Here is a 57,671-nt window from a genome sequence, read left to right as displayed (position 1 = left end):
GTGATAAGCAACAGGGTCAACTACGTGGACATTTGCCATGAGGACTCCGAGGGGAACAGCTGTTATCTGGGCGGCATTCTCGGCGGTCTCGTTGACCTCGTCGAAGGGTACACATCCTTGGTGAGCAGCAACTACTATGCGGACAACTGCTCCGCGGGCATGAGCTGGGAAGACGGTGACTATGCCGGCGGAATAGTGGGCGGCTACCAGGCGGCCGATTCCCGCACCGTGTTCATGAGATGCTACTACTGCACCGATTTCTGCTCCGCCCCCATGGCAGGTATAAACGACGGATACGATTATCCCGAAACCTTTGACATCTGCGACGGAGTATCGAAGGCAGTCATGACCGGCGAGGGCTGGGCTGAAGACAATCTGCTGTCCCCCTGGAAAAACACGGGCCCCGACAACTATCCCGTCATTGACGACAGGATCCCCGTATCCTTCTCCAGAGTCCACAGAGGCAAAGAATACGTTTCTCTCCGGAGCGCCAGGCTCCTGTGGAACGGAAAGGACGTATCCGCTCTGGGCCTGACAGGCGCCGACACTGAGTTTGACCCCGCAGATTTTACTCTCAGCTGCGCGGACGGCCTGCCTCTTGAGATAGACTACGTCACCGTAAACGGCAGGAGGTTCACCCAGCCCGTCACCGCCGGCGATTATGAAAGGCTCAGCTTCTCCGCCGTGGTGGACAACAGCGCCAGCCGGGACATACTGCAGCCCTGCGTGGACAAAGGCAACGAACTGTATGAGGCAGGCATGGGCATCTACAGCCCGGCCACACTTATCCTGCTCAAAGAGGCCCTGGACGAAGCCGAGGATGCTCTCAGCACCGGCTATCTGGCTATGACCGTCGCCCGGGCCCTGGAGCTGGCCGAAGCCATCGAAGACGTGGAGCTGGATCATTTTGCCTACACGGTCGATCTCGTCGGTGACAACGCGTTCACCTACGTGAACGACTCTGCAGAGGAGTCCTTCACGGCCTTCAGCGGAGACACCGTGCGCCTGAACGCCATCCCCCACAGAGGCTACAAGTTCGTCTGCTGGAAGGATTCAGCCGGCAACGTGATCTCCGATACAGAGGAGTTTGAATATACCGTAAGCCGCACCACCGCCCTGGAAGCCGTTGCGGCTCCCGCGGAGTCCTATATGTTTATCTACAAGGACATGTACGGCAAGGTGTACAAGAGAGACGCCGTCACCGATTTCTTCCAGGTCTCCTATCCCGCGGAAGCCGGCGACACCGGACTGCGGACAGGCTACAGGGTCAGGGAATGGACGAACAACTACCGCGGCGAACTGCCGGACAGCGGAGAAGTGACCCAGGACGTGACCTTTACCGCCATTCTCGAGAAGGCCGACACCCGCTACACGGTGCAGGCCTTTGCGGGCGATGATGTGACTGTGAAGCTGCTGAAGGCTGCCCAGGTGTTCAGAGTCACCGCTCCCGACACCTACAATGATGACGACTTCTCCTACTGGACCGACACCGACACCGGCGAGATAGTGTCCTACTCCCTCAATCTGTCCGTATCGGTCTATGCCAACATGAGCTTTACCGCAGTTTACGGCGGCGGCGTTGACGACGTCACTCTGGTGAACCTGTGGACGCCCAACGTGGAAAGCGGCAAGATAGGCTTTACCGCTCAGGTCCTGACCGGACTTGATTTTGCGAGCGAGGTCATGCACGGCGTGCTGCTCCTCGAGTCCGACGAGTCGGTGGATGAGATACTCTTTGACACCCCCGGAGTGATAGTGGGCAGGTCCTCGGGCTACTCCGCAGTGACCAATACCTTTATCATCAACAAGAAAAACGTCCGGTCCGGCGACACCTGGTACGGCAGAGCCTTCGTCGTCTACACCGACGACGGCGGCAACCGCAAAACAGTCTATTCGGACATAAAGAGCGCCACCATGCCCTGAGACCTCTTCTGACATTTCACAGGACGCCCTCTCCCGAGGGCGCCTTTTTTTGCGCCGCCGGGGCAGCGGGAAAAACGGAAAGCGCTCTCCCGAGAACTCCGCAACCCCGCGATACGGCCCCTCCCACCAGCCCTCTCTGCCGTTGGCAGAGTAAGGAATGGGCTGGCGGGCCCCACCGTAGATCTCTTACCCCAAATCGCGTAATGCTAACGCATTACATATGTTGCGATTTTCACCCCAAAAAATCTGCGATTTTTCGGGGACCCCGAAATTTGGGCCGAGATGACGCGGGGTGTGGACGAACCGCGAGCCCAGGCCACGGACCGGCCCAACGGGACAAAACATACTTACCCCCGGCGGTGAGTATGGTGCCGTGCCGGGGCAATGGCGACAGTCTGAAGGGGATCTCTTACCGGTTTTGCCTGACGTCAAAACCGCCGAGATGACGTCTTTATTGACCGCCGGGATGACGGCGGGCCCCCGGGCCGGCCCGCGCAAAAAAACAGCCCCTTTCGGGGCTGCCGTATGCCTCGCCGGCCTCAATCCCCGACGCGGAAGATGCTCACTCCGTCCACTCTCAGCGAATCGTTGTCCTTGTCCCAGAATATCCGGGTCTCCAGACCGTTCTTGCTGTCCCAGTCGATGGGAGCGTAGAGAGTGACCCGTTTGCCCAGGGGCAGATCCCGGCGGAAGAGCTCCTTTTCGGTCAGGGTCCTTCCCTCGGCGGCTATATCCTGGGTGCACACTCGGTCGCTCTTGCCCTTTTCGTCCAGTCTCACCAGGTTATAGACGGCCGCGTAGCGGCCCTTCTCCAGGGCTTTGTAGGGCCCGAACACGATGGCTCCGTCCTTTGACTCGCCGTTGATGGCCGCCCTGTACCGGGTCCCCTCCTCCGAGGTATAGACCTCCGCATTGATGCTCTGCATATCGGCGGCGTTGTAGTGGGCCACCAGCTCCAGCCGGGCGGGGTCCAGCCCTGCCGGGAGGGAGGCGGGGTCGTAGAGATTGGCAATGATCTCCCGGGTCAGCGCGCGGCCCTCAAAGGACACCTCCAGGGTGACGCGGCTGCCGGCGGGCGCCAGCTCCACTGGCAGGACCTCCCGCTTCCCGGGCTCCAGAGTCATACGCACAGGCTCAAAGCCTGTGACGCCCTTCAGGTCTATCATCGCTTCAAAGGGGCTGTCGGAGGTGTTCTGCAGCTTCAGCTCCATGGCGCAGGGGACCCCTTCTATGCAGGCGACTTCCGACGGCGCGTTCACCATCAGCATCTTCTCCCGCATATATGCCTTTTCCAAAAGGGCCAGCTCCTCGGCGCTCACGCACTCCCAGTTCTCCGGCAGCAGCTCGGCTATACGCTTCACTATGGAGGGACCGTAGCCCCAGTTGCACAAAAAGGCGTGGACAAAGGCCGGCTCGTCCTCCGGCACGTCGGGAAACTCACTGATCTCCCGGGCGGTAAAGCGGGCCTTTTCCTCCGGGCCGCCGCTGTCGGGCCCCATGCTCGTGCCGGCCCTGATCACAGGCATATTGCCGGAGGTCAGAAACACGCTGTCTTCGTAGCGGGTGACCTCTCTGCTTCGGGCATAGTCCGGCACCATTCCTTTGATGCCGGGGAGCCCCTGGGCTATCAGGGCTATCTCCTTTTCCGTGACTCCCATGGGAGCCAGCACGCGCAGGTCCATCCGCCGCATATATTTGTCGGTGAGGGCCAAAAAGCCGTCAAACACGGGCCCCGCCTCCGCAAACCTTTCGCCGTAAAGGGCGGGATAGGTGTAGCCCACTCCGGACACTGCCGCTCCGAAGGAGTCCTTGTCCGTGGCGGTGGAGTAGTAATAGTCGGCTATATCCGGGATCAGCATGGAAGACGAGGGGGATATGTTCCAGGTGATGGGCACCTTGCCCCTGTCCTCCGAATCCCAGGCCCAGCCGCCGTTGGCCAGCACCTGCAGGTTGTCGCCGTCGGACATGGTAAAGGCCACGTAGCGCTTGCCGGGCTCCGGGGTCAGCTGCCGGGGCTCCCTTTGCCTGAGCTCCGCTCTGCGGGCTCCGGAATGGACCGACAGATTGTTGCTGAAGTCGGAGGGCACCAAAAAGTGTCCGTAGCGGGCAAAGAGGCCCACTCCGCCCCCTTCGCCTATACCGATGCCTTCACCGGCGTAGGGATAGCCCAGTATGGGGGTATTTGCCGGCAGGCGGGACAGCAAAAAGTTCACAAAAGCCAGGTCTCTTTTCTGGTCTGCGGGAGTCAGGGCTCCGTCCAGCACCCCCGGCGCCCAGAACACAAAGAGCTTGTGCTGCACTATATAATCCCTGGGGCTGGTGATGCTGCTGTGGAGACAGCAGGACACGGAGTGATCCAGCTTGTCCCACAGGTCTGCCCAGGCCCGGTAGTAGGCTTCGGCGTCGTTGTGGAACATGCCCCGCAAGTCCATCAGCGCAGGCAGGCCGTATTCAGCCGCCGTTCTCTCGGAGCACACCAGCCCGCCGTAAACGGCGGCATACATGGTGGCCGCGTTCACCGTGGCGGGTATCCTGCGGTCTGTGATCACAGCGCCCCTGTAATACTTTGCAAAACGCCGGAGGGCCTGACGGGGAGTGATCCAGGTCACCCTGTCCACGTCGCCCCGCTCCACGAGCCAGCCGAGCCATTTCTTTTCCCTGCCGCCGGCCAGAAAGAGCCGGGGCTTTTCTCTGTTCACCAGCCCCTGCAGGCTGGTCAGCATCAGCTGGTCATAATCCCGGCCCTCGCAGTCTATGGCATAGAGCTGCCGTGACACGGGCTGTGACACGGGGAAAATATCCCCCTCTCCCGGCGCAGCGGGAGTGTAGGCAAGCCCCCGGGGATATTCTCCGGGCTCCACGTATTCCGCCCTTTTGGACTTGGGGGCCGGCCGCCCGGGGAGAGGCCCGTCGCAGAGGTATATCTCGGCCTTATCCACCCACACGTCGCAGGCGGGGCTGCCCTTCACCAGGGCTTCTATGCTGCTCTCGCCTTCCCGCACCTCGAAGGGGAAGGGCGCCAGGTCCCAGCCGCCGCTGAAATCGCCGAACACATACCGGCTTTCCCCCCGGTCAACGCTGCCCTTGTTGGCGGTCACGCCCACGCGGACGGCAGTGTCCTCGGGATAGGAATAGTCCCTGTCTATCTTTATGCGGAATACGGCTATATATTTACCCGGCTGCAGCTCCCCCGTCTGTCCGCAAAAGAGGGGCCCCTTCGGGGCGTCCTCCACTCTGAAATACCGCGCCTTGCCGCCGGAGGCCCCGGGGTCCCGGACTGTCCTGCCCGCCTTCGGGGCTGCCGCAGCCTCGGCCTCCCACACGGCAACGGGCGAACCCGAAAGCTGCGCTTTCAAGGGTTCGCCGCTTTTGACAAATCCGTCCGCCAGCAGAGGCGCGGACAAAAGGCACAGAACCAAAATACAGATCCTGTTCATGCTATATCAGTCCTTTATTCTGAAAATGCTCACTCCGTCCACTCTCATGGAATCCTTGTCCGCCTGCCAGAAGACTCTGGTCTCCAGCCCCTTGTCGCTGTTCCATTCGATGGGAGCGTAGACCGTGACCTTCCTGCCCACGGGCAGGTCCTTGCGGTAGAGCTTTTTGTCAAACACTCTGTCCCGGGAAGCGGCGGGAACTATATCCAGCTCGCAGACTCCCTCTGCCTCGCCCTTTTCGTCCAGCCTCATCAGGTTGTACACAGCCACGTAGCGGCCCGGGTCAAAGAGCGCGTAGGGGCCGAAGATGATGGCGCCGTCTTCGGATTCGCCGCAGATGGCCGCTCTGTATCTGATGCCCTCCGGCGAGGTATAGACCTCGGCGTTGTTGGTCTTCAGCAGGTCGGCGCTGTAATGGGCCACCAGCTCCAGCTTGTCCGGGTCAAGGCTCTGAGGCACGGAGGCCTTGTCGTACAGGTTGACTCTGATGCTGCGCTCTCTGGTCTGTCCCTCAAAGGAGGTCACCAGGGTCAGGGGGCCCGACGCCACGAAGGGGAGCTCCAATTCGCTGATCCTGCCGGGCTCTGCGGTGATGGTCAGAGGCTCTGCCTTGTCCGCGCCCTTCAGGGCAAAGGTGGCGTCAAAGGGCTTGTCCGTGGTGTTCTGGACCTTCAGCTTCAGGACGCTGGCGGCGCCCTCTATGCAGGCGGTCTCGTCCACCACGTTCACCGTCAGGAGCTGCTTTTGCAGATATTCCTTTTCCAGAGCGGCTATCTCCTCGGCGCTGACAAACACGTAGTTGTCGGGCACCAGCTCGGTGATGCGGTTCACTATGGAGGGCTTGTAGCCCCAGTTCCACAAAAAGGCGTGGATAAAGGCCGGCTCCCCTTCCTTTACGCTGGGGAAGTCCAAAAGCTCCTTGGCCATACGCTGAGCCATATATTCCGGCTCGGTGTTGTCGGGATCCCAGCTGGTCCCGGAACGCAGGACGGGCATATTGCCGGAGGTCAGAAAGACGCTGTCCTCATAGCGGGACACGCTCCTGGAATAGTCGGGGAACTGCCCCTTGAGCCAGGGTATTCCCTCGGCGATGATGCCTATCTCCTTTTCGGTGACGTTCATGGGGAACAGCACCCGCAGGTCCATCTTCTTCATATACTTGTCGGTGAGGGCCAAAAAGCCTTCGAACACGGGCTTTCTGTCCTTGAAGCGCTCGCCGTACAGGGCGGGATAGGTGTAGCCCACGCCGGACACCGCCGCTCCGAAGGTGTCGTTATCCGTGGCGGTGGTATAGTAGTACTCCATGATGTCCGGAAACATCACGCAGGAGGAGGGAGATATGGTCCAGGTGATGGGGGTCTTGCCCCTGTCCTCCGTCTTCCACATCTGAGGCCAGTTGCCGGCGCTCATGACCGGCAGATTGTCTCCGTCGGACATGGTAAAGGCCACGTAGCGCTTGTCATTTTCCAGAGGCAGTTTCCGGGGCTCTTTTTGCCGGAACACGGCGGGCTTCGTGCCCGAATGGACCGAATAATTGTTGCCGTTGGTGGAGCCCACCAGATAGTGGCCGTATTTGGCAAAGAGGCCCACGCCTCCGCCCTCTCCCAGGCCTATGTCCACTCCGGCCCAGGGGTAGCCCATAATGGGAGTATTTGCGGGCAGCTGCGAGAGGAAATAGTTGGCAAAGGCCATCTCGGCATCCGGGTCGGACACGGAGCTGGCGGCGTCTATCCTGCCGGGCACCCAGAACACAAAGAGCTTGTGCTGCACCAGATAGTCTCTGGTATTGGCGCAGCCCCAGTGCAGACAGGAGGCCACGCTGTGATTCAGCTTGTCCCACAGAGTGGCCCAGGCCCAGTAGTAGGGCTGGGCGTTGTTGTCAAACATGCCCCGCATATCCATGAGCACCGGCAGACCGTAGGTCTCCTGCATCCTCTCGCTGCACACCAGGCCCCCGTACACAGAGGAATACATGGTGGCCGCGTTCACCGAGGCGGGTATCCTGCGGTCGGTGACCACCGCGCCCTTGTAGCAGGAGGCAAATCTTTTCAGGGCCTCCCTGACGCCGATGTAGCTGTAGGAGTCTATGTCCCCCCGCTGCTTCATCCAGTCCAGCCAGCCCTTCTCCACCTCGTCGCCGCACAAAAACAGCCTGGGCTTTTCTCTGTTCACCAGCCCCTGCAGACTGGTGAGCATCAGGTTCATATCCACCGGGTTATTGGAGGTGTCTATCACATAGAGGCGCCGGGCAGGAGACTGGGACACAGGGAATATATCCTCGGTGGGAAACTCGTGGGGCACATAGTCCAGGTCCCGGGGATAGAGGGGAGGCTCCAGCACGCTCAGCATGGGGCTCTGGTGGTCCAGCCTGGCAGGCAGGTCCCCTTCCCATTTGTATATGTCCACCTTGTCCACCCATATGTCGCAGTTCTGGTTCCAGCGGACCAGGGCTTCGATCCTCTTGTGGCCCTCCAGCACCTCAAAGGGCAGAGGAAACAGGGTGTAGCCCGCGCTGAAGTCCTTTTTTCTGAAGCGGCTGGCGCCGTAGTTCACGCCTCCCGCATTGGCGGAGGTGTTCAGGCTGACGGCTATATCGTCGGGGAACATGGCGTCCTTCCCGATCTTCAGGCGGTACACTGCCACGTATTTGCCCGCGGGCAGGTCCTGATACTGGCCGTAGAGCATAAGGTCGGAGCCGGCGTTTTTCTCGTCGCAAAACCGGGCCTTGCCGCCGGAGGCGTCCGGGTCCTTCACGGTCTTGCCGGTGCGCCAGTTGCCCATGCTCTCCGCTTCCCACACGGCATAGGGCTCGCCGGACAGGACGAACCGGTCGGCGCCCTTGACCATGACGTCGGCGAAGCACGCCCCCGATACCAGCAGCGCAAATAAGATGTATATCAGCTTGTTCATATATGTACTCCAAAAAAACAAAAGCCCCGTGAGGGGCCTGTAAAGCTCTGCTAAGGCACGTTGGTTTCCGGAGCAGGAGCGGTGGGCGCGGGCCCGCTTCCGGCGGCGCCGGAGGTATATGCCGAGCCGTCCTGAAACGCCTTGATCATCTCTTCCTGATCTTCTTTGTTCAGATATATGCTGTCTCTGCCGGTCTTGTAGGTGACCTTGTTGGTCCACTTGACGCTGGCATAGATGAGAATGGCAGCCACTACGAGCAGCACAGCGGCCAGCCAGGGTTTGTTCAGCTTTTTCATAATAAGCTCCTGTGTTACGTGATGATATCCATGCCTGCCGGCAAAGAGTACAGACACCCGGTCGCTCTTTGTAGGGCACGCTGTCCCCAAAAGCGACCTGCTATTATGCTGTCCGGAAGTCCGGCAGGATGTTCTCTGATGATGTGGACGGGCGGGGTATCCCCGCCCTGAAAAAAGCTACTGACCGGGCGCAGGAGCAGCAGGCTGAGCCGCGCTGGGATTGCCGGGCTGCACGGAATATGCAGAGCCGTCCTGGAACGCCTTGATCATATCTTCCTGGTCCTTTTCGTCCAGATAGATGCTGCTCTTGGCATCGGAGTGGTTTACCTTCTTGGTAAACTTGACGCTGGCAAAGATGAGAGCCGCAGCTACCACGACAAGGATGATCGCGATCTTAGGGTCATTGAATTTTTGCATTTTGTAACCTCATGCTTCTGTAGTGATTTGTATATCAGGCCTTGCGGCCCAAGATCCTGTGTCAGGGCGCAGGAGAGACTGAGGGCGGCGTGGGTCTGGGAGGCGAAGTGGCTCCCGACGTGTAGGCCGACCCGTCCGCAAAGGCGCGGACCATACCCGCCTGCTCTTCCTTGGTCAAAACAATGCTTTTTTTGGCTTCCTTAAAGGTGATCTTGTCGGTGATCCTTATGCTGTAATGGATGCACACACAGGCCACCATCATCAGCAGGATGGCCAGCCTGGGGCTGTTGAGACCTCGCATAAACACCTCCCTCGATACGTCTGCCTGTCACTGCCCCGGAGGCGGGGCCGGAGCGGCAGGAGGAGTCGGAACGGTGGCTCCGCCCTCATAGGCCGAGCCGTCCCTGAAGGCCTCTGTCATCTCCTTTTGGTCCTTTTCGTCCAGATAGATGCTGTCCCTGGCGGCGCTGCTCTTCTTGAAACGACCTGCGCTGACCAGCAGAGCCAGCACTGCCAAAATGAGAATGGGCACAAAGACCCTAGGTTCGTTCAGCTTTTTCACGATGTCCTCCAAAACCAAACATACATATATATTATAGCACATTCGGCAGAAAAAACAAATTATCTGCGATATTTTCTATTTTGCATCCCTCATCATGTCTGCCAGAGCCTTATATACGCCGGCGCAGTTCTCATAGCCTGCGGAGTCGTAGCGGGCCATGGCAAACACCATGTCTCTCCCGGGGTCCACCAGCAGGATGGAGCCGGTGGCGGAGCCGTGAGTGAGCACGGGGCCCAGACCGTAGTCGCCCACCATCATGCCTACTCCGTACTCCCACATGTTGTCGGCGCCCTTCTGCACGTCGGGCTCAAAGGTGTTGATGGGGATGGGGGTCAGCTTGTCAAAGGTCTCCGGGGAGAAAAAGCGCCTGTCGCCGTAGGAGCCCTTGTTCAGCATCAGCTGGCCTATCCGGGCCATATCCATGGCGGTGCAGTGGAGACCGTAGCCCATGTCGGTGATGTAGGTGTCCTTGTTGCCCAGAGGCAGGAAAAAGTTTTCCTGGAACAGCCTGTATATGCTCTTGCCGCTGACAGCCTCCATGATCTTGCCGGACAGGTCAAAGCCCATGCCGTTGTAGTTGGACACCAGGCCCGGCTTCAGGAACTGCTTGCCTATCATCTCGTCCGTCTCCAGGAAGGGATTGGCCAGACCGTCAAAATTGCCGTGGCCGGAGAGGCCGGTGGTATGGTTGTTCAGCATGCGGATGGTGATCACCTTGTCGCTGATGGGAAAATCGGGCAGATACGTGGAGGCCTTGTCGTCCAGGCCTATGAGCCCCTGGTCCAGGAACTGGGCCAGCAGCAGCCCGGAGTGCAGCTTGGTCAGGGAGGCTATCTCCAGCTTGCTGTCCTTTGCCACCCTGAAGCCCAGCAGCTCCTTGTCACGCTTGCCGGGATACACCTCGTCCAGCACCACCACTCCGTGGCGGGCCATGACCACCTGAAAGCCGTATTCCACGGCCTTTTGCCACACGGTCAGGGACTCCTTCAGCTTTTTCAGGTCCTTCTGGGTCACGCCGGCGTCCTTCAGGGAGCCCTTGTGGAGGACGGGAGCCTTTTTCTCCAGATACTGAGGCTCTCTGAGGCCCTTGGGGGTCAGCCGCAGCACCTTGAGCTTCAGCTTCAGGTAGTATTCGGCGTTCCTGCAGGCTATGCTGTTGAGCTGCCCGGGCTGCTTGGGGTCAGCCTTGTAACCCTCTGCCAGGGTCCCCAGGAGCTCCGCGCCCCGGGGCGAATAGAACCAGTTCCAGATGCCTTCGGCGTAGGCGTCCCGTATCTCCGGGGCGCCGTCATGCCACACCTTGGGGTCTATCTCGGCAAAGTTGGGATAGGAGGGATCGAAATAGCCGTTTCTCCAGGGCACGTTCAGCTTTTCCCACCAGTTCCTGTCGGCGTTGTCATATACGAATATGGGCAAAAACAGCCGTTTGGCCGCGCCGAGGCCAGGTATGTCCGCCTCCACGTAAGCGGTGTAGCGGCCGTAGCCATTGGGCTTGGTCACTTCCTTCTGGTCCTTGTCAAACCAGCGGACGTTGTCCACCTTCATGGAGCCCCACACCTTCAGGGGCAGGTCTTCGTCAAAGGGAAAGGTCCGGAACAGGTGCTCCCTGTTGTAAAAGGGGATCACGGACACTCTCGTGGCCGCGCTGCCCCAATACACGTCGGGGAACACCGCCTTTTCAAAATCGCCGCCGGGTATCCCGTAGAGCCAGTCGGTGACAGCTGTGAGCCTCTGGAGGTTCCTGACGTCTCCGCTTTGCAGGTTGGGGATGGACTGCTCCTGGGCAAAGAGGGCGGCGCAGCAGAGCAGCAGCGCCGCAGCCAGACAAAATCTTTTCACTATTGTCATATTACCACACCTTCACCTTGCCGCCGGCCTTGATGCTGTCTATGGACGAAAAGGTCATGGCGATGCTCTTGTAGTTGTCCTTGCCGCAGCCGTGGTAGGTCTTGCCCTCCTTGAGGGCGGTCATCATTTCCTCCACGCCGCACTCATGGAACATGAGGCCGTTCCAGTCGTCGCCGGGCTCCAGCTCCGTCTTCAGGATGCTGCCGTCGGGCTGCCGCAGCTCGGCCTGAGGGAGAGTGTCCTCCCTGCCGTCCCAGACCGCGGTCCCCATCTCGCCTATGACTCTGAACTGGGAGTGCCAGGGAGTATTCATGTAGTCCGTGTCCATGACGGCGTTGAACACCAGGGTGGAGCCGTCGGACATGTCAAAGATGCAGCAGCCGGAGCCGTCGCCGTTGTATTTGGAGCCGGGAGGATTGTAGCTGTGGCAATAGACCGCCTCGGCGTCCGCCCCCAGAATGAACCGGCAGCTGTCAAAGCTGTGGACGGCCTGGTCCTGGAGCATGGGATAGGGCAGAGTGTTGCGGATGCTGGAGAGGTCGCTGTTCACGTATATCTCGCAGCAGGTCATCCATATCTTGCCCAGCCGGCCCTCGGAGATGGCCTTTCTCAGGGCCCGGGTGCCCTTCATGCTGCGGCGGTTCTGGTGCACGTTGTACACCATGCCGGTCTCCTCGGCTGTCCGCACCATGTCCTGAGCCTCGTCTCTGTCCAGACACATGGGCTTTTCGCCGAAGACGTGGGCGCCGCCCCGGAGGCTCTTGACCGTGATGTCGTGATGACAGAAGGGAAAGGTCAGGTCCACCACTATGTCCGGCTTCACCGCCGCAAAGGCCGTGTCAAAATCGTCGAACACGGGACAGGTGAGGCCGTATTGGGCGGCTCTTTCCTGCGCCATCTGTTTGTTGATGTCCACCACGCCTGCTATATGGCAGTCGGTGCGCTTGACAAAGGCTTCAAACCATACAAAGGATATGGCGCCGCAGCCTACCATCAATACCTTGAGATCTTTTTCCATGGCTATTCCTTCCTTAGGAGTTTTTTCAATATGTCAAAGGACAGACGGGCCGCCTGCCTCAGATCGCCGCCGCAATAATTGACCAGATAGCCCGCGGATTCAAACTCCACGGAGCACACGCCGGCATAGCATATATCGTCCAGGGCCCTGCGGAAGGCCTTCCAGTCCACAAAGCCCTCGCCCAGCAGAGGAAATACGAATCTGCCCGGCTCCATCATGCCCGCGGCGTCCTTCAGGTGTATGTGCTTTATGGCCTTTCCCCAGCCCTTTATGAGAAAGTCCACGTCCGTATTGTTGCTGACTATGTCGTGGGAGGGGTCAAAGTTCACGCCCAGGTATTCGCTCCGGTACCGGTCCACCAGATATTTGGAGGTAAAGAAGTCGTGGCACAGATGGCACCACACCCCCTCCAGAGCCAGATACACCCCGTTCTCCTCGGCGCAGGGGACCAGCTCGTCAAAGGCCGCAAACAGCCGTCTCCAGGCTTCGCCCTGGGAGATGTCCTTTCCCACTATGACCGGGTCGGGGATCCAGGGGGCGGGACCGGAAAAGACGTTGACTGTGTCCACGCCGGCGTCGGCGCATTCCGCGATGCAGTCCAGGGAAATGCTCAGGTTCCGCGCGGCGTCGGCGGGATCCCGGGTGATGTAGTCCTGCTGCAGGACTATCTCCGAGACCTCCAGCCCCGCCTTTTCGGCCACGGCCTTCATGGAGGCCACGTTGCCCGGGGACCACAGAAGCTCTACGGCGTCGTAGCCGGTCTCTTTCATATCGCTGCAGATGCCGCTGAGCTCCATGCCGGCATAGGAGCCGTTGATCAGCAAGCCTGTTTTCAATCCGTCTATCATAATTCAACTCCGTATCAATACTATTTATATTATAGCATACAACCCGTTTATACACCCAAGGCAAAAATTTTTTCGGCGCATAAATACGTATACGGGTTTTGCAAAACGGCCGAAAACTGCTATAATAGAATTGATTGTTAATGCGATCTGTCCGGGCGTTTCCATTACCCGGGCCGCTATAAATCCGTTCAAAGGAGACTGATTAAATGGATGGAACTTTCTGGGCGATATTGCCTGCCCTGATAGCAATTTTTCTGGCCCTGCTGACCAAAGAGGTGTATTCCTCCCTCTTCTGCGGCATAGTAGTAGGCGCCCTTCTGGCAAACGGCTTCAACCCCGTAGAATCTTTTAACACCATAGCGATAAAGGGCTTGTCCGAGCCCGTGGCCGATCTGGCGGGCATCTCCATCTTCCTGGTGATCCTGGGAAGCATGGTGATGATGCTCAACAAGTCCGGCGGCAGCCAGGCCTTCGGCGTGTCGGTAAAGAAAAAGATCAAGTCCAGGATAGGGGCGGGGCTGTCCACCTTTGCTCTGGGCGTGCTGATATTCATAGACGACTATTTCAACTGTCTCACCGTGGGATCCGTCATGCGCTCCGTCACGGACCGCTACAGGATATCCCGGGCAAAGCTGTCCTACCTCATAGACGCCACCGCGGCGCCCATATGTATGATAGCGCCCATATCCTCCTGGGCCGCCGCCGTTTCCGGCGTGGCTGACGATATGGGCAGCGGCATATCCGGCATCCAGCTGTTTATCCAGGCCATACCCTACAACTTTTATTCGCTGCTGACCCTGGTCTTCATCCTGATCATCACCACCATGGACTTTGACTACGGCAAGATGAAGGAAGCCCAGGAAAAGGCTCTCGCCGGCGATCTGGGAGGCGAAGACGCCCCCGAGACCGAAGTGACCGATACCAAGGGCAAGGTCATCGACCTGATACTGCCCGTCATAGTATTGATAATAATCTGCTTCGTGGCCATGCTCTACTGCGGCGGCTATTACGGCAAGACCCCCTGGACGGGCACTGAAAATATGGGCAGCATCATCGCCGCCTTCGGCAACACCGACGCTTTCATAGCGCTCCCTATGGGCAGCCTTGCAGCCTTTATCCTTTCCATGATATATTTCCTGATCCGCAGGACCATCCCCTTCCGGGAAATAATGGACTGCATACCCAAGGGCTTTGCCGCCATGGTACCCTCCATTATGATCCTCACCCTGGCCACCGGTCTGAAGAACATCACCGGCTCGCTGGGCGCCGCGGATTTCGTCCAGCACCTGATGATGGGCGCCTCCACCGGCCTCTTTAACATGCTGCCCGCAGTCATATTCGTAGTATCGGTGGCGCTGGCCTTTGCCACAGGCACCTCCTGGGGCACCTTCGGCCTGATGATCCCCGTAGTCATGGCAGCCTTTAAGGTGGGCGACCCGCTGCTCATCATCGGCATCTCCGCCTGTCTGGCAGGCGCCGTGTGCGGCGACCACTGCTCACCCATATCCGATACCACGGTCATGTCCTCCGCAGGAGCCCAGATCAAACACATCGACCACGTGACCACCCAGTTCCCCTACGCCCTGTCCGTAGCGGCCGTCAGCTTTGTATCCTTTGTGATAGCGGGCTTTGTGAAGAACTGGGCCATCGGCCTGGCGGCCGGCATCATACTGGTCTGGCTGTTCCTGGGCATCATGCGCAAGAGAGTGGGCGGCAAGACGCCTCACCCGGAGAACGTATAAAAGCCAAAAACCGCCGGAATATCCGGCGGTTTTTTATTGCGGCAGGCAGCGGCGCAGCGTATGCGCCGCTCTTCTTGTTCCGCAGGGCGGCCGTCTATTTCTTCACTCCGAACAGGTCCTCTCTGTAGGCGGTCAGGTATTCGATGCAGTATTCGTCCCTGCCCAGCAGAGCCTCGGCGGCGAACAAGCCTCCCAGCATATCTCTGTTAAGAGGGTCCATGATAGCGCCGTCCATACCGTGCATCATGGCTCCGATCAGAAAAGCGTGGTTCACGGCTTTTCTGTAGGGCAGGCCGTAGGAGATATTGGACAGGCCGCTGACTATGTGGGCGTCCGGGTATTCCTCAAGTATCCTGTCCGCCGCGCCTACAAAGTTCAGAAAGCTGTCGGGAGAGGTACCCACGGTGAACACCAGGGGATCGAACCAGATCCTGTCCGGGTCTATGCCGAACTCCTTCACCTTGTCCATGATCCTGTGAAAGCTGTCCACCCTTTTTTCCACCGACTCGGGCATTCCCGTCTCGTCCAGAAGCAGGGCCACGATCTTCCATTCCTTCATGTCCCTGACTGCCGAAAAGATCCTGTCCAGCTTGTCTCCCTCCAGGGACACCGAGTTGATCATCCCGGGATTTTTGCACAGTGGGATACACTCCAGGATGGTGTCCGGCGAGGGGCTGTCCAGGCTGAAGCGCGCCTCCGGATGCTCCTCCTGTATGAGCCCGATCATCCATTTCAGCACTTCTGCGTCTTCATCCGGCACCCCGGAGCAAATATCCAGATAGTCGGCCCTGCAGGCCAGCTGCCGGGAAGCCAGGTCCCTGACGAACTCTCCGTCTCTGTTTTTGATAGCCTCCGCCACCGACTTGATGGCTCCGTTCAGTTTTTCTCCTATAATAAGCATAATAGTTTCTCCTTTTTTCTTTTATCCGACCAAAGTCAGCGGTTTGTCTCTTGGTTTTTCCGGGCCTCAAGCTCCTTCATGACTGCGGGTATTATCTCAAACAGATCGCCCTTCACCGCAATATCCGCTAACTTCATCATGGGGGTGGTATCGTCAATATCTATGGCGATAATGGTCTTGCAGGACTGCATCCCTATGAGGTGCTGTATCTGTCCGGAGATACCGCAGGCGATATAGACGTCCGTCTGCACCGTGGCGCCGGTCTGCCCCACCTGATGCGGATAGGCTATCCAGCCGTTGTCCACCGCAGCCCGGCTGGCCCCCACGGCGCCTCCTATAAGCGAGGCAAAGCGCTCCAGCAGCCTGAAGCCCTCCGGCCCCTTCATGGCGCGTCCCCCGGACACAATGATGCGGGCGTCCCCCAGGCTCGCGGCAGCCTCCTGCCGACGGACGCTCTGCAGGATCTCCTTGACGTTGAGAGTATCTCCCGGAAGAACGGTCTCCCTTATGATCTTGCCGGTCCTGCCCTGTTGCGGCTCGGGGGCGGCCATGACTCTGGGGCGGACCGTGGCCATCTGCGGGCGGTATTCGCTGCTTCTGATGGTGGCCATGATGTTGCCCCCGAAGGCGGGCCGGGTCTGCAGCAGATCTCCGTTGTCGGGATCGATAGCCAGCCCCGTACAGTCGGCGGTAAGCCCTGCGTGGAGCTTGCCGGCCAGCCTGGGCATCAGCGCCCGCCCCCGGGAGGTGGCGGCGCACAGCACTGTCTCCGGCATATATTTCCTTACCATACGCTCGAGGATATTGCATTCCAGCTCGTCGTTAAAAGCTCCCAGACGGCTGTCGTCTATGAGTATGACCTTGTCCGCGCCATAGGCGAACAGGGAACCGGCTTCGCCTTCGTGGCCGCTGCCGAGAGCCACGGTCCAGACTTCGCCGCCCCGGGCATCCGCCAGCCTCCGGGCCGCCCCCAGGAGCTCATATGAGACCGGGTGGATGGCGCCGTCTGCGGTCTCGGCAACGGTCCATACGTTTTTCCAGGAGCGTTTGTCCTGCTCGTTTTGCATTTTCATAGCGATTTTCTCCTTACAGCAGCCCGCGGCCCAACAGCTCATCTGCAAGAGCTTTGGCCGCCTCGGCAGGCTCTCCCCCTATGTTCATCGTTACGGAGTTCCTCACGGCGGGGGGCTCTGTTTTCACCACCCGGGTAGGCGAAGCGTTCAGGCCTATCAGGCCGGGCTCGGCGCCTATGTCGCCGGGAGTCCAGACCGTGATCTCCGCCTGTCTCGCCTTGAGCGCATTCTTCAGAGTGGGGATCCGGGGCATGTTTATATCCTTGACCAACGTAATGAGAGCCGGGAGCCGGAGCCGGAGCCGGTCGTACCCGTTTTCGTTCATTCTTGAGACCGTGATATGATCGGATCCGAGCTCTTCCACAGCGGACACGCAGGCCGCCTGCATAATATCCAGCCTTGCTGCGATGCCGGGACCCACCTGGGCGGTATCGCCGTCCACCGCCTGTTTGCCGCAGATCACCAGCCCGACTCCCCCTATGGTCTCTATGGCCCGGGAAAGGGCGTAGCCGGTGGCCCAGGTATCGGAGCCGCCGAACTGCCTGTCGCACAAGAGGACAGCCCTGTCGGCCCCCATGGACAAGGCCTCTGTGAGCGAATTCTTTGCGTTTTCCGGCCCCATGGAAAGAGCGATGACCTCTCCTCCCGCCCGTTCGCGGATACGGATGGCTTCCTCCACGGCGTAAAGGTCAAAGGGGTTCAGGACGGCCTTGGTCCCTTCGCGGACTATTCTCTTGGTCTCCGGATCTATCTTTGCGTCCGTGGTCGCGGGGACCTGCTTGACACATACGACTATTTTCATCATTCCTCCCTCCCGGCCATTTGCTCAATTGTATCGTACTGGGTCTTGAAGCCCAAAAGAGACAGATAAGACCCGCAGGACGGGTATATCTCCCTCAGCTGTCTCAGAGTATCGATGGGATCGAACACCGCGTCCTCGGGGATGGGATAGCCCACCACGTCCGACAGCAGATACAGCTTTTTGGACATCCAGGCTTCCACGGTCACCGGCAGTTCCGGATAATTGGCCAATACTCTGTCCACCACGGCGTTTTTCCCGATGATGGGCTGGGTGATGACGAAGGAGGCGCCAGCCTCCAGCTTGCGGTCCAGCTTGTCAAACTCGTGCTCCTCCGGCTCGTAGGGATTGAAGGCCGCTCCCACCGTAAACGAAGGGTAATGCCTGCGGATATACCGTATCAGTTCCACTGAGGTGACGGCTTCCGTCCCCCGGGCTTCCACGTCCTCCGGCTTCAGCTTCGGAAGCCTGGGGGAGCCGTCGCCGCTGATGGCAAGAACAGAACCAATACCCAGCCGCAGGCAGGTTTCCAGTATTTCGTCCAGCGTTTCTTTTGTGTGAAACGTGTTCAGATGTATGAGCACCTGGCCGGGGCGCGGTTCCAGCCCTAACTCCTCGATAGTTTCATGCCCCTGAAAAGCCAGGAGCCCCATGGCGTTGTCGGTGATGGAAGCGGTAAACCCGCTGGCCATGACCCTCTCAAACTTCGCGGCGAACAGCCGGAGATCATCCTCCAGCTTCACAGAGTCCTGCTTTGGGGGGATGATCTCAACGTGAAAAGCCGAGGTCCCCCGTAGTGTATTGTTTGTCTCCATAGTATGACCTGCCTGTAATGATCAGTCTTCGCCGGACACGGCGTCCGGCGCTTTGCCCGTATCTGTCCGGCGCCTGCTTTTACGGCAGGCTCCAGCCTATCTGCATAGTATGCCGATAGGTTTATTATAGCAGAAAAACCGATCACAGTCAATTTTTTATTGGGAAAAATCAAACTTTTTTTCGCCTCCGGGGGCCCCCGCTTCCCGTTCCGAAAAAAATGCCGCCGGACATTCCGGCGGTTTTTTTGTTGCGGCGGCCCGTTCTGTCCCGGAGCGCGCCACTCTGTACGTAACGAACGCGGCGGCAGGCGCTCTGCGCCTGCCGCCGCACTTATTTTAGTTTGCCTTTTGCGGGCGCAGAGCGCCCGCAAAAGGCGCTCGCTTAATCCAGCATGATGGCGGTGAACTCGTCTATCTCCTCATCGGTGATGCCGCCGGCTTTGGCATAGTTGATCCACTTGTCCTTCAGGGTGGCTCCGGGAGACTCCTTGGCGCACTGCAGGGCCTTTATAAAGTGCCCTCCAGTCCTGTACCGGCCGCCCCAGGCGCTGAAGGTGGTGAGCTCCACGTCCTTCATCAGGTCGTTTTCCCCCACCCCCAGTATGCCCTCTATGAGCATGAAAAAGCAGCCGGTCCTGTCGGCCCCCGCCACGCAGTGGAGATAGGTGGGCAGTCCGTTCTTCAGGTTGGAGAGCAGCTGCCGGAAGGCCTCCACGTGGAGGTCTCTGCCCGTGCCGTCGGGCTCTATGCCCAGTATGGGCTTGTTGGTGTAGAGCACCCCTTCTCCCAAAGGCGTGGTAGTTATGTCGTTGGTGGGGTCGTCGTCCTTCAGCTTCAGCTCCGTGTAAGGGCTGCGGAAGTCGATCTCAGCCCTGATGCCCACGTTCTCCGTCAGCTCTCTGGCGTCCTCCTCTGTGAGGGAACGGGACAGGTTCATCTCGCCGCCCCGGTACACCAGCCCGTAGCGCACGGTCCTGCCGTCGCAGGTCTCCAGACCGCCCATATCCCTGATGTTGTCTGCGCTGTCGGCCTTGATGAACCTGCGGGCGCCGGTGGTCTTTATTATTCCCTTCCGGAGCCCCAGGAGCCCCTGCTTTTGGCGGGAGGATATGGTGTACCAGTAGTACCGGCCGGGTATCAGATTGTAGACGGTGTGGGTCCGGACCTTTTTGTCCGTCTCAATGACCCGCTTGTCCGCGTAGGCCGGGTTGTCGGCGTATTCTATGACGTATCCCAGGGAGCCGCTCTTGCGGGGGAGCTCCAGGGTCACGCCCTCGGGCTGGTCCAGCCTCTCCCCGTCGGACACCCGGTAATAGGCGGACCGGGAATAGGAGTAGTCGTTGGTGTTGTACTGGGTGTTGGCCCAATAGCCCGCCACCTGAGGCTTCAGGAGGCACACCTCCGTCAGCCCGTTGTCCTTCAGCAGGGACCTGCCCGTATAGGACAGGCGGCCTCCCTTGTCGTTGGTGATGAGATAGGCGGCCCCGGCGGGGGCTCTGATCTCCGCCTGCACCCGGGTCTGCGCGCCGCCCTTGTCCAGCAGCCTGTATTCCGAGTCCGTAAAGGCCCAGGCCAGGTATATGGAGCCGCCTACTGCGTCTATGGTGAACAGGTCCCCGGGCCTGCAGGGCACCACGGCGTATTTGTAGCGGCCGTCGTCAATGGTGACGAGAGACACCTTGTCCCCTTTTTCCAGATGGGTCTTCAGGGCCCCCGGCCTGTAGGCCAGCTCCCCGGCAAGCAAGGGGCAGGCCAGCAGCAGCAGGAGCAGCATGCACGTTATTCTTTTCACATAGTCCTCCATGGTGTGATGGCGGTATTTTCTGTTGTCTGTTGCCCGGGGGCCCTTGGGCGAGCCCGGGCCGCGGACCAAGCCGGGGTGGGACAGAGAAACGCGCTCTCATGCGCCTCTTGTCGGTACCCGAGGACCGGGTCCTCCCCATTTGCCCTCTCTGTCTGCGACAGAGCAGGGAACGGGCAAACGGGTCCCTCCCGAGGTCCCTTCCCCAAAACGGCCAAACGCCGATGGCGTTTGACATATGCCGTTTTGGCCGGGATGACAAGAAGGTTTTCCTGCCCCGCGATACGGCCCCCCCAATGCCTGCGGCATCGGTCCCCCCGTAGATCTCTTACCGGTGAGGGCATGAGTAGCCCTCACCGCCGAGATGACGCGGGGTTTGGCGCTGCCGCCGAGACGACGCGGGGTTATGGCGCGAGCCCGGGCCGCGGACCGGCCGGCCGGCCCTTCTAATCCAGCACTATGGCTGTGAATTCGTCTATCTCCTCCCGGGTGAGGCCTCCGGCCATGGCGTAGTTGATCCACTTGTCCCGGAAGGTGTCTCCCGGGGTCTCCCTGGCGGCCTCCAGGGCCAGCTTGTAGTGGTCCTGTGTCCTCTGCCTGCCGCCGTACAGGCTGAAGGTGGTGAGCTCCACGTCCTTCAGGAGGTCGTTTTCCTTGACGCCCAGCAGCCCTTCCAGGAACATGAAGAAGCAGCCTGTCCTGTCGGCTCCGCCGGCGCAGTGGAGATAGGTGGGCCTCCCCTCCTTCAGATTGGAGAGCAGCTGCCGGAACACCTGTATATACAGCTCTCTGCCGCCGCCGTACCGGTCTATGCCGCCTATGGGGATATTGGTATAGAGCACGTCTCCGGGGAGCTTGGCGTGATCCAGATCGTTGGAGGGGTCCTCGTCATCCGTCTGCAGCTCTGGGGCGCCTCTGAAGTCTATATCGGCCCTGATGCCCACGTTCTCCGTCAGCTCTTTGGCGTCCTCGGGGCTGACGTCGGTGCCCCGGTCCATCTGTCCCCCTCTGAATATGAGGCCGTAGCGTATGGTCCTGCCGTCGCAGGTCTTCCAGCCGCCTATATCCCGCACGTTGTGTATGCTGTCCGCCTTGATCATGCGCAGCGCGCCGGTGGTCCTGATGATGCCCTTGCTGAGGGGCAGCTCTCCGTCCTTCTGCACGGAGGAGACCTTGTACCAGTAATACCGGCCGGGTATCAGGTTGTAGATGGTGTGGGTCCGGGCCTTTTTGTCCAGCTCCACTACCCGCTTGTCCGCGTAGGCCGGGTTGTCGGCGTAGGTGAGCAGGTAGCCCCGGCTCCCGCTGACGCGGGGTATGTCCACAGCGGCTCCCAGAGGCTGGTCCAGCCGCTCCCCGTCGGACACCTGATAGTTGGCCGCCAGGCTGTAGCTGTAGTCGTTGGTGTTGTACTGGGTGTTGGCCAAAAAGCCGGCTATGGCCGGGTTTTCCAGACAAAAGGCCGTGATCCCCGTATCCTTTACGGTGAGCTTCCCCTTATAGGACAGGTAGCCTCCCTTGTCGCAGGTGATCATCCAGGCGGCCTTGGCGGGAGCCTTGATCTGCGCCTGCACCCGCTGCTGCACGCCGCCCTTGTCCAGCAGCCTGTATTCCGAGTCCGTAAAGGCCCAGGCCAGATACTGGGAGCCGCCGTTGGCGTCTATGGTGAACCAGTCCCCGGGCTTGCAGGGCGCCACGGCGTATTTGTATCTCTCGTCCGCGATGGTCTCCAGAGACACCTTTTCCCCTTTTTCCAGATTGGTCTTCAAGGCCCCGGGCTTATAGGTCAGAGGCCCGGCAAACATCGCCGCGCACACAGCCAGCAGCGCAAGGGTCATCAAAAGCTTTTTCATAACGTCATCCTCAGTCGCTAATAGTGATCTCGGCCTTCTGACCGAATTCCGCCACGCCGTAAACGCACAGCCTCAGGGTCACGAGGCTGCCGGCCTCCCCGGCGGGTATCCGCGCCCGGACCCGGGCTTCTGACAGGAACTCCGTATCCCTGTCTATGGGGAAATACCGGGTCCTGCCGCCGGACTCCGCCTTGAGATACACGCAGCCCTCTTCGGGCTCGTCGGCTCCTTTGAGCCACTTTACCTCGCCGGTGTTGCCCAGGACCGCGTCAATGACTATATAGCCCTTGCCCCGCTTTACCTCCCAGGGGCCCCGGTCCTTCCCGTTGACGGAGGAAAACTCGCCCTTGATATACTTGGGCGGCAGCCCCTCGGCAAGAGGTATGTTCCCCACTGCCAGCATGGGCATGGTGCGGGAATCGGCGCCCGTGGCGTCGGTGACTATATAGGGGACCTTGCCTTCCCCGAAGGCCTTCATATATTCCTCGGCGCCCTTGGCAAACACTCCCGCGTAGCCGGAGGCGTAGAGGTCTCTGTCTATACCGATGGGATAGTCTCCCTGTCTCTTCTTCACCCTGGCGGCAAAGTTCCGGGCGTAATCGCCGGTGGTCAGGGCAGAGGGCCGGGGATAAAAGTCCTCGGACAGCAGGCCGTGGTCGGAGAGCTCTATGAGCCTCATGCCTCCGGGCCACCACCAGCCCGCGGCGCCGTCGGCGCCGGTCTCGGTGAGCATCTCGTAAAAGAGGCGGAAATACTCGCCCTGGACGGAGGTGTCCAGATGTGTGACGCCGGGCACGAAGTCACTGTCTTTGGTCAGCCGGTCCACTATATTGCTGGTCCCGAATTCCGGCCAGAACACGGGCTTGCCCCCGGACACGAATCTGCCGTAGGCGTTGTTGAAGCCGCCCTTGATCATGTCGTAGTTCCTCAGGTTGTAGGCCTCGGGGCTGGTGAAGTCCAGGTGCTTGGCTCCGGACAGCAGGTCGTAGGGCATCCAGTGGGTGATGAAGTCATTGCCGGTGCCCCCGCAGCCGCTTCTGGCGCTGATGAGCCGGCCCGGGTCTATGCTGTGGATGTTGTTCTTCATATGCATATAGCCCAGGCTGATGGCCTCGTCCAGGAAATGCCTGTAGGCGGTGACGTACATCAGGGAATCGGCGCCGCGGCGCACCTGCTCGTCGTCGGGGCAGTCCAGGAAGCCCTTGTCGTCCCGTTTGGGCGCAAAGCCCCACACCTTTTCGGCGTTTTCCACAGAGCCGTAGTTGTCCCGGACCCACTTGTCCCACATGAAGTTGTAGGCCTTGCGGTACTTGTATTCGCCCACGCACACCTCCCAGGCCAGGTCGTAGGCGAAGATGTTGTCAAATTCATAGGGGCGCAGGGCCCTGAGCTTGGGCTCCCCCACAGTCTCCCACATATCCGGAACGAATACGTCTCCCCTCTTGGGAAGGGGGTCGAAGTCGGCCACGAAGAGATGCACGTATATGCCGTACCGGCGGCAGCGGGCCAGAAAGTCCCTCAGAGGCGCAGCGTTGTCGGGCCTTCCGTAGGAGATGCTGATGGTATTGAAGCCCAGCTCCTTCACCCGCCGCAGATCCTTTTCCGTCCAGTCCGGATCGTAAAACCGGGGGTCCAGCCAGCAGTAGTGGAAAAACTCTATTGCCCGCCAGGAGGGGGAATGGGAGGGATAGAAGTTGATCCCCACGGGGTAGAAGGGCTTGCCCTTGAGAAGGAAGCCTCCGTCCCTGGTCTTCACGTAGTTATCCGTGGAGGCCTTGGTCCCGGGGAGGACGTTGAAGCTGTGGTCCACCGAGTCTATGACCGCGCCGCCCTTGTCCAGAAGGGACACGGAGACCCGGTACTGTCCCTGCCGTCCTCCGGCAAACAGGGCTCCCGCGTGGAGCTCCTTCACCGGGGCCGTATGGGAATAGAGGCTCCGGCCCTCCCGTGACACCTCAAACCTTACGCTGCCCTCAAAGGCGTCCTCCCGGCTCAGCACGTAGGCTCCCAGCCGGACGGGCGTGTCTTCGTCATAGGAAAAGAGCTCCGTGCCGCCGTTGGCCAAAAAGACTCCCGTCTCTATCCTCCGGAGCATGTCCGAGGCCAGCTCCGCCGTCAGGGCGGGCTGAGCCTTGACCAGGTCGGCGGGGAAGCCTATATAGCCGAAGGCGGACCAGCGGCGGCTGTCCTTGGTGAGAAAGATGCTGGCAGGCCAGCCGCAGAAATGGTCCTGGTTGCAGCCCTCTGCCACGGGTATGTATCTCCAGGGGTTTATCTGTCCGGCCCCCACGGCTCCGGGGCGGAACTGGGCGGGGAACAAAAAGCCGCCGGTATATTTTCTGTCCTTGTACACTATGTCGGAGCAGTAGGTCTTGTAGTATTTGCAGGCGGGGAACAGGCCCTCTATCTCGGGGATGGCAAAATCGTCATCGAGTATTGCCGAGATGGCCTTGTCCCGGAAGGAGCAGCTGTAGAGCCTGCCCAGGGTGAACACCGTATCCTTCATGGGCATGGCGTGGCGGGTCAGGTTTATCCGGTCCACCCGGCCAAAGTCCAGGCTGCCGCCGCCCTCGGTCTGCTCAAACATGTCGGGAGTCAGGATCACTGTCGCCTGCTCCTCCGTCAGGAGCATCTCCGCCATCCAGGCGTCGTCCCCGGCCCGGAGGCGGAGCCACAGGGAGCCCTCGCCCTTTACGCCGGCTTCCACCGCCAGGGCATCGCCCCCCAGGGTCCCGGGAGCCACCTTCGCATCCAGGGAAAACCAGCTCTCCTCCTCCCGGATATCCAGCACCAGGCTGCCGCCCTCGGTCCTGTAGGAAATATCGTCCTCCGGGTTGTTCCTGACCAGGGTGTATTCATCGGCCAGGTCGGCAAAGGCCAGGGCCGGGGTCCGGTCATATTCCGCCTTCTGCCGGGCCTCCTCCCTGGTCAGGAAGGCGCCCCCGAAGGGATACTCTATCTTTTGGAAACAGGGCCCTGACACGCACAGCAGGCTGCCGCCCCTGTCTGTGTAGCCCTTCAGCTCCGCCGCCGCGTCCCGGGGGATCCTGTCGGCGCAGGGCAGCACTATGGTCAGGCCCTGCCCTCCGGACTTCATCACTCCGGCAAGAGCGGCCTCCTCTATGACCTCATCCGTCTTCAGCCGGGACAGCAGCTCTTCGGAAGCCCCTCTTTGCAGGACCGCTACGGTCCTGCACCACAGGGGCGCGGCAACAAGGAGCAATAGCAACACACAGCATATTCTCATAATGACTTCCTTAAACAGCAGCGCCGGGAGCAAACTCCCGGCACAGATATCCGTCGGCCTATTCTTTGACCTCAAAGGTGATGATGGCCGAATCTCTCTTCTTGTCTCTCTTTATCTTGAAGCCCTTCATGAGCTTTTTGCCGGACATAGACCAGGTCTCTCCGGTGTCTATATCCGTCAGCAGGTAGGTCTTGTCCTTTTTCAGGTCTCTCAGGGAGACGGTGACCACGTTCTGCTGGCAGTCCTCCCGGCGGTAGGCCACCAGGACGCCCTTCCCTTCCCCGGGCCTGTGGAACTGGAACACGGTCCAGATGTCGTTGCCCAGGCTGTAGGGGGTCAGGGGATAATAATCTCCGTAAAAGTTGGGGGCCACCACCTGCTGCAGGTCGTGGACGAACTTGCGGAGCTCGTCGTAATCCAGGTCCTTCCGGCGCATATCCCAGCAGGAATTGAAGCTGGGCACCAGCAGGCTGCGCAGAGCGTAGGTGTCATACACGCTGCCGCCGCTGCCGTAGTAGGGCAGCCAGTAGTTGATGCCGTAGGTGTGGTTTTGCTGTCCCACGGGCTCGTGGAGATAGTCGCTGCGCAGGAGAGGCACCGAACGGCGCATGGTCTCCAGGTCGTTGCGGTGTCCGCCGGAGGCGCAGGAGTCTATAAGCATGCCGGGGAACCGTTCCAGCAGAGCGTCCCAATAGGCCAGATAGCCCATGACGTATTTGATCTCGGTCATGCCCACTCTGCCGGGGGTGTCCGCGGCCCGCCAGAAGGAGGCCGGGGCTATGTTGTAGTCCTGTCTGTACAGGTCGATGCCCTCTCTCTCGATCAGGTCGCCCACGTGCTTGGTGAGCCACTCCCGGCACTCGGGAATGCCCAGATTCAGCAGGGTGCCGCCCAGCAGCCATTCGGGATGCTCCGTGGCCAGCCAGGACTTGGGGTCGCCCACTCTCTCGGGCTCAAACCAGACCAATATGCCCGTGTCCTGCTTGTGGGCGTAGTCGCTGATCTCCTTGAAGCCTCCGGGATACCGTTCCGTGTCCACCTCCCAGGTGCCGGTGCGGGGCCACTCTCCGAAGGTGTCGGGCCAATGGCCGCCGCAGGGATACCAGCCGGCGTCCATCCACCAGTATTTCAGGTGGAAGCCCTCTTCTCTGTAGCGGTCTATAAAGTAGAGCTGGCTGGCCGTGTCCGCATGGGTCATCTCCGCAAACCAGTGGGAGGAGCAGGCCACCTGCATGGGCTCCGCGGACTTGGGCACGTTGTGGGCCCACATGAATTGGCGCCAGATATTCTGGGCTCTCTCCCAGTCGCCGCTGTAGTGCATGACCACGCTGAGGGGCGAGCGCACCTCCTCGCCGGGATACAATACGAAGTCGGCCTTTTCGTAGCCGCCGGATATCCGGGCCTCGTCCCCGTCGGAGGCGAAGTCGCAGCTCCACTGTCCGGGCCAGCCCACCACGGCTATGACGCCGCCCTTGCCGCCGGTCTCCAGATTGAAGTAGGGCCAGTCGCTGCCGGTCGAGCGGCCGCTCTCGGGATAGATGTGCAGTATCTCCCCGTCGGTGAGCTCCGTCAGCCGGGGCCTGTAGTCGTGATTGGTGGCGGGAGCGCCGTCGGCGTGGTGCAGCAGGAAGGGCTCTCCGCCCTTGTTGGCGACCCTGATATCCAGCGAGCGCACGTCACTGATACCGGGAGTGTTGGCGGCTCCGGTGTTCCTGAACCACAGGGTCCACTCGCTGATGGGGAAGTCCTTGTAGTCCACCCGGACGCACCTCACTTCCAGACCCGTGGCGGGGTCGGCGTAAATCTGGACGGTCTGAGCGCGGTCCTTGTCCAAAGCGGTCTTTTCTTCGCTGAAATCCCAGTAGGGGAGCAGCAGGTCCGAGGACACGCCGCCATAGGTGAAGCAGAAAGGCACGGGAGACTGGGCTCTTTCGGCCATGACGATCTGAGGCTTCAGAAACTCAAAGCTGCCCAGCTCCTTTTGGGCGCCGTCAGAGGTGTATATGGTGATATCCCCCCAGTCGGACTGGTCGCAGGGGATGCCGTCGCCGCCGTCCGTGACCTTGAGATGGATGGACTTGGGAGACGCCAGGGCTATATCCAGAGGGATGGGGTCCATGCCCTGGGTGAAGACGGGGGTCCTGAAGAGCTCGGAGCCCTTGTCGTCCTCCACCACAAACTCCACGCTGCCGCCGCCGGAATGGGCGTCCAGGCCCACCTCGGCGGTGAGGCGGACCGTGTTATCGGGCAGGAACACCTCCACGTCGGAAACGGCGTGGGCGTAGATGCCGGTCTTGTATTCCTTGTCCTTGATCTTCAGGGGCTTGCCGTCTCTCTGATTGAGCAGCACGGGGTCGTTGTTGGCGTGGACCAGCAGGCCCACCTTGCGGTCGTCCTCGTCGGTCTTCTTTTCCAGAGTGGCCGGATCGCACTGGGGGGCCCTGACAAAGGCCTTTTTGCTCCAGGCGGAGGCAGTCTTCATTTCCGCTTTATCCACCGTCACAGCCAGGCAGGGCAGGGCAAAGCACAATACAGCTAAAGCAAAGAATAGTGTCATCACCTTTTTCTTCATATACTCCTCTTTTATTTCCTTTTTCATTATAGCATATCCGGCAGGGGCCGGCTCATAGTTTTCGCTCTATGAATTCATAGCTGTGGACTATATCCATGTCCTCGGGCATATCCAGGCCGTGGGAGCCGCAGCCGGCGTCTATCAGGTGGCAGCCGTGGTCCATGGCAAAGCCCGCCAGGGTGTCGTGGCCCTGCCACCGGGACCTGATGAGGGAGACGAACTCTCCGAACACGGCGCTGTTGGCCCGGGCCTCCGCCAGGGCTTCAAGGCTCTCCGGGCCGGTCTTGTGCATAAGGGCGTCATAGTTGCCGTTGTACACGGCTATGAAGTCGTGTTCGTCCCGGCATATGAGCTCCATGGCCCGGGCGTTCACCTCGCTCAGAGTGTCATAGACATAGTAGTCCATGTCCTTCTCCAGCCACAGCCTGCTCATGGACGAGTCCGTATCCGCCACTATGGCGCAGCGTTTGCCCGCGGCTATGAAGGCGTCAAAGAGAGAAGGGGTCTGCACTACGGGTTTTTCATATTTGGTGATGCCGTGGACCCGGGGCAGGGCGCCTGTGTACAGGGTGGCAAAGCACACGGGGGTCACCGAGGGCATGACGGAGGTCAGGGGCAGCTGCAGGGGGAGCCTGCGGACCTCTCCGAACAGAGAGGGATACCGGTCCCATATCCATTGGGCCACGGCGTCCGGGTCATACATAAACAGCCGGTCGGCCCGCCTGCCGGCAGCATAGCCCAGCAGGGCTTCGTTGGCCGGGGCGGCCTGCGCCGGCGCGGATACTCCGCATATCCCGGCCAGGGCGGCGCACACGGTGTCCAGGCCCGCCCGGGGCGTGTAGTCGTTCATATTATCAGGGCCTCCTGTTGTTTTCTCCGGCAAAGATCCTCTTGATCACTTCCTCCTGACCAAAACCGTTGGGGCACCGGTCCGAGGGGGTGTTGCAGCGGTAGTCGTGGGAGCCGGTGATAGTGACCGTGTCCCCCTCCCACCGGCAGGAAGCCCTTTCCAGCTCCGCCAGCCGGGTGACCTCCGCCTTGCGGGCCGGGTCTTTGACAGTGTAGGTCAGGGTGGTCTTTTCCGTCACCAGCCTGCGGCAGGGGGCCTGGAGGAAATACTGCTGCCTGCCCTCGCTGTCCAGGTTGTGGTTCTTGAGATATATATCGCATTCCATGAGGAACTGGTCCCTGTACCAGGAGGGCTGCAGGGCGAACCAGGTGATGTCGTCAAAGCCCCAGTTGTAAAAGGCCTGGAAGGTGGGCGCGAAGGGCTTGCCATTGCCGCCGTAGTTGTCGAACTCCAGTATGGTGAAGTTGTCCTCCACCCGGAAGCCCAGGGGGTGCAGGCCTCCGTCGGAACGGCCTATCCACTGGAGCCAGCAGTCCCTGTAGTCGCAGATGCGGCACATGTAGGCCCCGTCCTTATATTCTGTTTCGTCGGGCACTATGCCCGCGCCTATGAGGTCGCATATATGCCTGTCCCCTATCTTCATGCCCCCGGAGGTGATGGCCGTGTGGCAGTCAAAGAGGGCCAGGCCCCGGCGGGCATGCTGTTTGGCGTATTTGCGGGCCAGAGCGGTGACCTTGTCCCAGTATTTGTAGTTCCGGGAGTCGTAGCCCGCCATCTTTTCCGCCTGCCCCAGATGAAAGGCCTCTATGCCGGCGTCTATATACCGGGTGATCTGCCAGTAAAAATACATCTGGGTCTCGGTCTTTCTGATGTCGGGCACCGCCGAAGCGTCGTTGCCCCAGGGGCGCCGGTCCGCGGCGTCGGGCCCGTAGGTCTTGATCATGCTGTCATAATCAAAATGCCGGTCCTCGGGCTTTTTGCCGAAGGCCTCGAACACGTAGGCGGGTATGGGGGTGTTGTTGGCCGTGTCTCTGTAGATGATCTCGAATACTCCCGCCTGCAGCAGCATCTGGGGGTCTGCCTCATGGCATATCTTCGCCCTTTCCGCCACCTGCTTGTAGTGGGCCTCTATGGCGGCCAGGGACATATTGCCGCTCCAGGAATAGGTGGCGGCCCGGCCTATATACTTGGCCCCTATATTGGTGAGCATCCGCAGGTCTTCCCGAAAGACTTCGTCCTCCGTCTGCAGCAGAGGCAGACAGCTCACGGCCCTGCCTGCGTAGGCCCTCAGGGTCTCCTTGCCCATCCTGCCCTTGTCAAAGTCAAATATGTCCGCCCTCAGACACAGGGGGCAGAGCAGGAGCATAAATACGATCAATATCAGGTTATTCACTGTTCGCAGCCTCTCTCCGGTATCTTTTTCATTATAGACCAACTGAGCCGCTTTGTCAAACCCCTGACGCAAAAAGGAGCGGAACGCCTGCGCGTTCCGCTCCTTGCAGTCTGTTATTTGGCATAGTCCGTGCTGCGGACCTCTCTGATGACGGTCACCTTGATCTGGCCGGGATATTCCATCTCGGACTCGATCCTCCGGGCCGTATCGTAGGCCAGCTTCACAGCCTTTTCGTCGTCCACCTCGGTGGGCTTTACCATGACCCGGATCTCCCTGCCGGCCTGGACCGCGTAGGTCTTGTCAACGCCGGGATAGGAGTCGGCTATGGTCTCCAGCTTCTGCAGCCTCTTCACGTAGGTCTCCAGAGTCTCTCTTCTGGCGCCGGGGCGCGAAGCGGATATGGCGTCGGCAGCCTGCACTATCACAGCCTCTGCCGTCTTGGGCTCTATGTCATAGTGGTGGGCGCCGGCGGCCTCGGCCACGTCCCTGGACTCTCTGTATTTGAGCAGCACCTCCATGGAAATGATGGCGTGGGGCTTCTCTATCTCAGAGTCCAGAGCCTTGCCCAGGTCGTGGAGCAGGCCCGCTCTGCGGGCCAGGGACACGTTGACCCCCAGCTCGGCGGCTATGGAGCCGGCCAGATGGCTCACCTCTACGGAATGCTGCAGCATGTTCTGCCCGTAGCTGGTCCTGAACCGGAGCCTGCCCAGGAGCTTTACCAGCTCGCTGTCCAGACCTGTGACGCCGGTCTCAAAGATGGCCTTGTCGGCGGCCTCCTTCATCTTCTGGTTGACTTCCCTGGTGGCCTTTTCCACCGTCTCCTCTATGCGGCCCGGGTGTATGCGCCCGTCCACTATGAGGCTTTTGAGGGCTATGCCGGCTATCTCTCTTCTCACGGCGTCATAGCCGGAGATGACCACCGCTTCGGGGGTGTCGTCCACTATGAGATCGACTCCCGTCAGGGTCTCGAAGGTGCGTATGTTGCGGCCTTCTCTGCCTATGATGCGGCCCTTCATCTCTTCACTGGGAAGGGGCACCACCGACACGGTGGACTCGGCAGCCTGTTCCACGGCGCACCGCTGTATGGCGGACACGATAATGTTCTTGGCTGTCTTTTCAGCCTCCTCGTTGGCCTGCTCTTCGGCGTTCCTGATGATGCGGGCCACGTGGCGCTCCATATCCTTTTCGGCCTTGGCGATGACCATGTTTCTGGCCTCCTCCGCCGAAAGGCCCGCCACCTTTTGCAGCTCCTGCTCCTTTTGCCGGACCAGCTCTTCTGCTTTGGCGCGTTTTTCCTTGATCTGCTTTTCGGATTCCTGGAGGGCCTTTTCCTTGCGGTCCAGGTTCTCCACTCTCTTATCCAAGGATTCTTCTTTTTGGGTGAGCTTTCTTTCCTGCCTCTGAATCTCTGCTTTCTTTTCTTTCTGCTCTTTGTCGATCTCCGCCCGCAGGCTGATGGCTTCCTCGCGGGCAGCCAGCACCGCTTCCTTTTTGGCGTTCTCGGTATCTATCTTCAGCTTTTCTTCGCGATGGGTAAGATCGTCTCTATCCTTCTTGACTTGTTCGCTCTGCTTTTTGAAAAACGTTAAGTAAGCAATTAATATAATAACGGCACATAAAGCCATGCCGGCGAATATACATACTACTAGATTGCTTAACTGTGAATTATCCATGCTTCACCTCCATGAAGATGAAGCAGTTCATAAGCTACCCGAATCGATCCTTTTTTACAATCACACTATATATTATAATACTTTTTAGGGGATTATTGCAACTCTTCCGGGATCTCCGAAAGGGCCTTTGATATGGTATCGCCGTCAAATCCCCTGCCCCGCAGATATCTGTAGAGCCTGTCTCTCCTCTCATAGCCGGTCCCGCCCCGGAGGAGCCTCAGCTTTTTGGCGGCCAGCTCCGTGGCTGCCGCCAGCTCGCAGCCGGGGTCCATGACCTCCTCCACGATAGGCTCCGCGAAGGAAAAGGGCACTCCCAGCTCCGCCAGCTTTGACAGCACCCTGCCCCGGGGGAGCCGGCCGTTGGCGGAGGCGGCGTAATTCCGCACGAACTCCGCGTCGTTGAGGAGCCCCATGCCCCGCAGGAGCTTCAGGGTCTCCTCTATATTTGCCTCCCCGTAGCCTTCGGCCCTCAGCCTCTTTTTCAGCTCAAAGCCGGACCTGTCCCGGTAGGCCAGCAGATTCATGGCCTTGCGGGTGCAGGCCTCCTGGTCCCTGATGCCGGCCAGGGTCCGGAGCTGCTCCTCCGTGAGCTCTGCCCCCTTTTTGAGAGACAGGCCGTAGAGGTGAAAGGCGTCCAGCCCGCAAAAGAACTCCCCGTCGATGTATATGTTCACCCGCTCCGGGTTGTTCTGCTGGGGCTTGATGGCGGTGATCTTCATATACTATTCGCCGCCTTCGGCGTATTCCTCTTCCTCGCTGACCAGCTTTGCTTCGCCTGTGGTCTCCTGCTGCATCTGCGAACCCAGATATTCCTTGACTCTGGCCTCTATCTCCGCTCTGGTCTCCGGCTCGGCGTCCAGGGTCTCCTTGGCCTTGTCCCGGCCCTGGCCCAGCCTTCTGTCTCCATAGTTGTACCAGGCGCCGGTCTTGCGTATGATGTCGGCTTCCACCGCGATGTCTATCAGCTCGCCCATTTTGGAGATGCCCTTGCCGAAGACTATCTCCACGTTGGCGGTCTTGAAGGGAGGCGCCACCTTGTTCTTGGCCACCTTCATCTTGGCTATGTAGCCCAGGGTCTCGCCGCCGGCCTTGATCTTGTCTCCGCCCCGCATCTCGATGCGGACCGAAGCCCAATACTTCAGGGCCCTGCCGCCGGGAGTGATCTCGGGATTGCCGTAGGTGACCCCCACCTTTTCCCGGAGCTGGTTGATGAATATGGCCACGCAGTTGCTCTTTGCCAGGAGGGGACCCAGCTTTCTCAGGGCCTGGCTCATGAGCCTGGCCTGCAGGCCCACGTGGGAGGCTCCCATGTCGCCCTCGATCTCCTGCTTGGGCACCAGGGCCGCCACGGAATCCAGGACCACCATATCCACGGCGTTGGACCGCACCAGGGCTTCCATGATCTCCAGGGCCTCCTCTGCCGACTCGGGCTGGGAGACGAACAGGTTGTCTATATCCACACCGAGAGTCTCGGCGTACATGGGATCCACCGACTGCTCCGCGTCCACAAAGGCGGCTATGCCGCCGGCCTTCTGGCACTCGGCTATGCAGTGATAGGCCAGGGTGGTCTTGCCGGAGGACTCGCCGCCGAATATCTCGATGATCCTCCCCCGGGGCAGGCCGCCCACGCCCAGGGCAAAGTCCAGAGCGAGAGAGCCCGTGGGTATGACGTCCACGTTCTGCCTGGGCTTTTCACCCAGCCGGAACACCCTGCCCTTGCCCAGGTCCTTTTCGATCTGCGCCAGGGCAGTATCCAGAGCCTGCTGCTTTTCTTCCTGCGAGACCGGCATGGCCGGCTCGTTTTGCTTGGCTTTTTTCGCGCACATGATTATCTCCTTCTGTTGTGATAAAAAAGCCGTCGCAAGACGGCTCGGTTCATCGGTCCCGTGGATCGGCTGGCAGGCTGACGAGGATGATGAGCTTGTTGTCCACTATCTCCGCAAAGCCGCTCTCTATGTCCAGAGAACCTCTTTCATTGCCTATGGTATATTCGATGGTCCCCGCTCCCAGAGAGGTGATGAGGGGGGCGTGGTGGGGCAATATGCCCATGCTGCCCTTCTTGCCGGGAAGCACCACCCCCGTGACCTCCTTGCTGGAAAGCAGGACCTTTTGAGGCGACACTATCTCTACGTTCAGAGTGCTCATGGCTATACTTCGGCGCCCATGCCCTTGGCCTTTTCCCTGGCGTCGTCAATGGTGCCCACCATGTAGAACGCCTGCTCGGGCCAGCTGTCGCAGTCGCCCTCCAGTATCTTCTTGAAGGAGCGCACCGTGTCCTCTCTCTTCACGTACACGCCGGGTATGCCGGTGAACACTTCGGCCACGAAGTTGGGCTGGGACAGGAACTGCTCTATGCGCCTGGCCCTGGCCACCGTCAGCTTGTCCTCGTCGGACAGCTCGTCCATACCCAGGATGTTGATGATGTCCTGCAGCTCCCTGTATTTCTGCAATACGGCCTGCACCTCTCTGGCCACCGTGTAGTGCTCCCTGCCCACGATGTTGGGGTCCAGGATCCTGGAGGTGGAGGTCAGAGGGTCCACTGCGGGATAGATGGCCTTGACGAATATCTTTCTGTCCAGATAGGTGGTGGCGTCCAGGAAGGAGAAGGTGGTGGCCGGCGCCGGGTCGGTGGGGTCGTCGGCAGGCACGTAAACTGCCTGGATGGCCGTGACGGAGCCGGACTTGGTGGAGGTGATCCTCTCCTGCAGAGCGCCCATTTCGGTAGCCAGGGTGGGCTGATAGCCTACGGCGGAGGGCATTCTGCCCAGAAGAGCCGACACCTCGGAGCCGCCCTGGGTAAAACGGAATATGTTGTCGATGAAGAGCAGCACGTCCTGATGCTCTTCGTCGCGGAAATACTCGGCCATGGTCAGGGCGGAGAGGGGCACTCTCAGCCTGGCTCCGGGAGGCTCGTTCATCTGGCCGTACACCATGGTGGTCTTGTCCAGTACTCCCGACTCCCTCATCTCGCGCCACAGGTCGTTGCCTTCGCGGGTCCTCTCGCCCACGCCGGCAAACACGGAAAAGCCTCCGTGCTCGGCGGCCACGTTTCTGATGAGCTCGGTGATCAGGGTGGTCTTGCCTACTCCGGCGCCGCCGAAGAGGCCTATCTTGCCGCCCTTGGCGTAGGGGCATATCAGGTCCACCACCTTGAGGCCGGTCTCAAAGAGCTCCGTGGCCGGCAGCTGGTCCTGAAAGCCGGGGGCGTCCCTGTGGATGGGATGCTTTTTCTCATAGTTCACGGGGCCCGCCTGGTCTATGGCGTCGCCCAGCAGGTTGAACACTCTGCCCAGGGTGCCTCTGCCTACGGGCACGGCGATGGATTCGCCTGTGTCCACGGCCTCCATGCCTCTCACCAGACCGTCGGTGGAATCCATAGCCACGCAGCGGACCGTGTCGTTGCCTATCATCTGCTCCACCTCCACGGTGAGGGTCTTGCCCTCTCCCATGTCGATGGTGACGGCGTTCAGCATCTGAGGCATGCTGTCGGAGGGAAACCTGATATCTACCACAGGTCCTATTACTGATATTATTTTACCGGAAGCCAAATCTTACTCCTCCAAAAACTTATTTTATACCGCTGACACCGTTGACTATGTCTATCAGCTCGTTGGTGATGATAGCCTGGCGGGCCTTGTTGTATTGCAGGCTCAGCTCCTGCAGCAGGTCCTGAGCGTTGGTGTTGGCGCTTGTCATGGCGGTCATGCGGGCGCCGTGCTCGCTGGCTATAGCCTCGTTCACGGCCTGATAGACCACCGTATTCAGATACTTGGGCAGCAGATCCCCCAGGATCTCGTCCATGGCAGGCTCAAAGATCATGTCCATGGTCAGCCTGGACGAATCTATGATGCCCTCGTGCATAGGCGTCATGGGCAGCAGCTTTTTTACCGTGGGCTTCTGCGACATGGCGGACACAAAACGGGAATACACCAGATACACGGCGTCTATGAGGCCGCTCCTGAAGGAATCTATGGCGTAGCCGGTGATCTCCTTCACCTGGGCGTAGGTGAGGCGGCCCAGGTCCTCCGCCTGCTTTTCGCAGGCGTAGGGCTTCTTGGCAAACCAGGCCACGCACTTCTTGCCGCAGGGCAGCACGTGTATCTCCGAGCGGCTGTTGTGGCTGATGGCTTCCTCCGCCTTTTTCAGCACGTTGGCGCCGTAGGAGCCGCACAGACCGCCGTCGGCGCCCAGGACTATGATGAGCACCCGGGCCTTTTCCCTCACTTCAAAGAGGGGGCTGTTGATCTGGGAAGCCCCTGCGGACAGGGTCCGCACCATATCCATGATGGCGTCGGCGTAGGGCCGGGCCTGCTCGGCGGCCAGCTGGTAACGCTTCAGCTTGGTGGTGCTGGTCACCTTCATAGCCGCGGTGATCTTTTCGATGGATCTGGTGGACTTGATCCTCTTTTTGATATCTTTGGTGTTAGCCATTTCAGTGCTTCAGAGTGTCCTTGTATTCCAGGACGGCCTTTTTGAGGGCTTCCATGGAGCTGTCGTCGATGACCCCGGTCTCCCCTATCCTCTGGGCGATCTGGGGGTGCTTTTCGTTCATATACTCTCTGAGACCCTTTTCAAAGGCGGCGCAGTCCTCGGGCTCCACGTCGTCCAGCATACCGTTGGAGGCGGCGTAGATGATAAAGCATTCGTCCGTCAGCTCCAAAGGCTCGTACTGGGGCTGCTTCAGGATCTCCACGATCCTCTTGCCTCTGGTCAGCTGGTCCATAGTGGCCTTGTCCAGATCGGAGGAAAACTTCGCGAATTCCACCACGTCCCAATAGCGGGCCAGGTCTATCTTCAGGCTGCCGGTCACCTTTTTCATGGCCTTGGTCTGAGCCGAAGAGCCTACTCTGGACACCGACTGGCCCACGTCGATGGCGGGGCGGACGCCGGAGTAGAAGAGGTCGCTGATCAGGAATATCTGTCCGTCTGTGATGGATATGATATTGGTGGGGATATAGGCGGAGATATCGCCCGCCTGGGTCTCCACTATGGGCAGAGCGGTCAGAGAGCCCCCGCCCAGCTCGTTGGACAGCTTGGCGGCTCTCTCCAGCAGTCTGGCGTGGAGATAGAATATATCGCCGGGATAGGCCTCGCGTCCGGGGGGACGCTTCAGCAGCAGGGATACCTCGCGGTAGGCCACGGCGTGCTTGGACAGGTCGTCGTAGATGATGAGGGCGTGCTTCTTGTTGTCTCTGAAATACTCGCCCATGGCGCAGCCGCTGTAGGGCGCTATGTATTGCAGGGCGGCGGCGTCGGAAGCGGAGGCGGACACCACGGTGGTGTATTCCATGGCGCCGTGCTTTTCCAGAGTGCTCACCACGGAGGCCACGGTGGACAGCTTCTGTCCTATGGCCACGTAGATGCACACCACGTCCGAATGCTTCTGATTGATGATAGTATCCACCGCGATGGCGGTCTTGCCTGTCTGGCGGTCGCCGATAATGAGCTCTCTCTGGCCTCTGCCGATGGGTATCATGGAGTCGATGGCCTTGAGGCCCGTGGCCAGGGATTCCTTCACGGGCTGGCGGGCTATGATGCCCGGCGCCTTGGTCTCCACGTTGCGCCTCTCATGGGCCACCACGGCTCCCTTGCCGTCCAGAGGGTTGCCCAGAGCGTCCACCACCCGGCCCAGCAGGCCTTCGCCTACGGGCACGTCGATGACGCGGCCGGTCCTTTTGACCCGGTCGCCTTCGCCGATGCCCTCCTCGGAGCCCAGAAGGATGCAGCCTACGTTGTCCTCCTCCAGGTTCATCACCATTCCCATGACACCGTTGGGAAACTCTATCAGCTCGCTCATCATAGCGTCGGACAGGCCGTACACTCTGGCGATGCCGTCTGAAACCTCCAGCACGGTGCCTATGTTGGTCTCGTATATTTTTTCGCCGTAGGCTTCTATGTGAGTCTGCAGAATGCCTGCGATCTCGTCAGGTCTGATACTAACAGCCATATTTTATCATCTCCTAAAGGCTCAAGAGAGAGCGCTTTAAATCGGTCATGGCAGCGGCCAGTGAGAAGTCCAGCACGTCGTCGGACACGGTGACTCTCAGGCCTCCTATGAGCTCGGGGTTTACGGTGACGCTGCCCACGATCAGCTTTTTGCCCAGATGCTTTTCCAGGGCCTCGGTGAGCCTTTGGCGCTGGCCGTCGGTCAGGGGAAAGGCGCTTTCCACCCGGGCCACGTCTATGTTGCGGCTCTCATACACCAGAGCCTCAAAGTCCTCCCGGCACGCCCCGAGGATGTCCGTGCGGTTCCTGTCCACCAGCAGCGAGAGAAAGTTCATGGCGATCTGCGAGACGTGAGAGGAAAAAAGGGCCCCCAGGACCTCTTTTTTCTCCCGGTCCGAGATCAGTATGGAGGGAGCCGCCAGGACCCTTCGCAGGTCCTCGTTGTCCCAGGCGCCGGCTATACGGTCCAGGTCCTCCCGGAGACGGTCAGTCAGGCCCTGCTTTTCGCCTACGGCAAAAAGGCTCTGGGTGTAGCGCCGGACAAGGGTGCGCTCTTTCATTTGGCTTCCCCGTCCAGTCTGTCGATAAAGTCGTCCACGAGACGGCTGTTGTCCTCCGGGGTCACCTTGTCCCGCAGCACCTTTTCGGCCACCTGCATGCCCATATTGACAGCCACCCGGCGGACCTCTTTCATAGCCTTTTCCTTTTCCATGGCTATCTCGTCCTGGGCCAGCCTCAGCCTTCTGTCGGCCTCTTCTCTGGCCTTGGCGACCGTGTTGTCCGCCTGCTTCTGGGCCTCCCGGGCCGCAGCGGCGGTCTTGTTGTAGATCTCTTCGTCGCACTGGGCCATCCGGGCCTCATACTTCTCTTTTTCGCTCATGGCGGCGTCTCTGGCGGCTTCGCTCTTCAGATAGTTGTCCTCTATCTCGGCCTCTCTCTGGGCAAACAGGTTGGAGACAGGCACGAACAGCCACTTTTTCAGCAGGAGGACGGTGATGACAAAGCCTACCGCCTGGAGCAGAAATACCGCTCCCTGCTGCCAGATAGGCTCGGCTTCTTCCTCCGCCGCGAAGGCGCAGCACCCCAGAGTCAGGGTCAGCGCCAGAGCCGTAAACAGTACTCTTTTCATGCTCGGGGCCTTTGATTACTTGATCTTCAGCGAAGGGATACCCATGAACAGCATGATAAGGGCGACAACGAAGGCGTAGATGGTCAGGGACTCGATGAGGGCCAGACCGATCAGCATAGCGGTCTGTATCTTGCCGCTGGCCTCGGGCTGACGGGCCATGCCTTCCATGGCTCCCTTGATAGCCAGACCCTGTCCTATGCCGCAGCCCATAGCTGCGATGGGCAGACCGAAACCGATGGCCAAAGCCATTGCCGCATAATAGATCACCATATTCATATCAAACTCCTTAGTGATATATTTTCTATTCTTCTTCGTGGGATACGGCCATACTGATGTACTGGCCGACCAACAGTGTGAAGATAAAAGCCTGTATAAAGCCCGAGAACAGCCCGAACAGCATCATGGGCAGCTGCAGGGGGATGATCCTCAGGGGGACGATGTTGGCGCCCATCACGTACAGGGTGATATACATGAGCACGCAGATCACCATCTCTTCCCCGTAGATGTTGCCGTAGAGACGGCAGGAGAGGGAGATGGGCCTGGCGATCTCGCCTATGACGTGGATGGGTATATTGAGGGGCGCCAGCCAGACGGGCTCGCCCACAAAATGCTTCAGGTAGCCGAAGCCCTTGCGCATGAAGCCCATGACCTGGATGAACACAAAGGCCATGAGGGCCATGGTCACGGGGAAGAGCACCTTGGAGGAGGGGCTGATGAAGCCGGGCACTATGCCGATGTAATTGGAAAAGAGTATCAGGAGAAAGGTGGTCCCCAGGACGGGCCTCAGGATCTTTTTCTCGGAGGGGCACAGATTGTCCACAAAGCCCATGAGAGCCTTCATGATATACTCGAGAGCTATCTGAGGCTTGCCGGGATTGCGGGGCCTGAGGTTTCTGGTCAGGCAAAAGGCTGCTATGCACAGGCACAGCATGATGAAAAAGGATATGAGCAGGGAGTCGGGTATCCACCCGGGCACCCCCAGCTTGTATAAAAAGGATAACCAGGAACCGTATTCTATCATAGAGTCACCCTCACTTTTTCCTTATCAGATTGACGATCGCCAGCAGCGCGCTGCTGACGGGGATCAGAAACAGGCCGCAGATGAAGCCCCAGAACATGGGCATGCTCAGCCGGGACAGGAGAAAGACGCACGCCGCCAATACTCCCAGCAGGACAAAGGTCTTGCCCGAAAACAGCAGGACGTATCTGGCTCCGATGCCGTCCTCCGCCGTGAGCCGGGACACCATGTATGCCAGCATCCACAGGTCCAGCACGCACAGGCCGCAGCCTATGGCAAAGCCGGCGGCAAACAGGAGCGAAAAGATCAGGGCAAACAGGACGGCCCCGATGATGATGAGCCCCAGACAGATCCTCAGAAGATCCCTGACCGAGGCCAGGAGGTCACCTTTTATCACGCAGCGCTCCTATGAGAGCCCGGACAAAGTTGCCCAGGCCGGACACCAGCCCCAGGGCCACGCCCCAGCAGGTGTATCTGCTGCCGGTGTGGCACTTCATATCCAGCCAGTAGCCGGCTCCCGCGCACAGCAGGAAGCACACGGCTATCTGGATGCCTGCGATAAACAGCTCCGTGTCCCTGGGAGACAGAGGCTGATCCTGGTCTTCCATATGTCCAAATATCCCTTAAAATATAATAGCACTTCTTATAATATTAGTCAATATCTCCCCCTGCCGGAAGTCCAAAAAAAAAGCACTCCCGGAAGAGAATGCCATAGACAAGAACAAACAAAATTGGATCCGGGACAGGGATTCGAACCCCAATTGACTGGGCCAGAACCAGTTGTCCTGCCATTAGACGATCCCGGAATACACCTCTATTATACTCCTTTTCGCGGGCATAGTCAATATTTAACGGCGGCGAAAAACACTTATTTTAGCCCCCGCAGGAAACAATCCGGCCCCGGGCTTCGTATTATATAATGCACTAATTCTCAAGGAGGTTTTTTTATGACGTTATACACCAGCAGCTTCCGGCTGTCCCCGGAGCAGCCCGGGCGCATGCGGACCGTGCGCATCCCCGAGGGGCAGGAATTCATCACCTTTGACGACCTGGCGCCGGACGCCACGGTGCGGAAGCTGATCCTGCCTAAGAGCCTGGTCACCTGCGAGATCATATCCCGCCTGCCCGCTCTGGAGAGCATCTCCGTCCACAAAGACAACCCCTATTTTTCATCGTCCGGGGGAGTCCTGTACAATCGGGACTTCACCCGGCTGGTAAAATACCCCCCTGCCCGCAAAGCCGGCCGCTACGAGGCGGACCCCCGGACCGAGACCATAGGCAAAAAGGCCTTCTGCGGAGCCCGGGCCCTGAAGGAAGTGATCCTGGGGAAGGCCGTACGCGCTATAGAGCCCCGGGCCTTTCACCACACCCGCTGCCGGGTGAGGGTGAAGGAGGGCAACCCCTTCTTCACGGAGAGGGCCGACGGCCTGTATTCCCCGGAGGGGGACCTGCGCCTGGCCCGGCCCGGCGTATCGGTGTTCCGGCCGGAGGGGCTGCAGGTCATAGACGGAGAGGTGCTGGACAGCGAGGTCCGGCCCCTGACGGAGGTATATCTGCCCGAGAGCCTGCGGGAGGTGCGGGGCTTTCCCTTCGTCAGCTGCTACAGACTGAGGACCGTGCACGTGCCCGGGGGCTTTCCCGCCAAATACCTGCCCAATATATACACCCCCGCCCTGCGGGAGCTCTGCATCCCGGAGGACGCCCCCTACGCGCTGCGGGAGGGAGGCGTGTATTCCCGGGACGGCAAGACCCTGTATCTGCAGCTGGGAGTGTACGGCTGCGACGTGAAGGTGGCGGAGGGCGCGGAGGAGATAGCGGACCACGCCTTTGTGGCCGGCGATTACGCCAGGATCACCCTGCCTCCCAGCCTGAAGCGCATGGGCCGCAACCTCTTCGTCAATTTTCACGCGCCGGCCTGCAGGCAGGAGGAGCTGGTGCTGCAGTCCCTGCCGGAGATGGACGAGACGGCCCTGCTGGACACGGAGGTCCGGCTGGTGTCCTCTATACCGGAGGTGAAGCAGCTGGCGGAAGAGCACTACAAGGAATATGCGGACAAGTCGGAGCTGCAGTACCGGTTCAGGATACGGGAGGAGACCGTGACGGGCGGCAAGGGCAACCTGCTGGACCTCACCGGCCTTCCCGGCTCGGTGAAGGAGATCGCCCCGGAGGCCTTCGCCGGGTGCTTTACCCTGGAAAAGGCGGTGATACCGGAGGGCGTCAGGACCATAGGCGCCCGGGCCTTTGCCCACTGCCCCAATCTGAAGGAGGCGTGGATACCGGCCTCGGTGAGCAACGTAGGCGTCAATCCCTTTGAAGGGTGCACGGAGCTGAAGGAGATACGGGTGAGCCCCCGGAACCCCTATTACACAGAGGTGGACGGCTGCCTGTACGACAAGGACGTGACCCTGCTGATAGCCTGCCCTCCCGGCCTGGACCGCAGGGTGCTGCGCATCCCCGGCACCGTCACCCGCATCGGGCATCTGGCCATGATAAACAGCATGCGCGTCGAGGAGGTGTTTTTGCCCCCGTCGGTCATAGACATAGGCAAGTCCGCCTTCGCCGCCGGCGAGCAGCTGAAGGCCATACACATAGACAACACCTATTACAGCACCGACAACCACATCCTGAGCGCCCTGGGAGGCCACGGGCAAAAGGTCATACTCGGCCTGCCGGCAGGCCTGGCCGAGGACGCCCCCGGGCTGGAGGACGGCACAGTGCTGGCCGCCGGCTCCTTTGCCCGGACCCGCATCAGGGAGCTGAGGGTGCCGGACAGCGTGGTGTTCATCGACGCGGGAGCCTTTACCGAATGCGCCGTGGAAAAGGTGTCCCTGCCCGGCAACTGCGTCATCATGCCCGACGCCTTCGCAGGCTGCCGCCTGCTCAGGGACGTGAGCTTCAGGGGAGCGCCCGTGCTGAACCCCATGGCCTTCAACTGCTGCCCCTCCCTGTCCCGGAAGAGCAGGCTGAAGATCAGGGTAATGGCGGACTTTTCCCGGCTGAGAGTCAGCCTCGGGCTGCAGAAACTGCGGAAAAAACAGTGACCACTTTCCTCCTTGCAGGCAGCGGCAGGCGCATCGCGCCTGCCGCTGCAAGCGTTTTCATCGGGCGGACGGCGAGCCCGGGCCGGCCGGGGATGCGGAAACGCTATTGTCCCGTTCAGTAATAACGTCATCTCGGCGCCCTGAACGAAGTGAAGGGCGGTAAGAGATCCCCCTGGAAAGAACCGCGAGCCACGATCACGGACCAAGCCCAACGGGACAGAAAAAAACGCTCTCATGCGCCTCTCGTCAGTACCCGAGGACCGGGTCCTCCCCATTTGCCCTCTCTGTCTGCGACAGAGCAGGGAACGGGCAAACGGGTCCCTCCCGAGATCCCTTCCCGGAAATGGCCGAGCGCTAAAGCGCTTGTCATGTGGCCATTTCCGCCGGGATGACGCGGGGGTGTAGCGCGAGCCAGGGCCGCGGACCGGCCGGGGCGGCGGAAACGCTATTGTCCCGTTCAACAACAGACGTCACTTCGGCGGTGAGGGCTCATCGAGCCCTCACCGGTAAGAAGTCCCCTGTAATGGAACCGCGAGCCACGATCACGGACCAAGCCCGACGGGACAGAGAAACGCCCTCTCATGCGCCTCTTGTCGGTACCCGAGGACCGGGTCCTCCCTGCCCCGCGATACGGCCCCTTCCAATGCCCTCTCCGGCGGTGAATATGATGCCGTGCCGGGGCCTTTCCGACAGTCTGAAGGGGATCTCTTACCGGTTTTCCCGACGGGAAAACCGCCGAGATGACGTTCTGACTTGACCGCCGGGCACCGGTTCCGCCGGGATGACAAGGTTTTCCCCCTGCGGGGCCATAGACCTCGCAGGGGGAAAACTGCGTCACTCTGAAAATAAGCCATCGGCGGGGGGCCGGCCGGGCCTATTGGCACTGCTCCAGCCAGCGGTCGAGAAAGGCTCCGTCCACGCCCTTGGGCAGCTTTTCTTTGGCAGTGGTAAAGTAGGCCCGGGCGTCTTCCTTTTCTCCCTTGGCCAGGAGTATCTCGCCGTAGTAGGAATAGATGAGATAGTTGTCGGGGTCCATGTCCAGCATCCTGCTGACTGCGTCGATGGCCTTGTCATACTCTCCCAGGTCCAGATATATGTTGGACATGGCGTCCAGCAGGGGGACCATATCGGGCATATACTGCAGCAGGGCTTCTCCCACGGCGGCCGCTTCCTTTTTGCGGCCGGAGAGGGCCACCGACTTGAGGCTGTTGAGGAGCACCACCGGGTTGTCCGAGGACAGCTTGAAGGCGTTGCGGGCGGCTTCGGCGGCCTTTTTTTCGTCGCCGGCGAAGTAGTATTCGTCAAAGAGGGCGTTCCAGCAGCGCACGTCGTCGCTGTATTTGCGGGCCAGGGCCTCCAGGGCGGAGGTCCTTTCTTTTTCGTCTGTGAGCAGCTGGGCCAGCCTGATGCGGCTCAGCACGTCGTCGGGCTGCAGCTCCACCGCCTTTTCAAAGGCGGCCTTGGCGTCGGCGTCGCTGCCGGTCTCGTAGAGGCATCTGCCCTTCAGTTGCCAGGCCATATAGCTGTCGGGCGCCTTTTTGGTGATGATATCCAGTATCTCCAGGGCGCTGCCGTAGGAGCCGGTCTCCAGCATGTTGAACACTATGTCAAAGAGCTCAAATTCCTCCAGCCTGGTCTGCTCGTCGTCTCCGGCGGTGGCGGCGTTGTCAAAGTCCATGCCTCTCGCCTCCGTCTCCTTGAGGGCGTACATGCTGAGTATGACCCGGCCGTGGTTCATCTCCTTGTAGAGGTCGGAGATGGCGTAGATGCTGTTGAAGACGCCCACCAAAGCCTTGCCGGAGGTGACCATGCTGCCCAGAGGGGCGTTGTCGCTGCGGGACAGGTTGGTCAGGAATATGCTCTTCACGCTGCCCACCTCCACCAGCGAGCCGTAGGAGGTCTTGAAGCTGACGAATTCGGGGAAGAATTCGTCGCCCTTTTTGACCCGGTCGATGCCGGTGACCGTGGCGGAATAGCGGCTCCTGAGGGTCCTCATGTGGTACATTTCGCCCACGGTGGCTATGCCTATGCGGCCTATGTCCTTGCTGCTGCCTATCTGCATATTGCAGGGCAGCTTTTCGGGCAGCTTCAGCAGGGCCAGCATGGTCTCCTTGTCGGCAAACACGGTCTTGCATTCGTAGGCCTTGCCTGTGAACGCGGACAAAAACACGGGCCTGTCGTTGACGCAGCCGTGGTCCGCGTCATAATTCTCATACACCGCGATGGTGGGGCAGATCACGTATTCGCCCCCTCCCACCACCACGCCGTTGGACAGAGTGGTGCGGGTGACTCCTATGCTGTACACGTAGCCCAGGGCCGCGCGGCCGGAGGCCTGTCCCCAGGCAGCCGCCGCCAGTATCAGCAGGCAGACCGCCGCAGCAAGTTTTTTCATGATGTATCTCCTTGGTGTCAGTCTCTGTTGCCCGTCAGCCACTTCCGCAGCAGGTCAGCCGGGATGATGAGGGCCGAGAGGCAAAGGGTCACGGCCAGCTGGGAAAAGCTGAGGCCGAAGCAGCGGAATATGTGTCCGCCCCAATAGGTCATACACAGCTGTATGACGCATATGCCCAGGAACACGCAGATAAAGCTGACGTTTTCGCCTATATGGCTGAATATCTTCATGCCTTCGGTCCTGGCGTTGAACATGTTGAACAGTATGGTAAAGATATAAAAGGTAAAGTAGGCCGTGAGCAGCTGGTCGCCGGTGGCTCCGGCGGAGCCGAAGATGAGCCTCCGGGCAAAGCCGGTCCCCAGAAACACCATGCTGACCAGGGTGAGATAGAGGCCTCCGAACAGGATGGAGGCGCCCATCTTCCGGGTGATGATGTTCTCGTTGCGGGGCACGGGCTTGCGCTTCATGTAGCGCCGGAGAGCCGGCTCGGTGCCAAAGGCTATGGCGGCCAGGGTGTCCATGACCAGGTTCACCCACAGCATCTGGGTCACGGTGAGAGGCGAGGAAATGATCTTTTCCATGCTCTCGCTGACAAAGGGCGTCAGGATGGGACAGATGAGATTGATGAGCACCGCGGACACGTTTACCGTCAGCTGAAACACTATAAAGCGCCTGATGGAGTTGAATATGGTCCTGCCGTACAGCACGGCCTTGGCTATGGAGAGGATGTTGTCATCCAGGATGACTATATCCGAGGCCTCCTTGGCCGTCTCCGTGCCGCTGCCCACGCCAAAGCCCACGTCGGCTCTGGTGAGGGCCGGGGCGTCGTTGACTCCGTCGCCGGTCATGGCGGCCACCAGCCCCAGCTGCTGGGTGAGGACCATGAGCCTGTATTTGTCCTGAGGCAGGGCCCGGGCCACCACCCGCAGGCGGGGTATGACTGCCTTCACCTCGTCGTCGGACATGGCGTTCAGCTCGTTGGAGGTCAGCACCACGTCCTCGCCGCCGGTGAGTATGCCGCATTCGGAGGCTATGGCCTGGGCGGTCTCCCGGCGGTCGCCGGTGATCATGACCACCTGCACCCCCGCGTCGGTGAGCTCCTTCACGGCGGTGATGGCGGCGGGACGGATCTCGTCTCTGATGGCCACGTAGCCCAGCAGCGCCAGATCCTCCCGGAGAATGTCCTCGCAGGTCAGGGCGGCGGGCTTGTCGGGGCAGATGGCCACGGCGATGACCCGCACCTGGCGGGAGGCCAGATTGTCTATCTTTCTCTTCAGCTCCCGCTGCATCTCCTGTGTGAGGGGCTGCCGGTTGGCGTCTCCGTCAAAATACCAGGGGCAGGAGGACAGCACCTCGGGGGCCCCCTTCAGGAGCACCAGGTCCCTGCCGTCGGCTATGGTGACCTCCTGGGCCGAAAACTTGTAGGAGGAGTTGAAGAGGATGGCGGCCTTCTTTTCCACGGGAAAATCCACCTTTTGCCGCCAGGCCCACAGGGCCAGGGCCTTCTCGGTGAGATTGCCGCCTATGACCTTCACCTCTCCCTCTCCGTCCTCGGAGACCTGGGAGGAGGTGTTGGAGTTGATGCTGAGGGTCAGCAGGTCCCGCAGGCTGTGGGGTATGTCCTCAAACAGCATGTAGTCCCTGCCCTGCCCGTCGAAGAAGCTGATGACCTCCAGCCGCCCTCTGGTGATGGTGCCCGTCTTGTCGGAGTAGAGCACGTTCAGGGAGCCGGCGGTCTCGATGCCGGCCAGCTTCCGCACCAGCACGTTGGAGGAGAGGAGCTTTTTCATGTTGAGGGACAGGACCAGCATGGTCATGAGAGGCAGTCCCTCGGGCACGGCCACCACCACTATGGTCACGGCCAGGATGCAGGCCTTGACCAGGTCCGCCACCACGTGGCCGCCGTTCACCGCGGAGAAGTAGGAGGACACGGGCAGCTCCGTGTCCTGACAAAAATCAAATATGGTGGCCGCCATGTATATGAGGGCTATGGCTATGGCCAGCACGTAGCCGTATTTGGCTATGAAGCCGGCCAGCTTTTCCAGCTTTACGTTGAGAGGGCTCTTTTCCTCTCCCGCCAGGGCGTCCGCGGTGGAGCCCATCAGGGTCTCCCGGGCGATCCTGTGGACCACCATGACCCCGGCGCCGTCGCACACCACCGAGCCCCGGTGCAGCTTGTAGGGGTTCAGGAGCACGCTGCCCTCCACGTCGTATTCGTTGCTGTCCCAGCTGCGCTCCCAGTTGATGCTGCCCTCAAAGGTCCTCTTTTCGCAGGGCTCGTTTTCCCCGTTCAGGGCCGCCAGGTCCGCGGAGAGGCAGCCGTCGGCCAGATAGCCGTCGGCGGGCACCTTGTCTCCGGACTGCAGCACCACCATATCCCCCCGGACTATGTCGTCCACGGATATCTCCTGCAGCTCGCCGCCCCGGAGCACCTTGACTTCTATCTTGGAGGCCCGGTTCTGGAGCCGGCGGAACTGGTTTTCGGCGCTGTATTCGGACAGGGTGCCCAGCAGCACCGCCAACACCACGGCCACAAAAATGCCTATGGGCTCGTAGAATTCCACCAGCCTGAGGAAGGCAAACACCGTCTCCAGTATGAACGCCACCAGCAGTATGTCTATCATGGCGTCGCCCTTGATGGTCTCCCACACTGCCTGCAAAAAGGTCTTGGAGGGAGCGGTCTCTATCCTGTTGGTGCCGTATTTTTGGCGGGAAGCCTCTACTTCTTCGGGTGAGAGGCCCTTCAGCTCTTCGTTCATATCTTCCGGGTCCTGTTATCGTTTGATCTCAAAGCGGTCCTTTTCGCCGTCCTTATACCATGCGAGGGGTATATCCGCATCGCAGTTCACGTTTTCCACGATGACGTTCTTCATATCCGAGTCCGACATGCAGAGGACCGCCGGGGCGTGCTTGCCGTCGGCAGTGTAATACACGTCCTCCACCCGTATGTTTTCCAGAGTGGCTCTGGGAGAATCGGGCACGGGATAGGGCCCCCGTATGGCGTCGTATTCCGCCTGTCTGGAGGGGTGGTAGATAAAGACGTCGCTGACGGCGTTGAAGCCGCACCACAGGGCGGGGCCGCCGTCGCTGTGCACGTGTATGCCCCGGGCATGGAGGTTCTTCACGCAGCCGCACAGATTGATGGCGGTGCGGGCCCGGGTGAACACGTTGTCTATGGAGATGTCATGCATGTCACCGGGCTTGCATCTCATTTCCGGACTGAAGCGGAAATAGTCGGGCAGGTCGTCGCCTATCCTGAAGCACATCTGGGACTGGGCCTCCTTGCCGGGGCGGCTGATCTCGAAGATGTTGCTCATGCTGATGTTGTACACCTTGCAGCCCTTGTGGCACAGCAGGCGGATCAGGGCGCACATGCTGGTGATGCCCCGTATGTCCCTGACGGTGATGTCGTGGACGTCCAGCTCGCTGCCCTCCACGTACCACTGCTTCGCCTCCTCGCGGGTGGACATGGAGCAGATGGCTATGAAGTCGTCGCCGGTCTCCCCTTCTATGTTCTGTATGAGTATGTTGCTGCAGCCCATGCTGATGTCTATGCCGTCCTGGTTGCGCCAGGTCTCGTGAGTGTCCAGGGCGTGGCGGGTGAGCCTGAGATGCATATCCCGGATGACTCCGTTGCGGCAGAAAAAGGCGAGGAACACGTACCAGCGCTGGTCCCGGCACTCCAGGCCGGACACCTCAAAGTCCTCCACGTTGTGGAGAAATATCAGCAGATTGGCAAATTTGCTGGGCAGGCCGTTTTTCTCGCTGGTAAACTCGTTGAGGCCGTTGGGCAGCCCTCCGTCCAGCACGGCTCCGTTTTTTCCGATGAGGCGTATGTTCCTCTGGGTCCCCTCCGGGGTGTTGCCCTCGGGGGTGTAGGTCAGGCTGTTGCGGAACATGTTGTCAAAGACCCCGTCGGCCATCCGCAGCCGGCAGCCGTCCAGTATGACCGTCATGTCCGACGGGAGCAGTATGCATTTTTCGATGTCCCAGACATTCTTGCCGGTGCGGGCGTTGGTCCGGGGCACCACCACCTGTCCCAGGCCCTTTTCCGCCGCCAGGTCCACCGCGGCCTGTATGGCCGCGCTGTCCGAGGAGGCCTTGATCTCCGGGTCGTTGGGGGTGACGCAGCTGCCGGCAAAAGCGGCGCCGGCGGCGCAAAGCAGAAACAAACCTATGGCAATGATCATTGTTATCCTCTCAAAGGCGCCGGGTGAGCGCCTGTCATCAGCTTCCCTGAGGCCGCCCGTGTCAGCCCAGCTTTTCCTTCAGTATCTTCCCCACCACGGCGGGGTTGGCCTTGCCCTTCATCTCTCTCATGACCTGGCCGGTGAAGAAGCCCATGAGCTTGGTCTCGCCGGCTCTGAACCGGTCCACCTCCTTAGGGTTGGCGGCCAGTATCCTGTCCACGCATTCCTCTATGCTGGAGGTGTCGGACACCTGCTCCAGGCCCTTCTCTTTGATGATGGCCTCGGCAGCCTTGCCGGTGGCGAACATCTCGCCGAAGACCTGCTTGGCGGCGTTGCGGTTGATCTTGCCGGAGTCCATGAGCTCCAGCACCTTGTTCACGTCCTCGGGCCGGATGCCGCATTCCGCCAGAGGCCTGCCGGACTCGTTCACCAGCTTCAGCAGCTCGGTCAGGATCCAGTTGGCGGCAGCCTTGGGGTTGGCGGCCAGACGGGCCGTGCGGTCAAAGAAGTCCGCCAGGTCCGGGTCGTCCACCAGCACCTCGGCGTCGGTGAGGGGCAGGGAGTAGTCCTTCACGAAGCGGTCCCGCTTGGGGATGGGCAGCTCGGGTATCTGAGCCCGGACCTCCTCCACGTATTCGTGTGAAAGCCTGATGGGCACCAGATCCGGCTCGGGGAAATAGCGGTATTCCTGGGCGGATTCCTTGGTGCGCATGATGGTGGTCTCGTCCCGGGCGTCGTCCCAGCGGCGGGTCTCCTGCACTATCTTTTCCCCTTCCTCCAGACAGGCTATCTGGCGCTTGATCTCGTAGTCGGTGGCCAGATGCACCACCCGGAAGGAATTGAGGTTCTTCAGCTCTGTCTTGGTGCCCAGCTTGTCGGAGCCCTCGGGCCTCACGGATATATTGGGCTCGCAGCGCATGGAGCCCTCCTCCATGCGGCAGTCGGAGATCTTCAGATAGACCAGCAGCTGCCGGAGCCTCTGCACGTATTCCCGGGCTTCCTCGGCGTTTTCGATGATGTCATAGCCCTCGGGGGCCGGGACCTGGGTGACTATCTCCATAAGGGGAGTGCCGGAGCGGTTGTAGTCCACCAGGGACTTGCCGCCCTCTATGTGGAGCAGCTTGCCCGTGTCCTCCTCCATGTGCACCCTGAGAATGGCTATCTTCTTGATGCGGCCGCCGGAATTGATCTCCAGATACCCGTTGTAGCCTATGGGGCTGTCATACTGGGTGGTCTGGAAGTTCTTGGGCAGGTCGGGATAGTAATAATTTTTCCGGTGAAAATAATTCTCGTAGTTGATCTTGCAGTTCAGGGCCAGGGCGGCCTTCAGCATGAACTCCACGGCCCTCCTGTTGACGGAAGGCAGGGAGCCGGGCATGCCCGTGCACACGGGGCAGCACCGGGTGTTGGGCTCTCCGCCGAAATCCACCTTGCAGCCGCAGAACATCTTGGAACGGGTGGCCAGCTCCACGTGGACCTCCATTCCTATCACAGCATTGTATTTCATATTCGTTCCCCCCTATAACGCCGGCTTTTTCCGGAAATCCGTGGTCTGCTCGAAGGCGTAGGCAGCCTTCAGCATGGTCTCTTCTCCCAGAGCGGGAGCCATGATCTGCAGGCCTATGGGCAGCTGGCGGCTGTCAAAGCCGCAGGGCAGGCTCATGGCGGGGATGCCCGCCAGGTTGGCGGGGATGGTGCAGATGTCCGCCAGCTTCATGGTGTAGGGATCGTCCGTCTGCTCCCCTATGCCGAAGGCGGTGTCGGGAGAGGTGGGCGATATGATGACGTCATAATCGGCGAAGACCCGGTCAAAGTCCTCCTTGACCAGGGTGCGCACCTTCTGGGCCTTGAGATAGTAGGCGTCGTAGTAGCCTGCGGACAGGGCGTAGGTGCCTATCATGATCCTCTGCTTCACCTCGGGGCCGAAGCCCTCGGTGCGGGATTTTTTGTACATGCTGAAGGTGTCCACGGACTTGTCGGACCTGTGCCCGTATTTCACTCCGTCGTAGCGGGCCAGGTTGGAGGAACACTCGGCGGGAGCGATGATGTAATAGACGGGCAGGCCGTATTCCACGTTGGGCATGGACACCATGTCCACGGTGGCTCCCAGAGCCCGGAAGCGTTCCATGGCTTCGCTGACGGCCCGGCGTGTCTCTTCGGCTATGCCCTTGCCCATGAATTCCCCGGGCACGGCTATCTTCATGCCCCGCACGTCTCCGGTGAGGGCCGCGGTGAAGTCGGGCACAGGGGCGGGCAGGGAGGTGGTGTCCATCACGTCCCGGCCGCAGATGGCGTTGAGGACCAGGGCAGCGTCGGTGACGTCCTTGGTCATGGGGCCTATCTGGTCCAGGGAAGAGGCAAAGGCCAGGAGGCCGTAGCGGGACACTCTGCCGTAGGTGGGCTTCAGGCCCACTATGCCGCAGAAGGAAGCGGGCTGGCGTATGGAGCCGCCGGTGTCGGAGCCCAGGGCAAAGGCGCACTCATCCGCCGCCACGGCGGCGGCGCTGCCGCCGCTGGAGCCGCCGGGGACCCGGGACAGGTCCCAGGGGTTGCGGGTGGGGAAAAAGGCGCTGTTTTCACAGGAGGAGCCCATGGCAAACTCGTCCAGATTGGCCTTGCCCGTCATGAGCACCCGGCCGTCAAAGAGCTTTTGGACGGCGGTGGCGTTGTACACAGGCACGTAGTCCGCCAGTATCCTGGAGGCGGCGGTGGTGAGGACGCCGGCGGTGGACATGTTGTCCTTGACGGCGCAGGGCACCCCGGCCAGGGGGGGCAGCTCTTTGCCCGCGGCCAGGTCCCTGTCCACAGCCTTCGCCTGCTCCAGCATGGCGTCGCAGGTCAGGGAGATGTAGGCCCTGACCCTGTCTTCTGTGGCGGCGATGCGGCCGGCAAAGCTCTCCGCTATTTCCTCGGCGGAAGCCTGCCGCGACCTGATGAACCCGGCTATCTCGTGAGCCGTGAGAGTATAGAATTCGTTGTTCATATGCGCCTCTAATCCGTGTCAACTATCCTGGGGACCACAAAGCACAGGTCCTGGGTGTCGGAGCCGTTCTGCACCACTTCCTCGGGGCTGAGAGAGGGACGGACCTCGTCCTCCCTGAACACGTTGTACATGGGCACGGCGTGGCTGGTGGGCTTCACGCTGTCGGTGTCCAGGGCCTGCAGGCTCTGAAAGTTGTCCAGCAGCTTGTTGATCTGCTCGGTGAGCTTTTCCGCGTCGTCCCCCATTTCCAGCCTGGAAAGGTGGGCTATGGCGGCTATATCTTCCTTGGTAAGCACTGTATATCCTCACAAACGGCCAAAGGCCTTATTATGCAACTTGGTCACACATAATTTATTATAACAGATAAAGGGGAAAATATACAAACGGAAAGGCCTTCCAAAAGGGCCGGCAAAATCCGCAAATATCCCGGCCGATGTGCTATAATAGAGGCGGAAAAAGGAGAAACTATAGTGATCAGACTGTGCTTGCTGCTGCTTTTGCTGCTGCCCGCCGCCGGGGCCTGGTGTGACAGGAAGCCCTTTGACCCGGACAGCGTCACCTACGCCAACATCAGGGACTACGTATATACCAACGCCCATATAGTCCGCCGGCCCGTGCGGGGCATCTACGTGAATTTTCACGGGGCGGGCTATGAGGGCACCAGAGACGAGGACTCCCCCTCCGCCCGGGCCTTTGCCGAGGCGGGGGTGGTAGAGATATTCCCCTACGGCACCCAGAACAGCTGGATGAAGGCCTCTGTCGCCAGACAGGTGAGGCGCTGCATAGACGTGATACGCCGGGAGCACCATATCCCGGACACGGTGCCCATGGCCTTCGGAGGCTGCTCCATGGGAGGCTTTGCCGCCCTGACCTTTGGGATATTTTCGGGCATCAGGCCCGTGTGCATAGCGGCCAACTGCCCGGTCACAGCGCCCATGGACTGGGTGGACTTTCAGCATCCGGGGCTGGAGCCCGGGGCCCTGGAGGGCATATTGCTGCCCCTGTCCGTATTGAAGCGGCTCCCCAAGACGGACTATCTCTTCCTGTCCGGGGTCAACGACCCCATACCGGGACTGGCGGACAACACGGCCCGGCTGGCGGAGGGCCTGAGGCAGAGGGGCCTGAGGGCGGAGCTGTATGAGGGCCCCATAGGCCACTGCGGCGCCACGGAGGAGATGACCGTGGCCTACACCCGCTTTATATTCGAGCATTTCGGCCTGGACACCCCGGGCAACCCCTACGGCTGCTGGTACTGAAAGGAGACGAGCATGAAGACCATACCCGAGCAGATCATCTGCGCCGACAATATGAGAAGTTTTTGCTACACCAACGCCCATCTGGTGACCCGGGCCCGGGGCATCCTGCTCACCCTCCACGGCAGAGGGGACCCCGGCACCCTGTCGGACTCTCCCTGGGCGGAGCTGCTGGCCGAAAAGGGGATAGTGCAGATATTCCCCTACTACGACCCCTGGGCCTGGCTGAACAGGAGCGCCGTCAACCTGTGCGACGCCCTCATAGGCGTGATATGCAGCCGCTTTGGGCTGGGAGAGGAGCCCCTGCTGGTGTGCGAGGGCGGCAGCATGGGGGGCCTGTCGGCCCTGCTCTACCCCATTGTGGGACGCTACAAGCCGGCGGCGGCCGCGGCCAATTGCCCCGCCTGCGACCTGGTGTATCACTACTCCGCGCGGCCGGACCTGCCCCGCTACTTCGTGTGCGCCTACGGCGGCGGGGAGGAGACCGACGTGGAGGCGGTCATGAAGGCCCACTCGCCCATGCACCGGCTGGAGGAGCTGCCGGACATACCCATACTGCTGGTCCACGGCCTGGCAGACCCCATGATAGCCGCCGGGCCCAACTCGGAGACCTTTGCCCGACGGGTCAACGAAAGAGGCGGCAGGGCCGTTTATATACCCGTGGAGGGCATGGGCCACTGCAACATGCCCGAAGAAACGGCGAAGAAATACAACGACTTTATACTGTCGTTTTTTGCGTAGAGGGAGGAAAATGATGAAGCAAATATTCGCGCTGCTGCTCCTGTGCAGCCTGTGCGTCTGCGCCTGGAGCGCGGACTGCCGCATCATGGGCGGCGGCTACGAGGCCTTTTTGGTGAAGGCCGGCTCCGCCACCCTGAGCCGGGAACAGAGAGCCCGGGTCATACAGGAAAGGATGAACGACGTCATGAGCCTGGAGCAGGCCCCCATGATGCGCCTGCAAAAGCAAAAGGACGGCTCGGTGATGCTGTGGGCCGGCAATATTTTCATAGCCACCGTGGGCAAGAGAGACGCCGACGCGGGCCCGGGCACCTGCATGCAGATAGCCCAGAACTGGGCCCAGGGCATCAACTCGGCCTACGCTCTGGCCGCCGCCCCCCGGGGCAAGCCCGCGGACGCGAAGCCCAGCCCCTCACTGAAGACCAAAAAGCCCACCAGACACTATAAGAAATAGGAAAGAGAAGCCCCGGCAGGCGCGCTGCGTCTGCCGGGGCTTTTGCAATAACGGGCCTTGCGGCGGCGCTCCCGCGCCGCCGCAAGACCTCTATCCTACCACTCGGTTTCTGCTCCTTTGTCAAAGGCGGTGCCCAGGAACACGCCGCCCTTCTGCCTGCCCACCACGTCCTCCAGGCGGATAAAGCCAAAGTCTCTGGAGTCCTCGGAGTTTTGCCGGTTGTCCCCCAGGACAAAGAGATAGCCGGGGGGCACGTTGATGACGGTGCCCACGTCGGTCTCGGTGACGGCGGCGGCAATATCCCGGGGGAGCATCATGCGCCACCAGGCGACCCGGGTGTCGGGATAGTCGGTGTAGGCGCCGGCCAGCCGGGCGTAGGGCTCGGACAGCAGCGCGCCGTCCACGTATATCCCCTGGCGTATCTCAGCCTTTTTTCCCAGCAGCGAGGAGAGCCCCTCGGCGGAGATGACGAAAGCGCCGGGGTCTGTGAAGATGCCATTTTCGGACACCCGGTAGCGGACAAGCTGAGGGTAGCCCAGCCCGGTCATCACCCGGTCGGGATCGGCCTTTTTGCCGTCCACAAAGAGGGTGGGCCCCAGGATCTGCAGCTGTTCGCCGGGAAGGGCAATGACCCTTTTCAAAAACACGTCTCTGGTGTCCAGTCCCAGGAAAAACTCCCTGAGCTTTCCCTTCAGGGTGACGGGCTCAAAGTAGGGCTCGCCGTAACGCGGCACCTTGACCATCACGGTCTGCTGCCGTTTGATGGGGGCAAAGCGGTAGTAGAGCTTGTCGCAAAACACCACCGTGCCGGGCCGGACGCCCGGGGCCATGGAAGCGGTGTTGATGTAGTAGCTCTCCACCAAAAAGGGCCTCACTATGCCAAAGGACAGGATGAGTATCACGCTCACTATGCAGCAGGCGGCGCTGACGAACCGGCTCTTTTTGCGGGCCAGTATGCCCGCTGCCAGCAGCGCCACCGAATATACAAATACAGCTACGGGAGCCAGACGCCCGAAGCTCTGTGATAACACGTCCATGACTCGCAGCCTCCTTGAAATCGTTCTTTATTCATTATACCACGGTTTGTTGCCTGAGAGTTCCGATTGTGTTATAATAATAATCAGAAAACCAGCGGGAGGAACACAGTCCCTATGAAAAGATGCCCCCAGTGCGCAGCCCCCAACCCCGACAATGCCAAGCGCTGCTTCAAGTGCAGGACCGACCTGGCGGGAGTAGAGATATCCGCCCCGGCGGAGCCGGTGACCGAGGAGCAGAGAAGGGCCGAATTTGCCCTGATCATGGCGGGCTTTTTTGCCCGGGCGAAAAACGCGGCCGTCGCCATGACCCGGCGGCGGGAGGTGATGGTGCTCATACTCATAGTCATAGGCGTCTGCGGGATCATGCCCTCCCTGAAGGGCGGCTTTGGAGTGAAGCTGGCGGTGTGCGCCGGCGGACTGCTCTTCTGGTACTGCTACTCTCTGGGGGAGAGGCTGGCAGGCACCCTGGAGCTGATGAGGCGGGAGAGGCTGGTGGCCTTTCTCACCAAAAAAGAGGACTCCGATGACCTCGAGAGATAGAGTGCGGGCGGTCCTGGAAGGCAAAAAGCCGGACAGGCCGCCCTTCAATTTTTGGATGGACCGGGACGCCATGGCCCGGCTGGACCGGGAGCTGGGAGAGGACTTTCGCATCTCTTATTTCGGCGCCGACGTGATCGAAGCCTTTGGTACGGCGGACCTGTGCCCCGGCCGCAGGGCGGAATACGTGTTTGACGGCAAGACAGCCTGGATGACCCGGGGCAGGATAGACTCCATCGAAGAGACCCGGGACCTGGAGCTGTGCGACCCCGCCGACCCCGCCATCTACGCGGACATAGAGGCCAAGCGGCGGAAATATCCGGACAAGGCCATCTTTACCCTGGTGACTGTGCCCCTGGGACTGCTGAACTCCCTGCTGCTCCCGCAGGACCTCATGGAGGCCATGGCCCTCTCCGGCGGCGTGATAGACCGGTTTCTCGCCCGGGCCTGGCCCGTGATGCGGGAGATCATCCGGCGGGTGTGCGCCATGGACATAGACGTCCTGTATCTGGCAGAGGACTTTTGCATGAATACGGGCATGATGTATTCGCCCCGGATGGTCAGGCGCTTTCACTTTGACTACCTGACAGAGGCCGTGGACATAGCCCACCGGGCCGGGAAAAAGGTCTTTTACCACACGGACGGCAGAGTCATCGAGGCCCTGCCCCTCATCCTGGAGCTGGGAGCCGACGGACTCAATCCCCTGGAACCCCGCTACAACCCGCCGGAGGAATTTTTGCAGGCCTCGGAGGGCAGGCTCATGCTCTACGGCGGCATGGACAACACCCGCATACTGCCCATGGGCACCCCGGCGGAGATAGAAGAGCACGTCCGCAGGGTGTATGAGGCCTTTGCCCCCACCGGGCTCATCTTCTCCAGCCACGACATCCCCGGCAGCGCCCCCCTCGGGAACATCGAGGCCATGACCCGCGCCATCAAAGCCATCCGGCCGTAAGGCTTACGCCCTCGGCAGGC

At 60.4% G+C, this 57,671-nt stretch carries 47 protein-coding genes and 1 tRNA gene (1 of these 48 running past the window's edge); 8 read left to right on the top strand and 40 right to left on the bottom strand.

Annotated elements, in window-relative coordinates; translation table 11 throughout:
* On the top strand, positions 1-1,923 hold the 3' portion of the coding sequence (locus IK083_06635; protein MBR4749228.1) for a hypothetical protein. The gene continues 804 nt to the left of window position 1, outside the view; the window shows 1,923 of its 2,727 coding nt (coding positions 805-2,727); its start codon lies off the left edge, out of view; the stop codon is at positions 1,921-1,923.
* 539 nt (positions 1,924-2,462) lie between these two features.
* Here IK083_06635 and IK083_06630 read toward each other — a convergent pair.
* From IK083_06630 to IK083_06590, 9 genes are all read right to left on the bottom strand, one after another.
* Positions 2,463-5,279, bottom strand: coding sequence for a hypothetical protein (locus IK083_06630; protein MBR4749227.1), 2,817 nt, complete (start codon positions 5,277-5,279; stop codon positions 2,463-2,465).
* Positions 5,280-5,366: 87 nt separating this feature from the next.
* On the bottom strand, positions 5,367-8,270 hold the full coding sequence (locus tag IK083_06625) for a hypothetical protein (protein ID MBR4749226.1): 2,904 nt from the start codon (positions 8,268-8,270) through the stop codon (positions 5,367-5,369).
* A 50-nt stretch (positions 8,271-8,320) separates the two neighbouring features.
* Complete coding sequence (locus IK083_06620; GenBank protein MBR4749225.1) at positions 8,321-8,566, bottom strand: hypothetical protein; 246 nt, start codon at positions 8,564-8,566, stop codon at positions 8,321-8,323.
* 177 nt (positions 8,567-8,743) lie between these two features.
* Positions 8,744-8,983 carry a hypothetical protein gene (locus IK083_06615; protein MBR4749224.1) on the bottom strand — a complete coding sequence of 80 codons (240 nt, stop codon included), beginning with the start codon at positions 8,981-8,983 and terminating at the stop codon, positions 8,744-8,746.
* A gap of 61 nt (positions 8,984-9,044) precedes the next feature.
* A complete protein-coding gene (locus IK083_06610; GenBank protein MBR4749223.1) occupies positions 9,045-9,284 on the bottom strand; it encodes a hypothetical protein in 240 nt (79 codons plus the stop codon).
* Positions 9,285-9,311: 27 nt separating this feature from the next.
* A complete protein-coding gene (locus tag IK083_06605; GenBank protein MBR4749222.1) occupies positions 9,312-9,545 on the bottom strand; it encodes a hypothetical protein in 234 nt (77 codons plus the stop codon).
* 75 nt (positions 9,546-9,620) lie between these two features.
* A complete protein-coding gene (locus IK083_06600) occupies positions 9,621-11,393 on the bottom strand; it encodes a beta-lactamase family protein (GenBank protein MBR4749221.1) in 1,773 nt (590 codons plus the stop codon).
* Position 11,394: 1 nt separating this feature from the next.
* The gene (locus tag IK083_06595) at positions 11,395-12,411 is read right to left on the bottom strand and encodes a Gfo/Idh/MocA family oxidoreductase (GenBank protein MBR4749220.1); all 1,017 of its coding nucleotides are present in this window, start codon (positions 12,409-12,411) and stop codon (positions 11,395-11,397) included.
* A 2-nt stretch (positions 12,412-12,413) separates the two neighbouring features.
* Complete coding sequence (locus IK083_06590) at positions 12,414-13,259, bottom strand: sugar phosphate isomerase/epimerase (GenBank protein MBR4749219.1); 846 nt, start codon at positions 13,257-13,259, stop codon at positions 12,414-12,416.
* A 206-nt stretch (positions 13,260-13,465) separates the two neighbouring features.
* Here IK083_06590 and IK083_06585 point away from each other — a divergent pair, with 206 nt between their 5' ends.
* On the top strand, positions 13,466-15,001 hold the full coding sequence (locus tag IK083_06585) for a Na+/H+ antiporter NhaC family protein (GenBank protein ID MBR4749218.1): 1,536 nt from the start codon (positions 13,466-13,468) through the stop codon (positions 14,999-15,001).
* A 94-nt stretch (positions 15,002-15,095) separates the two neighbouring features.
* Here the strand turns inward: IK083_06585 and IK083_06580 are convergent, their stop codons facing one another.
* The 24 genes from IK083_06580 to IK083_06465 form a co-directional block, all read right to left on the bottom strand.
* Complete coding sequence (locus IK083_06580) at positions 15,096-15,902, bottom strand: dihydropteroate synthase (protein MBR4749217.1); 807 nt, start codon at positions 15,900-15,902, stop codon at positions 15,096-15,098.
* 35 nt (positions 15,903-15,937) lie between these two features.
* On the bottom strand, positions 15,938-16,975 hold the full coding sequence (locus IK083_06575; GenBank protein ID MBR4749216.1) for an electron transfer flavoprotein subunit alpha/FixB family protein: 1,038 nt from the start codon (positions 16,973-16,975) through the stop codon (positions 15,938-15,940).
* A 13-nt stretch (positions 16,976-16,988) separates the two neighbouring features.
* Entirely contained in the window at positions 16,989-17,777 is a 789-nt protein-coding gene (locus IK083_06570; GenBank protein ID MBR4749215.1) for an electron transfer flavoprotein subunit beta/FixA family protein, read from the bottom strand.
* Complete coding sequence (locus IK083_06565) at positions 17,777-18,589, bottom strand: methylenetetrahydrofolate reductase (GenBank protein ID MBR4749214.1); 813 nt, start codon at positions 18,587-18,589, stop codon at positions 17,777-17,779. The genes IK083_06570 and IK083_06565 overlap by 1 nt, the downstream gene beginning before the upstream one ends.
* Positions 18,590-18,971: 382 nt before the next feature.
* A complete protein-coding gene (locus IK083_06560) occupies positions 18,972-20,381 on the bottom strand; it encodes a tyrosine-protein phosphatase (GenBank protein ID MBR4749213.1) in 1,410 nt (469 codons plus the stop codon).
* Positions 20,382-20,836: 455 nt separating this feature from the next.
* Positions 20,837-22,243, bottom strand: coding sequence for a tyrosine-protein phosphatase (locus IK083_06555; protein ID MBR4749212.1), 1,407 nt, complete (start codon positions 22,241-22,243; stop codon positions 20,837-20,839).
* A 10-nt stretch (positions 22,244-22,253) separates the two neighbouring features.
* Positions 22,254-25,490 (bottom strand): hypothetical protein, encoded by a 3,237-nt coding sequence (locus IK083_06550; GenBank protein ID MBR4749211.1) that lies wholly within the window; start codon positions 25,488-25,490, stop codon positions 22,254-22,256.
* Positions 25,491-25,548: 58 nt separating this feature from the next.
* On the bottom strand, positions 25,549-28,089 hold the full coding sequence (locus tag IK083_06545; GenBank protein MBR4749210.1) for an NPCBM/NEW2 domain-containing protein: 2,541 nt from the start codon (positions 28,087-28,089) through the stop codon (positions 25,549-25,551).
* Between the two features lie 25 nt (positions 28,090-28,114).
* Positions 28,115-28,912, bottom strand: a complete 798-nt coding sequence (locus IK083_06540) for a hypothetical protein (GenBank protein MBR4749209.1) — start codon at positions 28,910-28,912, stop codon at positions 28,115-28,117.
* Between the two features lie 4 nt (positions 28,913-28,916).
* Positions 28,917-30,305 (bottom strand): hypothetical protein, encoded by a 1,389-nt coding sequence (locus IK083_06535; GenBank protein MBR4749208.1) that lies wholly within the window; start codon positions 30,303-30,305, stop codon positions 28,917-28,919.
* 113 nt (positions 30,306-30,418) lie between these two features.
* Positions 30,419-31,930, bottom strand: coding sequence for a ribonuclease Y (rny, locus tag IK083_06530; GenBank protein ID MBR4749207.1), 1,512 nt, complete (start codon positions 31,928-31,930; stop codon positions 30,419-30,421).
* Between the two features lie 140 nt (positions 31,931-32,070).
* The gene (locus tag IK083_06525) at positions 32,071-32,697 is read right to left on the bottom strand and encodes a RecX family transcriptional regulator (GenBank protein MBR4749206.1); all 627 of its coding nucleotides are present in this window, start codon (positions 32,695-32,697) and stop codon (positions 32,071-32,073) included.
* A 3-nt stretch (positions 32,698-32,700) separates the two neighbouring features.
* Positions 32,701-33,768 (bottom strand): recombinase RecA, encoded by a 1,068-nt coding sequence (gene recA / locus IK083_06520; protein ID MBR4749205.1) that lies wholly within the window; start codon positions 33,766-33,768, stop codon positions 32,701-32,703.
* 85 nt (positions 33,769-33,853) lie between these two features.
* The gene (locus IK083_06515; protein ID MBR4749204.1) at positions 33,854-34,123 is read right to left on the bottom strand and encodes a F0F1 ATP synthase subunit epsilon; all 270 of its coding nucleotides are present in this window, start codon (positions 34,121-34,123) and stop codon (positions 33,854-33,856) included.
* A gap of 2 nt (positions 34,124-34,125) precedes the next feature.
* Positions 34,126-35,526, bottom strand: coding sequence for a F0F1 ATP synthase subunit beta (atpD, locus tag IK083_06510; protein ID MBR4749203.1), 1,401 nt, complete (start codon positions 35,524-35,526; stop codon positions 34,126-34,128).
* 19 nt (positions 35,527-35,545) lie between these two features.
* On the bottom strand, positions 35,546-36,409 hold the full coding sequence (atpG, locus tag IK083_06505; GenBank protein MBR4749202.1) for an ATP synthase F1 subunit gamma: 864 nt from the start codon (positions 36,407-36,409) through the stop codon (positions 35,546-35,548).
* A gap of 1 nt (position 36,410) precedes the next feature.
* Positions 36,411-37,925: a F0F1 ATP synthase subunit alpha gene (gene atpA / locus IK083_06500; GenBank protein MBR4749201.1), complete on the bottom strand. Its 1,515-nt coding sequence runs from the start codon at positions 37,923-37,925 to the stop codon at positions 36,411-36,413.
* A gap of 13 nt (positions 37,926-37,938) precedes the next feature.
* Positions 37,939-38,484 (bottom strand): ATP synthase F1 subunit delta, encoded by a 546-nt coding sequence (gene atpH, locus IK083_06495; protein MBR4749200.1) that lies wholly within the window; start codon positions 38,482-38,484, stop codon positions 37,939-37,941.
* A complete protein-coding gene (gene atpF / locus IK083_06490) occupies positions 38,481-39,053 on the bottom strand; it encodes a F0F1 ATP synthase subunit B (protein ID MBR4749199.1) in 573 nt (190 codons plus the stop codon). Before atpF ends, atpH begins: the two co-directional genes overlap by 4 nt.
* A gap of 15 nt (positions 39,054-39,068) precedes the next feature.
* Positions 39,069-39,329 carry an ATP synthase F0 subunit C gene (atpE, locus tag IK083_06485; protein ID MBR4749198.1) on the bottom strand — a complete coding sequence of 87 codons (261 nt, stop codon included), beginning with the start codon at positions 39,327-39,329 and terminating at the stop codon, positions 39,069-39,071.
* Between the two features lie 25 nt (positions 39,330-39,354).
* On the bottom strand, positions 39,355-40,074 hold the full coding sequence (atpB, locus tag IK083_06480) for a F0F1 ATP synthase subunit A (GenBank protein MBR4749197.1): 720 nt from the start codon (positions 40,072-40,074) through the stop codon (positions 39,355-39,357).
* A 10-nt stretch (positions 40,075-40,084) separates the two neighbouring features.
* Entirely contained in the window at positions 40,085-40,468 is a 384-nt protein-coding gene (locus IK083_06475; GenBank protein ID MBR4749196.1) for a hypothetical protein, read from the bottom strand.
* A complete protein-coding gene (locus tag IK083_06470; GenBank protein MBR4749195.1) occupies positions 40,455-40,679 on the bottom strand; it encodes an AtpZ/AtpI family protein in 225 nt (74 codons plus the stop codon). The genes IK083_06475 and IK083_06470 overlap by 14 nt, the downstream gene beginning before the upstream one ends.
* 124 nt (positions 40,680-40,803) lie before the next feature.
* Positions 40,804-40,877: transfer RNA gene (locus IK083_06465), tRNA-Gln, on the bottom strand.
* Positions 40,878-41,018: 141 nt separating this feature from the next.
* On the opposite strand from IK083_06465, the gene IK083_06460 reads away from it, so the two are divergent.
* Positions 41,019-43,112 carry a leucine-rich repeat protein gene (locus IK083_06460; protein ID MBR4749194.1) on the top strand — a complete coding sequence of 698 codons (2,094 nt, stop codon included), beginning with the start codon at positions 41,019-41,021 and terminating at the stop codon, positions 43,110-43,112.
* 874 nt (positions 43,113-43,986) lie between these two features.
* On the opposite strand, the gene IK083_06455 is transcribed toward IK083_06460, so the two are convergent.
* The 6 genes from IK083_06455 to gatC all read right to left on the bottom strand — a co-directional run bounded on the left by IK083_06455 (position 43,987) and on the right by gatC (position 52,973).
* Positions 43,987-45,504: a tetratricopeptide repeat protein gene (locus IK083_06455; GenBank protein MBR4749193.1), complete on the bottom strand. Its 1,518-nt coding sequence runs from the start codon at positions 45,502-45,504 to the stop codon at positions 43,987-43,989.
* A 17-nt stretch (positions 45,505-45,521) separates the two neighbouring features.
* The gene (locus tag IK083_06450) at positions 45,522-48,263 is read right to left on the bottom strand and encodes a cation-translocating P-type ATPase (GenBank protein ID MBR4749192.1); all 2,742 of its coding nucleotides are present in this window, start codon (positions 48,261-48,263) and stop codon (positions 45,522-45,524) included.
* Between the two features lie 15 nt (positions 48,264-48,278).
* Positions 48,279-49,694, bottom strand: a complete 1,416-nt coding sequence (locus IK083_06445; protein ID MBR4749191.1) for a hypothetical protein — start codon at positions 49,692-49,694, stop codon at positions 48,279-48,281.
* Positions 49,695-49,755: 61 nt separating this feature from the next.
* On the bottom strand, positions 49,756-51,201 hold the full coding sequence (gene gatB / locus IK083_06440; GenBank protein ID MBR4749190.1) for an Asp-tRNA(Asn)/Glu-tRNA(Gln) amidotransferase subunit GatB: 1,446 nt from the start codon (positions 51,199-51,201) through the stop codon (positions 49,756-49,758).
* Between the two features lie 12 nt (positions 51,202-51,213).
* Entirely contained in the window at positions 51,214-52,677 is a 1,464-nt protein-coding gene (gatA, locus tag IK083_06435; GenBank protein ID MBR4749189.1) for an Asp-tRNA(Asn)/Glu-tRNA(Gln) amidotransferase subunit GatA, read from the bottom strand.
* 8 nt (positions 52,678-52,685) lie between these two features.
* Positions 52,686-52,973 (bottom strand): Asp-tRNA(Asn)/Glu-tRNA(Gln) amidotransferase subunit GatC, encoded by a 288-nt coding sequence (gene gatC, locus IK083_06430; GenBank protein ID MBR4749188.1) that lies wholly within the window; start codon positions 52,971-52,973, stop codon positions 52,686-52,688.
* Positions 52,974-53,147: 174 nt separating this feature from the next.
* On the opposite strand from gatC, the gene IK083_06425 reads away from it, so the two are divergent.
* The 3 genes from IK083_06425 to IK083_06415 are packed head-to-tail and all read left to right on the top strand — an operon-like array spanning position 53,148 to position 55,122.
* On the top strand, positions 53,148-53,933 hold the full coding sequence (locus tag IK083_06425) for a hypothetical protein (protein ID MBR4749187.1): 786 nt from the start codon (positions 53,148-53,150) through the stop codon (positions 53,931-53,933).
* 12 nt (positions 53,934-53,945) lie between these two features.
* Positions 53,946-54,671: a prolyl oligopeptidase family serine peptidase gene (locus tag IK083_06420; GenBank protein ID MBR4749186.1), complete on the top strand. Its 726-nt coding sequence runs from the start codon at positions 53,946-53,948 to the stop codon at positions 54,669-54,671.
* 13 nt (positions 54,672-54,684) lie between these two features.
* A complete protein-coding gene (locus IK083_06415; GenBank protein ID MBR4749185.1) occupies positions 54,685-55,122 on the top strand; it encodes a hypothetical protein in 438 nt (145 codons plus the stop codon).
* Positions 55,123-55,217: 95 nt separating this feature from the next.
* Here the strand turns inward: IK083_06415 and lepB are convergent, their stop codons facing one another.
* Positions 55,218-56,159, bottom strand: coding sequence for a signal peptidase I (gene lepB, locus IK083_06410; GenBank protein MBR4749184.1), 942 nt, complete (start codon positions 56,157-56,159; stop codon positions 55,218-55,220).
* Between the two features lie 114 nt (positions 56,160-56,273).
* On the opposite strand from lepB, the gene IK083_06405 reads away from it, so the two are divergent.
* Both IK083_06405 and IK083_06400 read left to right on the top strand, forming a co-directional pair.
* The gene (locus IK083_06405; GenBank protein MBR4749183.1) at positions 56,274-56,699 is read left to right on the top strand and encodes a zinc-ribbon domain-containing protein; all 426 of its coding nucleotides are present in this window, start codon (positions 56,274-56,276) and stop codon (positions 56,697-56,699) included.
* Positions 56,683-57,651, top strand: a complete 969-nt coding sequence (locus IK083_06400) for a hypothetical protein (protein ID MBR4749182.1) — start codon at positions 56,683-56,685, stop codon at positions 57,649-57,651. The genes IK083_06405 and IK083_06400 overlap by 17 nt, the downstream gene beginning before the upstream one ends.
* Positions 57,652-57,671 lie beyond the last annotated feature (20 nt).

It is taken from the genome of Abditibacteriota bacterium, assembly GCA_017552965.1.
In the GTDB taxonomy this organism is placed as follows: Bacteria; Armatimonadota; UBA5829; order UBA5829; family UBA5829; genus RGIG7931.
This window is presented reverse-complemented; position numbering and strand designations above follow the sequence as displayed.

Coding starts and splice junctions, on each gene's coding strand:
- IK083_06590 (MBR4749219.1), bottom strand. CDS start 13,259: ATGATAGACGGATTGAAAACAGGCTTGCTGATCAACGGCTCCTATGCC.
- IK083_06625 (MBR4749226.1), bottom strand. CDS start 8,270: ATGAACAAGCTGATATACATCTTATTTGCGCTGCTGGTATCGGGGGCG.
- IK083_06470 (MBR4749195.1), bottom strand. CDS start 40,679: ATGGAAGACCAGGATCAGCCTCTGTCTCCCAGGGACACGGAGCTGTTT.
- IK083_06450 (MBR4749192.1), bottom strand. CDS start 48,263: ATGAACGAAGAGCTGAAGGGCCTCTCACCCGAAGAAGTAGAGGCTTCC.
- atpH (MBR4749200.1), bottom strand. CDS start 38,484: ATGAAAGAGCGCACCCTTGTCCGGCGCTACACCCAGAGCCTTTTTGCC.
- atpF (MBR4749199.1), bottom strand. CDS start 39,053: ATGAAAAGAGTACTGTTTACGGCTCTGGCGCTGACCCTGACTCTGGGG.
- IK083_06525 (MBR4749206.1), bottom strand. CDS start 32,697: ATGAAGATCACCGCCATCAAGCCCCAGCAGAACAACCCGGAGCGGGTG.
- IK083_06545 (MBR4749210.1), bottom strand. CDS start 28,089: ATGAAAAAGGAAATAAAAGAGGAGTATATGAAGAAAAAGGTGATGACA.
- IK083_06570 (MBR4749215.1), bottom strand. CDS start 17,777: ATGAAAATAGTCGTATGTGTCAAGCAGGTCCCCGCGACCACGGACGCA.
- lepB (MBR4749184.1), bottom strand. CDS start 56,159: ATGGACGTGTTATCACAGAGCTTCGGGCGTCTGGCTCCCGTAGCTGTA.
- IK083_06515 (MBR4749204.1), bottom strand. CDS start 34,123: ATGAGCACTCTGAACGTAGAGATAGTGTCGCCTCAAAAGGTCCTGCTT.
- gatA (MBR4749189.1), bottom strand. CDS start 52,677: ATGAACAACGAATTCTATACTCTCACGGCTCACGAGATAGCCGGGTTC.
- IK083_06400 (MBR4749182.1), top strand. CDS start 56,683: ATGACCTCGAGAGATAGAGTGCGGGCGGTCCTGGAAGGCAAAAAGCCG.
- IK083_06580 (MBR4749217.1), bottom strand. CDS start 15,902: ATGCTTATTATAGGAGAAAAACTGAACGGAGCCATCAAGTCGGTGGCG.
- atpE (MBR4749198.1), bottom strand. CDS start 39,329: ATGAATATGGTGATCTATTATGCGGCAATGGCTTTGGCCATCGGTTTC.
- IK083_06585 (MBR4749218.1), top strand. CDS start 13,466: ATGGATGGAACTTTCTGGGCGATATTGCCTGCCCTGATAGCAATTTTT.
- IK083_06600 (MBR4749221.1), bottom strand. CDS start 11,393: ATGACAATAGTGAAAAGATTTTGTCTGGCTGCGGCGCTGCTGCTCTGC.
- IK083_06595 (MBR4749220.1), bottom strand. CDS start 12,411: ATGGAAAAAGATCTCAAGGTATTGATGGTAGGCTGCGGCGCCATATCC.
- IK083_06610 (MBR4749223.1), bottom strand. CDS start 9,284: ATGCGAGGTCTCAACAGCCCCAGGCTGGCCATCCTGCTGATGATGGTG.
- IK083_06550 (MBR4749211.1), bottom strand. CDS start 25,490: ATGAGAATATGCTGTGTGTTGCTATTGCTCCTTGTTGCCGCGCCCCTG.
- recA (MBR4749205.1), bottom strand. CDS start 33,768: ATGCCGGTCTCGCAGGAAGAAAAGCAGCAGGCTCTGGATACTGCCCTG.
- IK083_06415 (MBR4749185.1), top strand. CDS start 54,685: ATGAAGCAAATATTCGCGCTGCTGCTCCTGTGCAGCCTGTGCGTCTGC.
- IK083_06555 (MBR4749212.1), bottom strand. CDS start 22,243: ATGAAAAAGCTTTTGATGACCCTTGCGCTGCTGGCTGTGTGCGCGGCG.
- IK083_06455 (MBR4749193.1), bottom strand. CDS start 45,504: ATGAAAAAACTTGCTGCGGCGGTCTGCCTGCTGATACTGGCGGCGGCT.
- IK083_06620 (MBR4749225.1), bottom strand. CDS start 8,566: ATGAAAAAGCTGAACAAACCCTGGCTGGCCGCTGTGCTGCTCGTAGTG.
- IK083_06575 (MBR4749216.1), bottom strand. CDS start 16,975: ATGAAAATGCAAAACGAGCAGGACAAACGCTCCTGGAAAAACGTATGG.
- atpG (MBR4749202.1), bottom strand. CDS start 36,409: ATGGCTAACACCAAAGATATCAAAAAGAGGATCAAGTCCACCAGATCC.
- IK083_06615 (MBR4749224.1), bottom strand. CDS start 8,983: ATGCAAAAATTCAATGACCCTAAGATCGCGATCATCCTTGTCGTGGTA.
- atpB (MBR4749197.1), bottom strand. CDS start 40,074: ATGATAGAATACGGTTCCTGGTTATCCTTTTTATACAAGCTGGGGGTG.
- IK083_06460 (MBR4749194.1), top strand. CDS start 41,019: ATGACGTTATACACCAGCAGCTTCCGGCTGTCCCCGGAGCAGCCCGGG.
- IK083_06420 (MBR4749186.1), top strand. CDS start 53,946: ATGAAGACCATACCCGAGCAGATCATCTGCGCCGACAATATGAGAAGT.
- IK083_06445 (MBR4749191.1), bottom strand. CDS start 49,694: ATGATCATTGCCATAGGTTTGTTTCTGCTTTGCGCCGCCGGCGCCGCT.
- gatB (MBR4749190.1), bottom strand. CDS start 51,201: ATGAAATACAATGCTGTGATAGGAATGGAGGTCCACGTGGAGCTGGCC.
- IK083_06405 (MBR4749183.1), top strand. CDS start 56,274: ATGAAAAGATGCCCCCAGTGCGCAGCCCCCAACCCCGACAATGCCAAG.
- IK083_06565 (MBR4749214.1), bottom strand. CDS start 18,589: ATGGAGACAAACAATACACTACGGGGGACCTCGGCTTTTCACGTTGAG.
- atpA (MBR4749201.1), bottom strand. CDS start 37,925: ATGGCTGTTAGTATCAGACCTGACGAGATCGCAGGCATTCTGCAGACT.
- rny (MBR4749207.1), bottom strand. CDS start 31,930: ATGGCTTTATGTGCCGTTATTATATTAATTGCTTACTTAACGTTTTTC.
- IK083_06540 (MBR4749209.1), bottom strand. CDS start 28,912: ATGAACGACTACACGCCCCGGGCGGGCCTGGACACCGTGTGCGCCGCC.